Genomic DNA, 56,997 nt, shown 5'->3' with positions numbered 1-56,997 from the left:
ACGGAACCCGGATCGCCTTCAAGAAGAAGGTGTCCGACGGTCCGCGCGAGCCGTGGCGGCTGTACGTGTACGAGCTGGGGACCGGGCGCGAACACGCGGTCGCCGAGCGGCGCGGCATCGACGACCAGGCGCTGTGGACGGACCGGGCGACCCTCGCGTACGGATACGGGGGAGAGGTCTGGTCCGTACCCGCCGACGGCACGGGCGCCCCGCGCCGGCTGGCGGGCGGGGCGTCCTCCCCGGCGGTGCCCCACCAGGGCTGACCTTGCGGCGCCAGCTCTTCGGGTCTTCGGGCGCGGTGTCAGGTCTTCGGGCGTCGGGTCCTCGGGCGGTCAGGCCTTGCGGAGCGAGCCGCGGAGCGCGAGCGCGGCCATCGGCAGCAGCAGGCACGCGGCGATCGCGTTCAGCGGCCCGTAGCCCGCCTTCGCGACGATCAGGCCCGCCGCGAGGCCGCCGACGCCTGCCGCGGTGTTCATGATGAAGTCGGAGAGTCCCTGCACCGCCGCCCGCGCCGCCTGCGGCACCGAGTCCGTGAGCAGCGCCGAGCCGGACACCAGACCCGCCGACCACCCCAGGCCGAGGACGAACAGCCCCAGGGCGATCCGGCCGTGGCTGGGTCCCGCCGTGCCCGCGACGAGCGCGGCCACACCGATGAGTCCGACCGCGAGCCCGATCACCGAGAGCCGCCCCAGCCGGTCCGACAGCCAGCCCATGAGGGGTGAGAAGGCGTACATGCCCGCGATGTGCCCGCTGATCACGAGCCCGATCAGCTGGATGTCCGCGCCGTGATGGGTGAGGGCCACCGGGGTCATCGACATGATCGACACCATCGCGGTGTGCGAGCCGGCGACGGTGACCAGGGCGAGACGGGCCCGCGGGGACTCCCGTACCACCCGCATCCCGGCCCGGAGCGAACGTCCCTCCGCCGTCTCGTCCGCCCCGGTCTCGGCCAGCTCGCGGGCGGTGAGGAGCGGGTCGGGGCGCAGCAGCAGGGCCACCACGAGCGCCGCGATCACGAACACCCCGGCCGCCCAGACGAAGGGGCCCGCGGTGGCGGGTATCCCCAGGCCGGCGACGCTCTCGCCGGCAGGCGCGGCGATGTTCGGGCCGAGTACCGCCCCGATCGTGGTCGCCCAGACCACCGTGGAGATGGCCCGTGCCCTGCGTTCGGGCGCGGCCAGGTCCGCGGCGGCGAAGCGCGCCGCGAGGTTGGCCGAGGATCCGGCACCGAAGCCGACGAGCCCGACGAGCAGCAGCGGGAAGCTCCCGACGACCGCGCCGAGCACCGCCACCCCGGCCCCGAGCGCCCCGATCAGGTACGCGAGGACGAGTCCCGCCCGGCGTCCCCGCGAGGCCATCAGGGCGGCCAGCGGCATGGCGAGCAGGGCGGGACCCGCCACCGTCGCCGTCGACGCCAGGCCGGACAGTGCCTCCGAGCCGCTGACGTCCTTGGCCAGGACGGCGGACAGCGCGACGCCGGTGGCGATGCCCAGGCCCCCGAGGATCTGGGTGGCGATGAGCACGGCCTGGATCCGCCGGCGGAGCGCGGGCAGCTCGGTGTCGGTGACGGCCTGGGCCGCGGGTATGTGCCCGGGCGGGGCAGCGTCAGGGGCATCGGGGGCGCTGGTCACTTACCTGAGTGTGCCAGTCGCTCCACCTGAGGGGAACGCCCGCCGGCACGTCGGAGAAGCGGCTCCGCCTGCGACGGGAGACCGACCGACCGCCCCGACCGCTCCGACCCGGAGACCCCTTCGCCTCAGAAGAGCGGTGCGGGCAGCACGCCCTCAAGGGCCAGCAACCGGCGCTTGGTCTCCAGGCCGCCCCCGAAGCCGCCGAGCCCGCCGTCGCTCTCCACCACGCGGTGGCACGGCACCACCACCGGCAGCGGATTGGAGCCCATCGCCGCCCCGACCGCCTGAGCCGCCCCCGGCTGACCCACGCGCCGCGCCAGCTCCCCGTACCCCACGACCGTGCCGTACGGGACACCGTCGGCCAGCTCGCGAAGCACCTGCCGGTTGAACCCCGCCGTCAGGCTCCAGTCCAGAGGCACGTCGACATCGCCCGGCTCGCCCGCGAAGTACCGGTCGAGGCCGCTTATCGCGCCGGCGAGCAGGCCCGAGGCGCGCTCGACCGGCTCCGCGCCGAGCTGCCCCGCGAGCCGGTCGAGCATCCGCTCGAGCCGTGCCGCGTCGGCGTGGAACTCCACCCGCACGAGCCCCCGCTCGGTCGCGGCGAGGAAGAGCGGCCCGAGGGCGCTCTCCATGACCGTCCACTCCGCCGGGACGGCCCGCCGGCCGCCCGTCGGCCCCACTTCGATGTCCATGCCGACCACGGTACGGCCCGCCACTGACAACGTGACCGGCGCTCCGAGCGCTCCGAGCCTTCCGAGCAGTCTCGGCCCCCCGAGCGCACCGGGCACGCCGGGCCCGCCAAGATCACGGACCGGTCTCGCTCCGGTCTCGCGAACGCCAATTCCCCGGTCACGTGGTCGCGGGACCCCTGGCGGGCCATAATCTCGCCCGGTAGTACTACCCAGCGGTACCGACTGTTTTCGGACGACGTGGCACCAGGGGTGGAGGGCACACGCTCATGCAGGGCACGGTCGACGGATTCAGCTACGGGCTCGTCACGCCGGTGGCGGCCTTTCTCATGGCGTGCCTGGGCGGCGCCCTCGGCCTCCGCTGCACCACCAGATCGCTCCGCCATCACGACAGCTTCAAGGCGGGCTGGCTGGCCCTCGGCGCCACCTCGATCGGCACCGGCATCTGGACGATGCACTTCATCGCCATGATGGGCTTCTCCGTCCAGCACGCGCCCATCAACTACGACCGCCCCCTCACCTTCGCCAGTCTGGGCGTCGCCGTGCTCATGGTCGGCATCGGCATCTTCATCGTGGGGTACCGCGGGGCCACCGCCCTCACCCTCGTCACCGGCGGCACCATCACCGGCCTCGGGGTGGCCACCATGCACTACCTCGGGATGGCCGGTATGCGCCTCCAGGGGCGTATCGAGTACGACACGCTCACCGTCGCGCTCTCCGTGGTCATCGCCGTCGTGGCCGCCACCACGGCCCTCTGGGCGGCCGTCTCCGTACATGGCTTTCTGGCCAGTCTGGGTGCCAGCCTGGTGATGGGCGTCGCCGTCAGTGGTATGCACTACACGGCCATGTCGGCGGTCAGCGTCCATCTGCACGGCACCGAGCCCGCCGTCGGCACCGGCGACACCGCCACCTCGCTCCTGCTGCCGATGCTGATCGGCCCGGCGGTCTTCCTCATCCTCGCCGCCGTCGTCGTCATGTTCGACCCGCTGCTCGTGATGGGGGACCCGGACTGGCAGGGGGCCGCGGCCCGTGCCCCGCACCGGCCCGGCGTCCCCGCCCCGCGGCACGTCCCGTCCTACGGCGAACCCGCCAACTGGAGCTCCAGGCCCGCAGGCCGTGCCGCCCGCAAGACCGCCGCCAGGGGTGGTCACCGCTCCCAGGACTGGTGATCACCGCCCGAGTGTCAGTGCCGGGTCGTACGGTGGTTGCATGCGGCCCGTTTCCAAGATCGAACGTTCGGTGGCGCCCTTCGAGGTCGTCAGCTCCTACCAGCCCAGCGGCGACCAGCCCACGGCCATCGCCGACCTCGAGCGGCGCGTCCGCGCGGGCGAGAAGGACGTCGTGCTCCTCGGTGCCACCGGCACCGGAAAGTCGGCCACCACCGCCTGGATGATCGAGAAGCTCCAGCGCCCCACCCTGGTGATGGCGCCGAACAAGACGCTGGCCGCCCAGCTGGCGAACGAGTTCCGCGAGCTCCTGCCGAACAACGCGGTGGAGTACTTCGTCTCGTACTACGACTACTACCAGCCCGAGGCGTACGTGCCGCAGTCGGACACGTACATCGAGAAGGACTCCTCGATCAACGAGGAGGTGGAGCGGCTGCGCCACTCCGCGACGAACTCCCTGCTCACCCGCAGGGACGTCATCGTGGTCGCCTCCGTCTCCTGCATCTACGGCCTCGGCACGCCCCAGGAGTACGTGGACCGGATGGTCCCGCTGAAGGTCGGCGAGGAGGTCGACCGTGACCAGCTCCTGCGCCGCTTCGTCGACATCCAGTACACGCGCAACGACCTGGCGTTCACCCGCGGCACCTTCCGGGTCCGCGGGGACACCATCGAGATCTTCCCGGTGTACGAGGAGCTCGCCGTCCGCATCGAGATGTTCGGCGACGAGATCGAGGCCCTCTCCACCCTGCACCCGCTCACCGGCGAGGTCATCAGCGAGGACCGCGAGCTGTACGTGTTCCCCGCCAGCCACTACGTCGCGGGCCCCGAGCGCATGGAGCGCGCGGTCAACGACATCGAGCGTGAGCTGGAGGGCCGTCTCGCCGAGCTCGACAAGCAGGGCAAGCACCTGGAGTCCCAGCGCCTGCGCATGCGCACCACGTACGACCTGGAGATGATGCGCCAGATCGGCTCGTGCTCCGGCATCGAGAACTACTCGATGCACTTCGACGGCCGCGAGCCCGGCTCCGCGCCCAACACCCTCCTCGACTACTTCCCCGAGGACTTCCTCCTCGTCATCGACGAGTCGCACGTCACCGTGCCGCAGATCGGCGCCATGTACGAGGGCGACGCCTCCCGCAAGCGGACCCTCGTCGACCACGGCTTCCGGCTCCCCTCCGCCCTCGACAACCGCCCGCTGAAGTGGGAGGAGTTCCAGGAGCGGATCGGCCAGACCGTCTACCTCTCCGCGACCCCGGGGACGTACGAGCTGTCCCGCGGCGACGGCTTCGTCGAGCAGATCATCCGCCCCACCGGCCTCGTCGACCCCGAGGTCGTCGTCAAGCCCACCGAGGGCCAGATCGACGACCTGGTCCACGAGATCCGGCTGCGCACCGAGCGGGACGAGCGGGTCCTCGTCACCACCCTCACCAAGAAGATGGCCGAGGACCTCACCGACTACTTCCTGGAGCTCGGCATCCAGGTGCGCTACCTGCACAGCGACGTCGACACCCTGCGCCGCATCGAGCTCCTTCGCGAACTGCGCGCCGGCGAGTACGACGTCCTCGTGGGCATCAACCTCCTCCGGGAGGGCCTCGACCTCCCCGAGGTGTCCCTCGTGGCCATCCTCGACGCCGACAAGCAGGGCTTCCTGCGCTCCGGCACCTCCCTGATCCAGACGATCGGCCGTGCCGCCCGAAACGTCTCGGGCCAGGTCCACATGTACGCGGACCGGATCACCCCGGCGATGGAGCAGGCCATCGACGAGACCAACCGGCGCCGCGAGAAGCAGATCGCGTACAACACGGAGCGCGGCATCGACCCGCAGCCGCTGCGCAAGAAGATCAACGACATCGTCGCGACCATCGCGCGCGAGGAGATCGACACCGAGGAACTCCTCGGCTCCGGGTACCGCCAGGGCAAGGAGGGCAAGGGCGCCAAGGCCCCCGTGCCCGCGCTCGCCGCGCACGGAGTCAAGGCCAGGGGCAAGGGCAAGGCCGGTTCCACCGTGGAGCTCGGCGACCGGCCCGCCACGGAACTCGCCGCGATCATCGAGGAGATGACCGACCGGATGCGCGCCGCCGCGGCCGAGCTGCAGTTCGAGGTGGCGGCCCGGCTCCGCGACGAAGTGGGAGAGCTGAAGAAGGAGTTGCGCCAGATGAAGGAGGCGGGACTCGCCTGACCCGACGCGGTCCGGTGTGTTGCAAGACCGACACAAATCCGGACCGCGTCTCCGCGCTGTCAGTCCCCCTGCGTAGGGTGCTGGACAACCGCACGCACGGACAGCGGGGCGGGGAACGCAACGAGAGGGGCAAGCGCGTGACGGTCAACATGACCAAGGGTCAGGCCATCAGCCTGGAGAAGCAGGGCGGGGGCAGTCTCACCCAGGTACGGATGGGACTCGGCTGGCAGGCGGCACCGCGCCGCGGTCTCTTCGGCAAGCGCACACAGGAGATCGACCTGGACGCCTCGGCCGTCCTCTTCGCCGACAAGCAGCCCGTCGACGTGGTCTTCTTCCGTCACCTGGTCAGCGACGACGGCTCGGTCAAGCACACCGGTGACAACCTCGTCGGCGGCGCGGGCCAGGGCGGGGACGACGAGGCGGTCCTCGTCGACCTCCAGCGGGTCCCGGTCCACATCGACACGATCGTCTTCACCGTGAACTCCTTCACCGGTCAGACGTTCCAGGAGGTGCAGAACGCCTTCTGCCGGATCGTCGACGAGACGAACGGCCAGGAGCTCGCGCGCTACACCCTGGACGGCGGCGGCAACTACACCGCCCAGATCATGGCGAAGGTGCACCGGGTCGGAGCCGGCTGGCAGATGACCGCCCTGGGCAACCCGGCCAACGGGCGCACCTTCCAGGACCTGATGCCGGCGATCCTGCCGCACCTGTAGTCGCGCCCGCGCGGCACACACCCACAGCTCCCGGAGGCGTCAGGCCACCGGGAGCTGTCCCGCATGAGTCACACATGTCGATCCGGTCGATCCGCACCGGGAAACGCTGAGGGGACAGAGTCGATGACGGCCGAGCTGGTCCGGGGGCAGAACCACCCCCTGCCCGACACCCGCCTCGAGATCCGGGTGTCGGCCGGTCATCCCGTCCTCGCCGGAGCCACCCTCGGCGACGAGCGGGGCCGGGTCCCCGGCGCCGAATGGATCGCGCACCCCGGCGCCCCCTCCCTGCACGGCGTCGCCGTGCCGGGTGAGGCCGCCGCGGACCACCGCCTCACCGTCGACCTGGAGGCGGTCCCCGGGGCCGTCCACCGGGTGTCGGTCCTCCTGGCCCTGCCCGGCGCGCGCGGAGCCGCCGGAGCCGCCCGCTTCGGAGCCGTCGCCGCCCCCCACGTCACCGTGGCCGGTCACGACGGCGCAGAGATCGCCAGCTACACGATCACCGGACTCGACAGCGAGTCCGCCGTCGTCGCCCTGGAGCTGTACCGGCGCCAGGGCGCCTGGAAGGTCCGTGCCATGGGCCAGGGGTACGACGGCGGGCTCGCCGCCCTGCTCGGCGACCAGGGCCTGGAGAGCCCCGCCGACCTGGCCGCGGCCATCCTGGAGACGGTCGCGCCCGGTCCCGCCCCGGTCGCCGCGCCGCCGCAGCGCGTCCCCGAGGCGGAGCACGTACGCCACACCGCGCCGGTGACGTCGGTGGACACGGCCACCGGCACGCCCGCACCTGTCACGCCCGCACCTGTCACGCCGGCGCCTGTCACGCCTGCCCCTGGCGCGCCCACCCCCGTCGCGGGCACAGGCGCCCCCGTCACGGGCGCGCCGACCCCGGCCGCCGGTACGCCCGCCCCGGCCACGTCCGGTGCGGCTCCGGGCGGCGGTCCCATCGACTACTCCCACCCCCGTCGCAGGGCCGCCACCCCCGCACCCGCACCCGCGTCCGAGCCCCGGCAGGCGCCGCCCGCGCCGGTCGCGGGGGACGCCTCGGGCTGGTCCATGGACGAGCGCCTGTACAACCAGGTGTGGGGCATGTTCGAGGACCTCGCCAGGACCGCCGCCGCCTACCGGAGCGCCTGCGACTTCGCGGAGTCCCGGCTCGACCGGGAGCTCGACGAGACGCTCTCGGACTACCGGTCCCGGGTCGGCGGCGCGAACGACTCCGCGCGGGCCGCCGCCCGCGCCCGGCACGACGAGCTGGTGGAGCGGGCCCAGGCCGTCCTCGACCGGGACCTCGCCCAGCTCGCGGCCGAGTCCGCGGTCGTCGAACCGGCCCTGCCCGCCGCCTTCGCCCGCTGGGACAACCCGGTCTGGCACGCCTACCGCGTCCCGGCGGAGGAGCCGATGGCCGTCCGCCTCGGCGACCTGCACCTCCCCGAGCGGTCGGAGCTGCGGATCCCGATGCTCGTCCGGCTGCCGCTGGAGCGGGGGCTGTGGGTGGACAGCGGGCGCGGGCGCTCCGAGGCGGCCGGGCTCCTCGACGAGGTCGAACTGCGGCGGCTCGCCCTGGACAGCGCGGTCGCGCACACGGCCCGGCTGCTCGCGGCCCATCCGGCGGGCCAGTTCGCCGTCCATGTGATCGACGCGGCCGGCGCGGGCGCCGCCGCGCTCGCGCCGCTGGTGGAGTCGGGTGTCCTCGCGGCCCCGCCCGCCCGGGGCGCGGCCGGGGTGTCGGCGGTCCTCGAACAGCTCACGGAGCGCGTCGACCTGCTGCAGATGGCGCTGAGGGGCGGCGTGGCCGACGCCCTGCCGCCCGGTCTGGACGCCGCACGCCAGCTCCTGCTCGTGCACGACTTCCCGCACGGCTTCGACGACCGGGCGGTCACCCGGCTGCGGTACCTCGCCGACGAGGGACCGTCGGTCGGTGTGCACCTGCTGATGGTCGCGGACCGGCAGGACGCGTCGGCGTACGGGCCGCTGCTCGACCCGCTGTGGCGGTCGCTGCTCCGGCTCACGCCCGTGCCCGACGACCACCTCGCCGATCCGTGGGTCGGCCACGCCTGGTCGTACGAGCCGCCGGTCCTGCCGCCGGGCAGCGCGGTGCTCCGGCAGGTCCTCGCGCAGGTGGCGGGCGCTCGTCGGTAAACCGGCACTGACCTGCGGTCTTGGTGGCTCTTTACCCTTCCCTTTACCTTCTCTTGGTCTTTCGGGTAGTCTTCTTGGTGCGGAGGGGAGTACTCCCCATTGCGCGGCGTACCCGTCAATACGGACGGATCCTCATCGATCCGATCCCGGGGCGTCGGCCCGGCGGCGATCGTCCGTCGCTCGGGTGGAAGAGACCTCCGGCAGCGACGACGCTGATCAAGTAGCCGTACGACGCCGGAGGCGCAGTGGACGTTTCAATGACTCTCTGGGTGCTGACCATTCTCGGTCTGGGCGCCCTGATCGGAGCCGACTTCTTCATCGGGCGCAAGCCCCATGACGTGTCGGTCAAGGAAGCCGGAATCTGGACGGTCGTCTGGATCGTGCTCGCCGCCCTCTTCGGCATCGGCCTGCTGGTCTTCGGCAACAGCCAGGCGGCGGGGGAGTTCTTCGCGGGCTACATCACCGAGAAGTCGCTCAGCGTCGACAACCTCTTCGTCTTCGTCCTGATCATGGCGAAGTTCTCGGTGCCGTCCCACCTGCAGCAGCGAGTGCTGCTCGTGGGTGTGCTGATCGCCCTGGTGCTCCGCGCCATCTTCATCGCGGCCGGCGCGGCGGTCATCGCCAACTTCTCCTGGATCTTCTACATCTTCGGCGCGTTCCTGATCTACACCGCCTGGAAGCTCATCCAGGAGGCGCGTTCCGACGACGAGGAGGACGAGTTCGAGGAGAACCGTCTCCTCAAGAGCGTCGAGAAGAAGTTCGGCGTGGCCGACCGGTACCACGGCACCAAGCTGTTCATCCGGAGCAACGGCAAGCGGATCATGACCCCGCTCATGATCGTCATGCTCGCCATCGGCACCACCGACATCCTCTTCGCCCTCGACTCCATCCCGGCGATCTTCGGCCTCACCCAGGACCCGTACATCGTCTTCACCGCCAACGCCTTCGCCCTCATGGGTCTGCGCCAGCTGTACTTCCTGATCGGCGGCCTGCTCAAGAAGCTGGTCCACCTCAGCTACGGCCTGTCGGTGATCCTCGGCTTCATCGGCGTGAAGCTCGTGCTGCACGCCCTGCACGAGTCCGGGGTCCACGTCCCCGAGATCTCCATCCCGTTCTCGCTCGCGGTCATCTGCGGTGTCCTGGTCATCACCACGATCACCAGCCTCATCGCCTCCAAGAAGCAGGCGGAGCGGGAAGCCGCCGAGAGCGTGGCCGACGCCGACGACGCCGAGAAGGACAGCATCGGCGCCTGACGCGGCACACACGGCGACGGCCGGCCGGGGTTCCCCCCGGCCGGCCGTCGCCGTTCTCGCGTCCCTGACCCTGGATCCCGGATCCGGAGTCAGGCCGAGGCCGGTGCGGGAGCGGGCTCCCCGGAGCGCTGCGGCAGGGTCTCCGGGAGGAGGGCGAAGCAGCCCAGGCTGACCAGGGCGACCAGGGTCAGATAGGCGGCGACGCCCCACGGCGGACCGGAGCCCCCGTCGGAGAGCGCGGTCGCGACCAGCGGGGTCAGAGCGCCGCCGAGGACGCCCGCGAGGTTGTAGCCGACCGCGGCGCCCGTACAGCGGACACGGGGCTCGTACAGCTCCGGGAGGTACGCGGCGACCACCGCGAACATCGTGATGAAGGCGAGCAGCGCCCCCAGGAAGCCGAGGAACATCAGGAACGGCCGCGCGGTGTGCAGCAGGGCCACCATCGGGAACATCCACAGCGCGGACGCCGCGCACCCCGCGAGGCAGAGCGGCCGGCGGCCCCAGCGGTCGGCGAGCAGCGCCACGAAGGGCGTGGCCGCGCCCTTGATCGCCACCGCCGCCATGACGCAGGTCAGCATCACGGTGCTGCTCACCCCGAGGTGCTTCGTGCCGTAGGCCAGGGCCCAGGTGGAGACCGTGTAGAACACGGCGTACCCGACCGCGAGCGCCCCGGCCGTCAGCAGGACGAGCCGCCAGTGGTCGCGGGCGATCTCGGCCAGCGGCGCACCCGCGCGCTTCCCGGACGCGGACAGCTCCTCGAAGTCCGGGGTCTCCGCGAGGGAGGAGCGCAGCAGCAGCCCCACCGCCGCGAGCAGACCCGCGGCCCAGAACGGCACCCGCCAGCCCCAGGAGCGGAACTCGGCGTCGCTCAGGCCCGCCGTGAGCGCCAGCATCACCCCGTTCGCCAGGAGGAAGCCGATCGCCGGGCCGATCTGCGGGAAGCTCGACCACAGCGCGCGCCGGTGGGCGGGGGCGTGCTCGGCGGTGAGCAGGACCGCCCCGCCCCACTCGCCGCCGAGCCCCAGGCCCTGGAGGAAGCGGAGGACGAGCAGCAGCACGGGGGCGGCGATGCCGAGCGTCGCGTACGTGGGGACGCAGCCGACCGCGACCGTGGCGCAGCCGGTCAGGAGCAGCGAGGCGAAGAGGACCGGTCGCCGGCCGTACCGGTCGCCGACATGGCCGAAGAGGACCGAGCCCAGCGGGCGGGACACGAAGCCGATGGCGAAGGTGCCGAAGGCGGCGAGGGTCCCGGCGAGCGGGGAGAAGGTCGGGAAGAACAGCGGCCCCAGGACGAGGGCGGCGGCGGTCCCGTAGACGAAGAAGTCGAAGAACTCGATGGCGGTGCCGACGAGTGAGGCGGCGGCGATCCGGGCCATGGAGGGAGCTCTGGGTGGCGACGGAGAGTCACTGAGGCGCATGTCGCGCCAACTACCCCGCCGCCGTCCGGGTTACGGGGGCGTGCGGAAGCGCGCGGCTGCTCAGCCGCGCGCCGGACCTGGCCGGCAGGACGCCGGCGGCCCGCCGCGGGGGTCACCAGCCGCGCTCGCGCCACGTCGCGAGGGACGGGCGCTCGTCACCGAGCGTGGTGTCCTTGCCGTGGCCCGGATAGATCCAGGACTCGTCCGGGAGCACCGCGAACAGCTTGGTCTCCACGTCGTGGATCAGGCTCGCGAAGGCCTCGGGATCCTTCCAGGTGTTGCCCACGCCGCCGGGGAAGAGGCAGTCGCCGGTGAAGACGTGGGGGTGGCCGTGCGGGTCGTCGTAGACGAGGGCGATGGAACCGGGGGTGTGCCCGACCAGGCGGCGCGCGGTCAGCTCGACCCGGCCCACCCGGATCGTGTCGCCGTCCTCGACGGGCACGTCGGTCGCGACGGGGATGCCCTCCGCGTCGTACGCGCCCGCGTACGTCACGGCGCCGGTCGCGGCGACCACCTCGGCGAGCGCCTGCCAGTGGTCGCCGTGGCGGTGGGTGGTGACGACGGCCCTGATGCCGTCGTCACCGATCAGCGTGAGCAGCGTGCCGGCGTCGTTGGCCGCGTCGATCAGCAGCTGTTCGCCGGTGGCCCGGCAGCGCAGCAGATACGCGTTGTTGTACATCGGGCCGACCGCGACCTTCGAGATCATCAGGTCCGTCAGCTCGTGCACGTCCGCCGGTCCGCCGACCTTCACCACTCCGCTGTACGTCATGGGATCAGCCTAGCTTCGCCCACCGACGGGGGTGCTATAGCGCGGGAAGCTTCGGAAGGGGCCCGCCCTTGGTCTCCAGGGCCGTGCCGTCGCGGCGGCCGGCGAGCCAGCCGAGCAGCTCGGGGGCCGGGCCCATGACGACGACGCCACCGGTGGTGCCGCCGGTCGTCCAGATCCGGCCGTCGGCGGACCAGAGGGCCGTCTCCGGGACGCTCTCCAGGCCGGTGAAGCGCTCGGCGAGGAACTCGATCTCGCGGGTCACGAACTCCTCGGGCAGGTCTTCCAGCTCGTAGCCGACGCCCAGGTCGACGTGGTGCAGGTCCACCTCGACCCAGCGTCGGAAGGGGATCCGGGAGGCGCTGTCCGTGACGCCGTTGCGGAGCTCGACCGTGCGGCTCCAGTCGGCGGGCTCCGCCCCCACGGCCTGGAAGCGGTCGGCGGTCTCGCGCAGGTCGGCGAGGTGGCTCCCGATCGGGCGGCCGGAGTCGCGCTCGATGTCCGCGTCGCGGGTGGCGGCGTCGGCGTACATGGGGCGGCCCTGCAGGACGTTCACCAGGGCGTCGGCGTTGCGGGCGACGTGGGCGAGCACATGGCCCCGGCTCCAGCCGGGCAGCCGTGACGGCCCGGCCGTCGCCGCGTTGTCCAGGGAGGCGGCCGCGGTCAGCAGCCTTTCGGTCGCTTCACGGACCTGAATGAGGTCGCTCTCGTGGTCGATCATGGCGCCGACCCTAGTGGCAGCAGGGATTGTCACCACTCGTTCGGGTGAAGCGGTCTCGGCAAGACCGGAAATCGAATGTGCGTGCTATAAGCTCGAGGGAAGCATCCGGCATCCTTGAAGTGTTGGGTGTGCAGACACCTCTGCTCCGAAGACTTCAGCTCTGAAGGCATTCGCTCTCTTCTGAAGGCATTCGCTCTGTGCAGACATCCGCTCTCTGAAGAAAGGTGCGGACCGGCGTGGCCGACCGTCTCATCGTCCGTGGCGCTCGTGAGCACAACCTCAAGAACGTCTCGCTCGACCTCCCGCGTGACTCCCTGATCGTCTTCACCGGGCTCTCGGGGTCGGGCAAGTCCTCCCTCGCGTTCGACACGATCTTCGCCGAGGGGCAGCGCCGCTACGTCGAGTCGCTCTCCTCGTACGCCCGGCAGTTCCTCGGTCAGATGGACAAGCCGGACGTCGACTTCATCGAAGGTCTGTCGCCCGCCGTCTCCATCGACCAGAAGTCGACCTCGCGCAACCCGCGCTCGACGGTCGGCACCATCACGGAGGTCTACGACTACCTCCGCCTGCTCTTCGCCCGCATCGGCAAGCCGCACTGTCCCGAGTGCCGCCGGCCCATCTCCCGCCAGTCGCCGCAGGCCATTGTCGACAGGGTCCTGGAGCTCCCCGAGGGCAGCCGTTTCCAGGTGCTCTCCCCGCTCGTCCGCGAGCGGAAGGGCGAGTTCGTCGACCTCTTCGCCGACCTCCAGACCAAGGGCTACAGCCGTGCCCGGGTCGACGGGGTGACCGTGCAGCTGAGCGAGCCGCCGACCCTGAAGAAGCAGGAGAAGCACACGATCGAGGTGGTCGTCGACCGCCTCACCGTGAAGGACGGCGCCAAGCGCCGCCTCACCGACTCCGTCGAGACGGCGCTCGGACTCTCCGGCGGCATGGTCGTGCTCGACTTCGTCGACCTCGCGGAGGACGACCCCGAGCGCGAGCGGATGTACTCGGAGCACCTCTACTGCCCGTACGACGACCTGTCCTTCGAGGAGCTGGAGCCGCGCTCCTTCTCCTTCAACTCGCCCTTCGGCGCCTGCCCCGACTGCACCGGCATCGGCACCCGCATGGAGGTCGACCCCGAGCTGATCGTCCCCGACGAGGACAAGTCGCTCGACGAGGGCGCCATCCACCCGTGGTCGCACGGCCACACCAAGGAGTACTTCGGCCGGCTCATCGGCGGTCTCTCGCAGGCCCTCGGCTTCCGCACGGACATCCCGTACGCGGGACTGCCGCAGCGCGCCAAGAAGGCCCTGATGCACGGCCACAAGACCCAGGTCGAGGTCCGCTACCGCAACCGGTACGGGCGGGAGCGGGCGTACACCACCCCGGCCTTCGAGGGCGCCGTCTCCTTCGTCAAGCGGCGCCACACCGAGGCCGAGAGCGACTCCAGCCGCGAGCGCTTCGAGGGCTACATGCGCGAGGTGCCCTGCCCCACCTGCGAGGGCACCCGGCTGAAGCCGATCGTGCTCGCGGTCACGGTGATGGACAGGTCCATCGCCGAGGTCTCCGCGATGTCGATCAGCGACTGCGCCGAGTTCCTCGGCCGCCTGACGCTCAACGCGCGGGACAAGAAGATCGCCGAGCGGGTCCTCAAGGAGGTCAACGAGCGGCTGCGCTTCCTCGTCGACGTCGGCCTCGACTACCTCTCGCTCAACCGCGCCGCGGGCACCCTGTCCGGCGGCGAGGCCCAGCGCATCCGGCTCGCCACCCAGATCGGCTCCGGTCTGGTCGGCGTGCTGTACGTGCTCGACGAGCCGTCCATCGGCCTCCACCAGCGCGACAACCACCGGCTCATCGAGACCCTCGTACGGCTCCGCGACATGGGCAACACGCTCATCGTCGTCGAGCACGACGAGGACACCATCAAGGTCGCCGACTGGATCGTCGACATCGGCCCCGGCGCGGGCGAGCACGGCGGCAAGGTCGTCCACACCGGCACCCTGAAGGAGCTCCTCGCCAACGAGGAGTCCATGACCGGGCAGTACCTGTCCGGCCGCCGGTCGATCCCCACCCCGGACATCCGACGCCCGGTGGACCCCGGGCGTCGGCTCACCGTGCACGGGGCCCGCGAGAACAACCTGCGGGACATCGACGTCTCCTTCCCGCTGGGCGTCCTCACCGCCGTCACCGGCGTCTCCGGATCCGGCAAGTCGACCCTGGTCAACGACATCCTCTACACGCACCTGGCGCGCGAGCTGAACGGCGCCAAGTCGGTGCCCGGGCGGCACACGCGCGTGGACGGCGACGACCTCGTCGACAAGGTCGTGCACGTCGACCAGTCCCCGATCGGCCGCACCCCCCGGTCGAACCCGGCGACCTACACCGGTGTCTTCGACCACGTCCGCAAGCTCTTCGCCGAGACGATGGAGGCCAAGGTCCGGGGCTACCTGCCCGGCCGGTTCTCCTTCAACGTCAAGGGCGGCCGCTGCGAGAACTGCTCCGGCGACGGCACGATCAAGATCGAGATGAACTTCCTCCCGGACGTCTACGTCCCGTGCGAGGTCTGCCACGGCGACCGGTACAACCGGGAGACCCTGGAGGTCCACTACAAGGGCAAGTCCATCGCCGAAGTCCTGAACATGCCGATCGAGGAGGCCCTCGACTTCTTCGAGGCCGTCCCGACCATCGCCCGCCACCTGCGGACGCTCAACGAGGTCGGCCTCGGTTACGTCCGGCTCGGCCAGTCGGCGCCGACGCTCTCCGGCGGTGAGGCGCAGCGCGTGAAGCTCGCCTCCGAGCTCCAGAAGCGCTCGACCGGCCGCACGGTCTACGTCCTGGACGAGCCGACCACCGGTCTGCACTTCGAGGACATCTCGAAGCTGATCAAGGTCCTGTCCGGACTGGTCGACAAGGGCAACTCCGTGATCGTCATCGAGCACAACCTCGATGTCATCAAGACCGCCGACTGGGTCGTCGACATGGGCCCCGAGGGCGGCAACGGCGGCGGCCTGGTCGTCGCCGAGGGCACTCCGGAGGCGGTCGCCTCCGTCTCCACCAGCCACACCGGCAAGTTCCTCCGCGAGATCCTCGACGCGGACCGGGTCAGCGACGCCGGAGAGGCCGTTCCGGCGGCCCGAGGGGCGAAGAAGACGGCCGCGAAGAAGACGGCGGTGAAGAAGGCCCCGGCCAAGAAGGCGACCGCCACGAAGGCGACCGCCACGAAGGCGACCGCCACGAAGGCGACCGCCACCAAGGCCGTGGCCAAGAAGGCGACGACCCGGGCCCGCAAGGCCTGACGTCCGAGGCAGGGCCCCCACCGGGGGCCCTGACTCAAGCCTGCCCACCGCCGCCGGTATCGTCGGTTCGGTCACGCCTTGCCCCGATCCACCGTGGAGCGCCCATGTCCGGCCAGTCCAGCCGCCGCACCGTACTGAAAGGCGCCGCCCTCGCCGGTGCCGCCGGGCTGGGAGTCGCCGCCTGCTCCACCGAGTCCAACCTCGGCCACGCCCAGGTGCCGACCCCGACCGCCCCGGTCACCCTCGGCGCCCCGGACGAGGTCCCGGTCGGCGGCGCCAAGCTCTACCGCGAGCAGCGGGTCCTGGTGAGCTGCCCGGCCAAGGGCCAGTACAAGGCGTTCAGCGCCCAGTGCACCCACGCCGGCTGCGTCCTCGACAAGATCGAGAACAACGAGGGCAACTGCCCCTGCCACGGCAGCCGCTTCGACGTGACCACCGGCAAGGCGCTCAAGGGCCCGGCCACCGTCCCGCTCCCCGAGGTCGCGGTCCGCGTCGAGAACGGCAAGCTGATCGCGGGCCCCGAGACGACCGCCCCCAAGGCCTGAGAGGGCAAACCGCGCTACGTCCAGTCCCAGTCGATCCCCAGGATCCCCGGGCGTACCCCCTGCTCCACGACATGCACCGTGCGGTGCCGGCCGCTCAGGGTCAGCTCCGCACGGCCCCCGCGCGGCGCGCCCGTCGAGGCCTGCGCGAACCTCCGGCACCGCAGCGGAAGCGCCGTCTCGTCGAAGCGCACCTGCAGCACGTACTGCCCGCCCGCGAAGCTGAACCCGCGCACGTACTCCCGGCTCGGCCCCGCCGTACCGTCCTCGAAGCCGTACGAGAAGACGTACGTGTCCCCGGACCGCAGCCGCACGTCGAAGAGCAGCTCCGCGACGAGCACCCCCGTCCCCGCGTGCCACCGCACCCGCCCGGTCCTGCAGTTCTCCACCGCCCGCACCGCCACCCGCGACGGGTCGCAGCCGGGGTCCCCGTGGTGGATGGCGAGATAGCGGTCCACGCCGTCCCGGTGCGCCCGCACCACGTGCTGCGACTCGCGCCCCACCAGCTCCCGCCCCGCCCCGATCCGCACCCGCTCGTGGTGCCCGACGGTGTGCAGTCCGCCGTCCGTCGGCGTCTCGAGCTCGGCGAGCAGCTCCTCGACCGAGCCGGACGCCTCCACGAGGGAGCGGTACGAGCGAGCCGCCGGACGCTCCGCCTCGGCGCGCGCGACGGCGTCCTCCGTGAGCAGCCGCAGCAGTGAGTTCCCGGGGAGCTGGAGCACCTCCTCCAGGGCGCGGACCGCTTTCAGGGACTCCGGCCGCTGCGGGCGGCGGGCGCCCTGCTGCCAGTAGCTCAGGCTCGTCACCCCGACCCTGACCCCGCGGTGGGCGAGATGGTGCTGGACCCGCTGGAGCGGCAGCCCGCGCACGGCGAGCGCGGTGCGCAGCGCCAGATGGAAGGGGCCGGTGTGCAGCAGCCGCAGCAGATCGGCCTCGGTGTGGCTCACGAGGGCTCCTCGGTGAACATTCACGACGGGGGCGCGGACCGGTGCGCCGCGAGGGGTGGGCGGGCAGGTGGGCCGAGGGTGTCCGTTCACACCCGGGTCGCACCGTTCACAGCCCGATGTCACCCCGCATTGAAGCGTGTTGACCAGATCAGGACAACGGCCGATGCTCCTGACCAGCGTCCGGACGCGCTCCTCCACCCCCATCCCCACCCCCCACTCCTGGGAGGAACGCGATGCGCAGAAGAAAGCTGAACCTCGCGGCACTCGCCGCGGCCGCCCTCTTCCTCGTCCCCACCACCTCGGCATCGGCCGCCCCCGTCGACGACACCGCCGTCCTCGGCTCCCACCGGCTGAACATCACCATGCAGGCCCAGCAGAAGACCAACTGGTGCTGGGCGGCGGGCGGCAACACCATCGCCACCTGGTTCGGCAGGAACTACAGTCAGAACCAGTTCTGCAACGCCGCCTTCGACCGCCGGCAGGGCTACGACTGCCCCAACTGGCAGGCCACGCTCGGCAACGTCCAGACCGGCCTGCGCTGGGCCGGGATCAACCCCGGCTCGTACGTCGACGGCTGGCTGCGCTACTCGACCGTGCAGACCGAGATCAACGCGAACCGGCCCGTCGAGACCCGCATCCAGTGGGCGGGCGGCGGCGGTCACATGCACGTGCTGTACGGCTACGACGACTCCGGCAGCTGGGTCTACTGGGGCGACCCCTGGCCCTCCAGCAACCGCTACAACTGGGCCTCGCACGCCTGGTACGTCGACAACGAGTCGTTCTCCTGGACCCACTCGCTCTACCGGATAGGGGCGTGACGACGATGAACGCTCGTGCCACGGGTGCCGGCCTTCTTGCCACCGCGACCCTCGTCCTCCTCGGAACGCTCCCGGCGGCCGCCGCCGGGGGAGCGCCGCCCGCGCCGACCCCCGAACTGGCCGCCTCGGCGCCCGGCACCCTGGACACCCTGGCCCGGTTCTTCGCCCGGGACGGGAGCACCGCCCGCTCGGCGGCCGCGCCGCGCGTCGAGGGCGGTTCCGTGCCGGTACGGATCCTCTCCCCGGACTTCGTCGCGGGGAAGGCGGGGGCCCCGGTCGCCCGGACCGAGTTCCGCGCCAGCCGCGCCGTTGCGCCGGACGGGCAGAAGGCCTCGCTCTGGACGGTGAAGGGGGCCGGCGGCTGGCAGGTGGTGAACATCGCGACCGGCGACGACGAGATCCGCTTCGCGGAACAGGGCGGGCGTCTGCTGCCCGGCGGCCTCGTCTTCCGCGAGCCGCAGATCGACGCCTGGTACGTCCAGAAGGGCACGAAGGTGCTCCCGCTCGACGAGGACGCGATACGGGCCGTCGGCCGCAACGGGACGAGCCTCACCGCCTACCGGGAACGGGTCGCCCGCGCGTACGGCGACAAGCTGCCGGGTTCGGCGTACGCGGCGAAGGGCGCGGCCGGCGGATACGCCCCGCAGGCCGCGGCACCCGGGCCCGCGTCCCGTACGGCCGCCGCACACGACGAACCGGCCCTCACGGGCGCCTCCGCGGCGGCGGGCGCGGGCGCGCTCCTGGCCCTCGCCCTCACGGGCACGGCGCTCCTCCGGCGCCGCACCCGGAGCACCACGGAGGCCTGAGCGACCGGGCCCCGCGCCACCGGCCCGCAGTCACCCGCGCGAGGGGCGACCGCTGGCCGGTGGCCGGGTCGTGCGAGGCCGGGCTGTCGGTGCCCGCCAGTAGGGTGGGGAGCATGGCAGACCCCTCCAGCTACCGCCCCAAGCCGGGTCAGATCCCCGACTCCCCGGGGGTCTACAAGTTCCGCGACGAGCACCGCCGGGTGATCTACGTGGGCAAGGCGAAGTCCCTGCGCCAGCGGCTCGCCAACTACTTCCAGCCGCTCGCGAGCCTGCACCCGCGCACGGCCACCATGGTGACCACGGCCGCCTCCGTGGAGTGGACCGTCGTGTCGACCGAGGTCGAGGCGCTCCAGCTGGAGTACTCCTGGATCAAGGAGTACGACCCCCGGTTCAACGTGAAGTACCGGGACGACAAGAGCTACCCGTACCTCGCGGTGACGATGAACGAGGAGTTCCCGCGCGTCCAGGTCATGCGCGGCCACAAGAAGAAGGGCGTGCGCTACTTCGGGCCGTACGCGCACGCGTGGGCGATCCGCGAGACCGTCGACCTGATGCTGCGCGTCTTCCCCGTCCGCACCTGCTCGGCGGGCGTCTTCCGGAACGCGGCCTCGGCCGGCCGCCCCTGCCTCCTCGGCTACATCGGCAAGTGCTCGGCGCCCTGTGTCGGCCGGGTCACCCCCGAGGAGCACCGCGAACTCGCCGAGGAGTTCAGCGACTTCATGGCCGGCCGTACCGGGACGTACATCCGCCGTCTCGAGAAGCAGATGATGCTGGCCGCCGAGGACATGGAGTACGAGAAGGCCGGCCGGCTGCGCGACGACATAGAGGCGCTGCGCCGGGCCATGGAGAAGAGCGCGGTCGTGCTCGCCGACGCCACCGACGCCGACCTGATCGCCCTCGCGGAGGACGAGCTGGAGGCCGCCGTGCAGATCTTCCACGTGCGCGGCGGACGCGTCCGCGGCCAGCGGGGCTGGGTCACCGACAAGGTCGAGGCCGTCGACACGGCCGGCCTCGTCGAGCACGCGCTGCAGCAGCTGTACGGCGAGGAGAGCGGCGACGCGGTCCCCAAGGAGGTCCTGGTCCCGGCGCTGCCCGAGGACACGGAGGCCGTCACCGCCTGGCTCACCGGCCGCCGCGGGTCCAACGTCTCGCTGCGGATCCCGCAGCGCGGCGACAAGAAGGACCTCATGACGACCGTCGCGCGCAACGCCCAGCAGGCGCTCGTCCTGCACAAGACGAAGCGCGCCAGCGATCTGACCACGCGCTCCCGGGCCCTGGAGGAGATCGCCGAGGCCCTGGACCTGGACTCGGCGCCGCTGCGGATCGAGTGCTTCGACATCTCCCACCTCCAGGGCGAGGACGTGGTCGCCTCGATGGTGGTCTTCGAGGACGGGCTGCCCCGCAAGAGCGAGTACCGCCGCTTCCAGATCAAGGGCTTCGAGGGGCAGGACGACGTCCGGTCCATGCACGAGGTGATCGGCCGCCGCTTCCGGCGCTACCTCGCCGAGAAGGAGAAGACGGGGGAATGGGATCCGGAGGGCGTCGTCGAGGACCCGGAGGAGACCGGGCGCCCCAAGCGCTTCGCGTACCCGCCGCAGCTCGTCGTGGTCGACGGCGGGCAGCCGCAGGTCGCCGCGGCCCGGCGGGCCCTGGACGAGCTGGGCATCGACGACATCGCGGTCTGCGGGCTCGCCAAGCGTCTCGAGGAGGTCTGGCTGCCCGGCGACGACGACCCGGTCGTGCTGCCCCGCTCCAGCGAGGGCCTGTACCTCCTTCAGCGCGTACGTGACACGGCTCACGACTTCGCCATCCGCTACCAGCGGTCCAAGCGGACGAAACGCATCCGGACCAGCCCTCTCGACGAGGTCCCCGGTCTGGGTGACACCCGGAAACGCGCGTTGATCAAGCATTTCGGCTCGGTGAAGCGGCTCCGGCAGGCGACAATCGAGCAGATCTGCGAAGTACCCGGCATGGGCCGGAAGACCGCGGAGGCGGTCGTCGTGGCCCTCGCCCAGGCGGCCCCGGCCGCACCCGCCGTGAACACGGCGACAGGAGAGATCATGGAAGACGACGGGGGCGGCACGGCATGACCGCGCACGAGCAGCAGGACCGGCACGATGAACAGGACGCGCAGGACCAGCACGACAGAGAAGGCGGAGCAGGACACGTGAGTACGGGCACGAAGGAGACCCCCGGCGACAACGGCGCCGAGGCGGCCATCCCCGAACTGGTGATCATCTCCGGCATGTCCGGAGCGGGCCGGTCCACCGCGGCGAAGTGCCTGGAGGACCTCGGCTGGTTCGTCGTGGACAACCTCCCGCCCGCGCTGATCCCCACCATGGTGGAACTCGGCGCCCGCTCCCAGGGCAACGTCGCCCGGATCGCCGTCGTCGTGGACGTCCGCGGCCGGCAGTTCTTCGACAACCTCAGGGAGTCCCTCGCCGACCTGGACGCCAAGCAGGTCACCCGCCGCATCGTCTTCCTGGAGTCGTCCGACGACGCCCTGGTCCGGCGCTTCGAGTCGGTCCGCAGGCCCCACCCGCTCCAGGGCGACGGACGGATCACCGACGGCATCGCCGCCGAGCGCGACCTGCTGCGCGAGCTGCGCGGCGACGCCGACCTGGTGATCGACACCTCCAGCCTCAACGTCCACGAGCTGCGCGCCAAGATGGACGCCCAGTTCGCCGGCGACGAGGAGCCCGAGCTGCGGGCCACCGTGATGTCCTTCGGCTTCAAGTACGGCCTGCCGGTCGACGCCGACCTCGTCGTCGACATGCGCTTCCTGCCGAACCCGCACTGGGTCCCCGAGCTGCGCCCCTTCACCGGCCTCAACGAGGAGGTGTCGAACTACGTCTACAACCAGCCCGGCGCCAAGGAGTTCCTCGACCGCTACACGGAGCTGCTCCAGCTGATCGCCGCGGGCTACCGCCGCGAGGGCAAGCGGTACGTGACCATCGCCGTGGGCTGCACCGGCGGCAAGCACCGCTCCGTGGCCACCGCCGAGCGCCTCGCCGCCCGCATCGCCGCCGAAGGGGTCGAGACCGTGGTCGTCCACCGGGACATGGGGCGCGAGTGAAGCCGTACCGACGGCGCGCCTCCACCCTCACGGCGCGGCGCACGCTCCGCAGGCGCGGCGCCCAGCCCAAGGTGGTCGCGCTGGGCGGCGGCATGGGCCTCTCGGCCTCCCTCGCCGCCCTCCGCCGGATCACCGGCGACCTCACCGCCGTCGTCACCGTCGCCGACGACGGCGGCTCCAGCGGCCGGCTCCGGGAGGAGCTGGGCGTCCTGCCGCCGGGAGACCTCCGCAAGGCGCTCGCCGCGCTCTGCGGCGACGACGACTGGGGCCAGACCTGGGCCAGGGTCATCCAGCACCGCTTCCAGTCCAAGGGCGAGATCAACGGCCATGCCGTCGGCAACCTGCTGATCGTCGCCCTCTGGGAGCAGCTCGGCGACCCCGTGCAGGCCCTGGACCTGGTGGGCCGGCTGCTCGGCGCCCAGGGCCGGGTGCTGCCCATGTCCGCCGTCCCCCTGGAGCTCCAGGCCCTGGTCAGGGGCCATGACCCGGAGCGGCCTGACGACGTGGACACCGTGTGCGGTCAGGCGACCGTGGCGCTCACCCCCGGTGAGGTGCAGTCCGTGCACCTCGTGCCGCACGACCCGCCGGCGGTGCCGGAGGCGGTCGAGGCGGTCCTTGACGCGGACTGGGTGGTCCTCGGTCCGGGCTCCTGGTTCTCCTCGGTGATCCCGCACCTCCTCGTGCCCGAACTGCTCGACGCCCTGGCCACGACGAAGGCCCGGAAGGTGCTCTCGCTGAACCTCGCGCCGCAGCCCGGAGAAACCGAGGGCTTCTCCCCGCAGCGTCATTTGGAGGTTTTGGGACGACACGCCCCTAAACTCGCCCTGGACGTGGTGCTGGCCGACGAGGCCGCCGTGCCCGATCGCGAGTCCCTCTCCGATGCCGCCAAGCGGCTCGGTGCCGCGGTCGAGCTGGCGCCGGTGGCCGGGCCCGACGGCTCCGCGAAGCACGACCCGGAGCTGTTGGCCGCCGCGTACGACCGTATTTTTCGGATGCATGGAAGGATCGGCCCATGGCGATGACGGCAGCGGTGAAGGACGAGATCTCCCGGCTTCCCGTCACCCGGACCTGCTGCAGGAAGGCAGAGGTCTCGTCGATCCTGCGGTTCGCGGGCGGGCTGCACCTGGTGAGCGGCCGCATCGTGATCGAGGCGGAGCTGGACACGGCGATGGCGGCGCGCCGCCTCAAGCGGGACATCATGGAGATCTTCGGGCACAGCTCGGAGCTGATCGTGATGGCCCCCGGAGGCCTGCGGCGCGGCTCGCGCTTCGTGGTGCGGGTGGTGGCGGGCGGCGACCAGCTGGCCCGGCAGACGGGTCTCGTGGACGGCCGCGGCCGTCCCATCCGGGGCCTCCCCCCGCAGGTGGTCTCCGGCGCGACCTGTGACGCGGAGGCGGCCTGGCGCGGCGCGTTCCTCGCGCACGGCTCCCTGACGGAGCCCGGCCGGTCCTCCTCCCTGGAGGTCACCTGCCCGGGGCCCGAGGCGGCGCTCGCCCTGGTCGGCGCGGCCCGCCGGCTCTCCATCGCGGCGAAGGCCCGCGAGGTGCGGGGGGTGGACCGGGTCGTCGTCCGTGACGGCGACGCGATCGGCGCCCTCCTCACCCGGCTCGGCGCGCACGAGTCGGTGCTCGCCTGGGAGGAGCGGCGGATGCGGCGCGAGGTCCGCGCCACCGCCAACCGCCTGGCCAACTTCGACGACGCCAACCTGCGCCGCTCGGCCCGCGCGGCGGTCGCCGCCGGCGCCCGGGTGCAGCGCGCCCTGGAGATCCTCGGCGAGGAGGTGCCCGAGCACCTCGCCGCGGCCGGCCGGCTCCGCATGGAGCACAAGCAGGCCTCCCTGGAGGAGCTGGGCGCGCTCGCCGACCCGCCGCTGACGAAGGACGCGGTGGCCGGCCGGATCCGGCGACTGCTCGCCATGGCCGACAAGCGGGCGCAGGACCTGGGCATTCCCGGGACCGAGTCCAACCTGACGGAGGAGCTCGACGACAGCCTCGTCGGCTGACCCGTTCCGTCCCGAACGGAACCTCGAACTCCGAGCTGCCGGTGCCCTTCTGAGGCACCGGCAGCTTTTTCGTACCGCCGCGAGGCACCCTTGACAGGCCCATGGGCGCCCATGAGCCTGGCGTCTGTTCACCTTCGGGGCAGACAACAGCAAGGGGGGCTCATGAGACGCAGAGCGAGATCGATCCTCGCCGCGGCTTCACTGCTGATCGCGGGAATGGCGGCGGCACCCGTCGCCGGAGCGCAGCCCGACGACCGGGACGGCGGCGACGCCTTCTCCGTATGGCGTGCCGAGGTCACCAAGGAACAGGTCCCGCTGCTCCTGGAAGCCGGTGCGGACGCCCACGAGATGACCGAGCAGGTCCCCGACAAGGGGTCCGCGACGGTCGAGCTCTTCCTCACCGGCCGGCAGGCCGGTCACCTGCGCGGCCAGGGCGTCGAACTCGCCCGGCACAGCCTGACCGCCCAGGCCGAGCGGCGGGTGGCCGCCGCCGGAGACGGGGTCTTCCGTCCGTACGGCGGCGCGAACGGGCTCAAGCAGGAGATCCTGGACACGGCCCGCGCCAACCCCGGCATCACCAAGGTCGTCTCCATCGGCAAGACCCTCAAGGGCCAGGACATCCTCGCCCTCAAGGTCAGCAAGGGCGCCCAGCGGGTCAAGGACGGTTCCAAGCCCGCCACGCTGTACCTGTCCAACCAGCACGCACGCGAGTGGATCACCCCGGAGATGACCCGGCGGCTGCTCCACCACTACCTCGACGGCTACGGCAAGGACGAGCGGATCACCCGGATCGTCGACACCACCGAGCTGTGGTTCGTGCTCTCCGCCAACCCGGACGGCTACGACTTCACGCACGCCGCGCCCGCGAACCGTCAGTGGCGCAAGAACCTCCGCGACAACGACGGCGACGGGAGGACCGCCCCCGGGGACGGTGTCGACCTCAACCGCAACTTCGCCTACAAGTGGGGCTACGACAACGAGGGTTCGTCGCCCGACCCGGCCGACGAGACCTTCCGCGGCACGGGCCCCATGTCGGAGCCCGAGACCAAGGCCCTCGACGCCTTCCAGAAGCGGATCGGCTTCGCGTACGGCATCAACTACCACTCGGCCGCCCAGCTCATCCTGTACGGCGTCGGCTGGCAGGTCGCCACGGACACCCCCGACGACGTGGCCCTCAAGGCCCTCGCCGGCACCCCGCAGAACCCGGCCGTGCCCGGATACCGGCCGCAGGTCTCCTCGGAGCTCTACATCACCAACGGCGAGGCGGACGGACACGCGGCCAACGTCAACGGGATGCAGATGTTCACCCCTGAGATGTCGACCTGCGCCACCGCCTCCCGGGTCGACCCGAACGACGCCTGGAACCCGGCCGACTGCGCGTCCGTCTTCACCTTCCCGGACGACGAGAAGCTGATCCAGGCCGAGTTCGCCAAGAACATCCCCTTCGCGCTCGCCGTCGCCGAGACCGCCGCCCACCCGGACCGGCCCGTCTCCCCGGTCGGCATCGAGGCCCCCGACTTCACCCCGAAGACCTTCACCACCTCCTTCGCCCGCGGAGCGGAGCAGGAGGTCGCCGTCACCGCCCGCAAGTCCCTGCGCGGCAAGACCCTGAAGTACCGGATCAACGGCGGCCGCACCCAGAGCGAGGAACTCGACGCCTGGAAGGGCGGCGAGACCTTCGGCGGCGAGGACAACCTCTACTTCGACGAGTACCGCGCCGAGGTCGAGGGCGCCAGGACCGGCGACTCCGTCGAGGTCTGGTTCACCGGCCGCACCCGTGAGGGCCGGACCACCGCCTCCGCCCCCTTCACCTACAAGGTGGCCGAGCGCCCCCGCGGCGACGTGCTCGTCCTCGCGGAGGAGGGCGGCACCACCGCCGCCCGGCACACCGCCGCGTACGTGAAGGCGCTCGCCGACAACGGCCGCGGGGCCGTCGTCTGGGACGTCGCCACACAGGGCACCCCCGACGCCCTCGGCATCCTGTCCCACTTCCGTACCGTCGTCTGGTACACCGGCGCCGAGGCGCCCTCCGGCACCACCCAGCTCGCCGTCCGGGCCTACCTCAACGAGGGCGGCAAGCTGATCAACGCAGGTGAGAAGACCGGCGGCCTCACCCGGATCGGCCGGGCCGAGTCCAACGACTTCGCCCAGTACTACCTCGGCGCCTATCACCGCGCGGGCCTCAAGAACCCCCCGGCCTTCGCGGGCACCGGAGCCCTCGCGGGCGCCGGCGCGAGCCTCGCCGGCGCCGCCGACAACCCGCTCGACCACGCCGGCGCGTACACCGTCACCTCGGACACGCTGCCGCCCGGGGAGTTCCCGCAGTTCGCGAGCAGCGCCTCGGCCGGTGACTACCCCGGCATCCGCATGCCCTTCGAGCCCGCCGAGGGCGCGTCCTTCGCCGCCGTCAAGCACGCCGACAACACCTGGGCGCGGCTCAGCAGGACCGTCGACCTCACCGGCGTCGCGGCCGGTGCGGCCCCCCGCCTGGACTTCCAGGTCAGCTACGACACCGAGCCCGGCTACGACAACCTCGTCGTCGAGGCCCACACCGTCGGCCAGGACGACTGGACGACCCTGCCCGACACCAACGGCGGCACCTCGGCCGAGCCCCCCGCCGACTGCGGCGAGGGCTACTACGTCCGCGGCCACCCCTTCCTCGCCCACTACCTCACCGTCGGCGAGGACGGCTGCACGGCCACCGGCACCACCGGCTCCTGGAACGCCTTCACCGGCCCCTCCAACGGCTGGCGGCAGGCCTCCGTCGACCTCAGCGCCTGGGCGGGCAAGCAGGTCGAGCTGTCGATCTCGTACGTCTCCGACCCCGGTACGGGCGAGATGGGCGCCTTCGTCGACGACACCCGCCTCGTCACCGGGACCACCACCGAGGCCGAGGGCTTCGAGACCGCCCTCGGCGCGTGGACCGTACCGGGCGCTCCGGACGGCAGCCCCGGCAACGGCGCCGACTGGACGCGCTCGGCGGCGCTCTTCCACTCGCAGGCCGCCGTCACCACCCGTGACACCGTCCTCCTCGGCTACGGCCTGGAGCACGTGCCCGGTGCGGCGGACCGGGCACGACTCGTCCGCAGCGCCCTCGGGGTGCTCCGCCGCTGACGGAGAGTAGTCGGGACAAAGGTCCCACGACGTCCCGTACCCGCCGGTAGGTACGGGCCGTCGGCCCCCCGCCCTCACTTTCCGGGCTCGTCCGGATGCGCTGGATGTCACTCCGAGGTCCCCGGAGAGGTAGGGTCGTAAGCGGTCGGGGACATCCCTAAAAACAAAAATCTCGCCGGCGTCGAGCACACCGGCGTACCTAACGAGGAGATCGGTTCGTGACGATCCGCGTAGGCATCAACGGCTTTGGCCGCATCGGCCGGAACTACTTCCGCGCGCTCCTTGATCAGGGTGCTGACATCGAGATCGTGGCCGTCAACGACCTGGGTGACACCGCGACCACCGCGCACCTGCTGAAGTACGACACCATCCTGGGACGCCTCAAGGCCGAGGTCACCCACACCGCCGACACCATCACCGTCGACGGCCGCACCATCAAGGTGCTCTCCGAGCGCAACCCGGCCGACATCCCCTGGGGTGAGCTGGGCGTCGACATCGTCATCGAGTCGACCGGCATCTTCACCAAGAAGGCCGACGCCGAGAAGCACATCGCCGGCGGCGCCAAGAAGGTCCTCATCTCGGCTCCGGCCAGCGACGAGGACATCACCATCGTGATGGGCGTCAACCAGGACAAGTACGACGCGGCCAACCACCACGTCATCTCCAACGCCTCCTGCACGACGAACTGTGTCGCGCCGATGGCGAAGGTCCTCGACGAGAACTTCGGCATCGTCAAGGGCCTGATGACCACGGTCCACGCGTACACCAACGACCAGCGCATCCTGGACTTCCCGCACAAGGACCTGCGCCGCGCCCGCGCCGCCGCGGAGAACATCATCCCGACCACGACGGGTGCCGCCAAGGCCACCGCGCTGGTCCTCCCGCAGCTCAAGGGCAAGCTCGACGGCATCGCCATGCGCGTCCCGGTCCCGACCGGTTCCGCCACCGACCTCGTCGTCACCCTCGACCGCGAGGTCACCAAGGACGAGGTCAACGCCGCGTTCAAGAAGGCCTCCGAGGACGGCGACCTCAAGGGCGTCCTGGTCTACACCGAGGACCCGATCGTCTCCTCCGACATCGTCAGCGACCCGGCGTCCTGCACCTTCGACGCCTCCCTGACCATGGTCCAGGAGGGCAACACGGTCAAGATCCTCGGCTGGTACGACAACGAGTGGGGCTACTCCAACCGTCTCGTCGACCTCACCGTCTTCGTCGGCGGCCAGCTCTAAGCTTCAGGGCGGGCTTTCGATGTGAGCAGGGCTCGGGCAGCGCAACGCCGCGCTGTACGAGCCCTGTTTGTGTGCTCCACCGCGTACCAAGGAGTCTGTGACAGATGAAGACGATCGACGAGCTTCTCGCCGAAGGCGTCTCCGGCAAGCGGGTGTTCGTCCGCGCCGACCTCAACGTGCCGCTCGACGGCACCACCATCACCGACGACGGCCGCATCCGCGCCGTCGTCCCCACGGTCAAGGCGCTCGCCGACGCGGGCGCCCGCGTCGTGGTCGCCTCGCACCTGGGCCGCCCCAAGGGCGCCCCGGACCCGGCGTTCTCGCTCGCACCGGCCGCCGCCCGCCTCGGCGAGCTGCTCGGCACCGAGGTGGCCTTCGCGACGGACACGGTCGGCGACTCCGCCACCGCCACCGTCGCCAGCCTCTCCGACGGCCAGGTCGCCGTGATCGAGAACCTCCGGTTCAACGCCGGCGAGACCTCGAAGGACGACGCCGAGCGCGGCGCCTTCGCGGACCGGCTGGCCACCCTCGCCGACGTCTACGTCGGCGACGGCTTCGGCGCCGTGCACCGCAAGCACGCCTCGGTCTTCGACCTCCCGGCGCGCCTCCCGCACGCCGCCGGCTACCTCATCGCCACCGAGGTCGGCGTCCTGAAGAAGCTCACGGACGACGTCCAGCGGCCCTACGTGGTCGCGCTCGGCGGTGCCAAGGTCTCCGACAAGCTGGGGGTCATCGACCACCTCCTGGAGAAGGCCGACCGCATCCTCATCGGCGGCGGCATGGCGTACACCTTCCTCAAGGCCCAGGGCCACGAGGTCGGCATCTCGCTGCTCCAGGAGGACCAGATCCCGGCGGTCCTGGACTACCTTGAGCGGGCCAAGAAGCGCGGCGTGGAGTTCGTGCTCCCCGTCGACGTCCTGGTCTCGTCCGAGTTCCCGGACCTGAAGACCAAGGCCCCGGCCCACCCCACCACGGTCGCCGCGGACGCCATCCCGGCGGACGAGGAGGGCCTGGACATCGGTCCGGAGACCCGTAAGCTCTACGCCTCGAAGGTCGCCGACGCCGGCACCGTCTTCTGGAACGGTCCGATGGGCGTCTTCGAGCACCCCGCCTACGCCGAGGGCACCAAGGCCGTCGCCCAGGCGCTCCTCGACTCCCCGGCCTTCACCGTGGTGGGCGGTGGCGACTCCGCCGCCGCCGTCCGCATCCTGGGCTTCGACGAGACGAAGTTCGGCCACATCTCTACCGGCGGCGGCGCCTCCCTCGAGTACCTCGAGGGCAAGCAGCTCCCCGGCCTCGTCGCACTGGAGGACTGACCCACCCATGAGCACCCGCACCCCGCTGATGGCGGGCAACTGGAAGATGAACCTCAACCACCTCGAGGCCATCGCCCACGTCCAGAAGCTCGCCTTCGCCCTGACCGACAAGGACTACGACGCCTGTGAGGTCGCGGTCCTGGTCCCCTTCACCGACCTGCGGTCCGTACAGACCCTGGTCGACGGCGACAAGCTGAAGATCAAGTACGGCGCCCAGGACCTCTCGGCGCACGACTCCGGTGCCTACACCGGTGAGATCTCGGGCTCGATGCTGGCCAAGTTCAAGTGCGCCTACGTGGCCGTCGGCCACTCCGAGCGCCGCCAGTACCACGCCGAGAACGACGAGGCCTGCAACGCCAAGGTGAAGGCCGCCTTCAAGCACGGCGTGACCCCGATCCTCTGCGTCGGCGAGGGCCTCGACATCCGCAAGGCCGGACAGCAGGTCGAGTACACCCTCGCCCAGCTCGACGGCGGCCTGAAGGACGTCCCGGCCGAGCAGGCCGAGACCATCGTGATCGCGTACGAGCCGGTGTGGGCCATCGGCACCGGCGAGGTCGCCACCCCCGAGGACGCGCAGGAGGTCTGCGGCGCGATCCGCGGGCGCCTCGCTGAGCTGTACTCGCAGGAGCTGGCCGACAAGGTCCGCATCCAGTACGGCGGCTCGGTCAAGGCCGGCAACGTGGCCGCGATCATGGCGCAGCCGGACGTCGACGGCGCCCTCGTGGGCGGCGCGGCGCTGGACGCCGACGAGTTCGTCAAGATCGTGCGCTTCCGCGACCAGTGAGTATGCGGTAGCGGAGTTACGTCGTACCCTAGCGGGGGTCGGGCAGGTGCCCGGCCCCCGTCCGTATAAGTCCGAGGAAGTTGGTCCAGCCGTGGTTATGGGGTTCTCGATCGCCCTGCTCGTCTTCAGCGGGCTGCTGATGCTGCTCGTACTGATGCACAAGGGAAAGGGCGGCGGTCTCTCCGACATGTTCGGTGGCGGCATGCAGTCGTCCGTCGGTGGCTCCTCGGTCGCCGAGCGCAACCTGGACCGGATCACCGTCGTGGTCGGTCTGCTCTGGTTCGCCTGCATTGTGGTACTTGGTCTCCTGATGAAGTTGGACGGGTAACTCCGAACACTGGACGCGCGTTGGGCCTTACGTAGACTGGGGCATCTTCGAGCACCATCACGCAGGGAGTTACGACCGTGGCAAGTGGCAACGCGATCCGGGGAAGCCGGGTCGGAGCGGGGCCGATGGGCGAGGCCGAGCGGGGCGAGTCGGCGCCGCGCGCCCGCATCTCCTTCTGGTGCTCGAACGGGCACGAGACGCAGCCGAGCTTCGCCAGCGACGCGGCGATCCCGGAGACCTGGGACTGCCCTCGCTGCGGCTTCCCGGCAGGTCAGGACCGGGACAACCCGCCGGACCCGCCGCGCACGGAGCCGTACAAGACCCACCTCGCGTATGTGCGTGAACGGCGCAGCGACGCGGACGGCGAGGCGATCCTCGCCGAAGCCCTCGCCAAGCTGCGGGGCGAGATCTGAGCGTGGTGTGACGGTGTGACGAACGGGCCTTGCCCGCGAACCGAGTTCGCGGGCAAGGCCCGTTCTGCGTTCCCCTTGCACGCCTCGCCGTCGCGTCGTTGGCCCCTCTGATCAATTAGGTTTGGAGACGCAGCGGGGCAGACAAGCAGTACGAGAAGAAGTGGGCGATGTCCGAGATGAACAACGAAGGCCGCACCAGGCTCAACCGGCTGCCCGAGTGGGCGGCCCTCGGCAAGCACCGTGAGCAGCTGGGCGAGACCCATCTGCGTGACCTGTTCGCCGCCGACCCCGAGCGGGGCACCGGCCACACCCTCCGGGTCGGCGACCTCTACCTGGACTACTCCAAGCACCTCGTCACCGACGAGACGCTGACGCTGCTCCGTGAACTGGCCGCCGCCACCGGCGTGGCCGAGCTGCGCGACGCCATGTTCCGCGGCGAGAAGATCAACACCACCGAGGACCGCGCCGTCCTCCACACCGCGCTCCGCGCCCCCCGCGGCGCCGTGGTCGAGGTCGACGGGGAGAACGTCGTCCCCGGCGTCCACGCCGTCCTCGACAAGATGGCCGCGTTCGCCGACAAGGTCCGCGCCGGCGAGTGGACCGGTCACACCGGCAGCCCGATCAAGAACATCGTCAACATCGGCATCGGCGGCTCCGACCTCGGCCCCGCCATGGCCTACGAGGTCCTGCGCTCCTACACCCAGCGGGACCTGACGCTCCGTTTCGTCTCCAACGTCGACGGCGCCGACCTCCACGAGGCCGTCCGCGACCTCGACCCCGCCGAGACGCTGTTCATCGTCGCCTCGAAGACCTTCACCACCATCGAGACGATCACCAACGCCACCTCCGCCCGCGACTGGCTCCTCACCGGCCTCCGCGCCGGCCAGGAAGCCGTCGCCAAGCACTTCGTCGCCCTCTCGACCAACGCCGAGAAGGTCGAGGAGTTCGGCATCGACACCACGAACATGTTCGAGTTCTGGGACTGGGTCGGCGGCCGCTACTCCTACGACTCCGCCATCGGCCTCTCCGTGATGATCGCCATCGGCCCGGAGCGCTTCCGCGAGATGCTCGACGGCTTCCACCTCGTCGACGAGCACTTCCGCACCGCCCCGCCCGAGGAGAACGCGCCGCTGCTCCTCGGCCTCCTCGGCGTCTGGTACGGCGCCTTCTTCGACGCCCAGTCGCATGCCGTACTCCCGTACTCGCACTACCTGTCGAAGTTCACCGCCTACCTCCAGCAGCTCGACATGGAGTCCAACGGCAAGTCGGTGGACCGCGAGGGCAGGCCGGTCGACTGGCAGACCGGACCCGTCGTCTGGGGCACGCCCGGCACCAACGGGCAGCACGCGTACTACCAGTTGATCCACCAGGGGACCAAGGTCATCCCGGCCGACTTCATCGGCTTCGCCCGGCCCGTCGCCGACCTGCTGCCCGGCCTCGTCGCCCAGCACGACCTGCTCATGGCCAACTTCTTCGCCCAGACCCAGGCGCTCGCCTTCGGCAAGACGCCCGAGGAGGTACGGGCCGAGGGCGTCCCCGAGGAGCTCGTCCCGCACAAGACCTTCCAGGGGAACCACCCCACCACCACGATCCTCGCCGAGAAGCTCACCCCTTCCGTCCTCGGCCAGCTGATCGCGCTCTACGAGCACAAGGTCTTCGTCCAGGGCGCGATCTGGAACATCGACTCCTTCGACCAGTGGGGCGTCGAACTGGGCAAGGTCCTCGCCAAGCGGATCGAGCCGGTCCTGACCGAGGGCGAGGGCGGCGACCAGCTCGACAGCTCCACCGCGGGTCTCGTGACCACCTACCGCTCGCTGCGCGGACGGTAGAAGCATGACGGGGGAGAACGCGGTGCGGCTGCGGCCGCCCAGGAACGCCGTGGACGAGCGGGCCGTCACCTGGTGGCGGAGCCGGCTCCTGGTGACCACCGCCGTGCCGGTGGTGGTCCTCGCCGTCCTCGGCGCCCTCATCGGACCCGCCAGGTCCTGGCTGCTGATCGCGGCCGGTGCCGTGGCGGCCGTGGGCCTCGGCTGCGCCGCGTTCCTCCCCTCCTGGTGGTTCCGGGTGCACCGCTGGGAGGTCACCGACGACGCCGTCTACGTCCGCACGGGAGCCTTCTGGCAGGAGTGGCGGATCGCGCCGATGTCCCGCATCCAGACCGTCGACACCTCGCGCGGCCCGCTGGAGCAGCTCTTCCGGATCGCCACCGTCACGGTGACCACCGCCTCCTCCAAGGGTGCGATCCGGATCGAGGGCCTCGACCACGAGCTCGCCGCCGAGCTCGGCGAACGGCTCACGGCCCTCACCCAGGCCACCACCCCCGGGGACGCCACATGAACGAGGCCGGACCCGGCGAGGAGTGGCGGCGCCTCGACCGGCGCATGCTGCTGGCCACCGCCGCCGTCCTGTGCGGTGTGGCCGGCGGCGCCGGGCTGCCCACGACGGTCGGCCTCGCCGGATCCAGGCCGCTGTGGCAGGCCCTCTCCTGGGTCCTCGCGGGGGCGCTCCTCCTCGTCCTCGGCGGCACCGTCGCCGACTACGTCCGCTGGCGCCGCACCCGCTACCGGATCGGCCCCGAGCGGGTCGAACTCCACACCGGGCTCCTCCTGATAAAGCGGCGCTCCCTGGCCCGCGAGCGCATCCGCAGCGTCGACCTCACCGCCAACCCCCTCCAGCGCCTCCTCGGTCTCGTCAAGGTCCGCATCGGCACCGGCGAGAGCACCGGCGGCAGCGAGTCCACGCTCGAACTCGACCTGGTCACCCGCGCCGAGGGCGAGCGCCTCCGCCACGACCTCCTCGCCCGCGTCGTCACGGACTCCGCCGGCCTCCCCGACGACGGCGCCCTCGCCACCGTCGACCCGCGCTGGATCCGCTACGCACCGCTCTCCTTCGTCGCCCCGGCCCTCGGCGGCGCCGCCGCCGGATCCGTCATGCAGGTCAGCGAGTGGTTCGGCGCCCAGGCCGAGGTCATCGACTGGATAGGGGACCGCTTCCGGGACGTCTCCCTCGCCTGGATGCTCGTCGACCTGGTCCTCATCGCCACCGTCGTGGGGGCCGTCGGAGCCCTCGGGCTCTGGGTCGAGATGTGGTGGAACTACCGCCTGGAGCGCGAGCCCGGCGGCACCCTGCGCGTCCGCCGCGGGCTCCTCACCGCGCGCTCGGTCTCCATCGAGGAACGCCGGCTGCGCGGGATCGAGGTCGTCGAGCCGCTCGGGGTGCGCCTGGTCGGGGCCGCCCGCGTCGACGCCGTCGCCACCGGCCTCGCGAAGGACGACGGGGACAAGCACACCGACCTCAAGACCCTGCTGCCGGCCGTGCCCCGGGAGCTCGCCGACCGCGTCGCCGCCCAGGTCCTGCGCGAGCCGCAGCCGCCCACCGGGACCCCGCTCGCCGCCCACCCGCCCGCCGCCCGCACCCGGCGGCTGGGCTGGGCCCTGTGGGCCGTGGCGGCCCCGGTCGCCCTCCTCGCCGGCCTCGGGCTCCTCCTCACCCCGGTCCTGCTGTACCTGGCGGCGGGCTGCGCCGCCGTCCTCACCCCGCTCGCCGTGCTCCTCGCCCTCGACGCGTACCGCAGTCTCGGACACGGCGTCACCGGCGACTATCTGGTGACCCGTTCGGGCACGGTCCGGCGCACCACGGTCGCCCTGCAGCGCTCCGGCGTCATCGGGTGGACCGTCAAGCAGTCGTACTTCCAGCGGCGCGCCGGCGTCCTGACGCTCACCGCCACGACGGCGGCAGGAGCGGGCGCGTACGACATCCCCGACGCCGGACAGAGCCAGGGCCTGACCTTCGCCGCCGGGGCCGTACCCGACCTCCTCGCGCCCTTCATCGAGCCCGTACCGACGACGGAGGCCCGGTCCACCTGACGGTGAACCGGGCCTCCGTGTACGTCGGTCAGGCCGAAGCCGGCGGATACAGACTCCGCGGGAGCTCCGATGCCGCCGCCGCGTCGAGCAGCCACAGCGTGCGCGAGCGGCCGTAGGCACCGGCCGCGGGGGCCTGCACCTCGCCCGCGCCCGACAGCGCGATGGCCGCGGCCTTCGCCTTGTCCTCACCGGCCGCGAGCAGCCAGACCTCCTTGGCCGCCCGGATCGCCGGAAGCGTCAGCGAGACCCGGACCGGCGGCGGCTTGGGCGCGCCGTGCACGCCGACCACCGTCCGCTCGGTCTCGCGGACCGCGGGCAGCTCGGGGAAGAGAGAGGCCACGTGGGTGTCGGGACCGACGCCCAGCATCAGGACGTCGAAGGTCGGCACCCCGCCGTGGTCGCCAGGACCCGAGGCGGCGGCCAGCTCCGCCGCGTACGCGGCGGCGGCGGCGTCGACATCGGCGCCGTAGGGCCCGTCGGAGGCCGGCATGGCGTGCACCCGCGCCGGGTCGAGCGGCACCCGGTCGAGCAGCGCCTCCCTGGCCTGGGTCACGTTCCGCTCGGGGTCTCCCTCGGGCAGGTACCGCTCGTCGCCCCACCACAGGTCGAGCCGCGACCAGTCGACCGCGTCCCGCGCGGGCGCCGCGCCGAGCGCCCCGAGCAGACCGTTGCCGTTGCGTCCGCCGGTCAGGACGACCGAGGCGGAGCCGCGGGCGGCCTGGGCGTCCACGATCTTCGTGATCAGCCGGGCCGCCGCGGCCTCGGCCATCAGCTCCTTGTCGCGGTGGACGACCAGCTGGGGAGTGCTCACCTGGCCGCCGCCTTCTTGGCCGGTGCCTTCTTCGCCGCCGGCTTCTCCACGGGCTCGGCCGGGGGCGCGGCGGCCTCGGCCGGTGCCGTGACGGCGTCCTGCTCCGGCGTGGGAGCGAGCGTCGCCGCCTCCTCGTCCAGCCGTTCTATGCCGAACTTGAGTGCGGTCGCGTAGGTGTCGTCCGGGTCGAGCCGGCGCAGCTCCTCCGCGATCAGCTCGGCCGTCTCGCGGCGCTTGAGCGCCACGCCGCGGTCCGGCTGTCCCTGGATGGAGAGCGTCGCGAGCGAGCCGTCGGGCCGGTCGAGCACGATCGGTCCCGAGCTGGTCTCCATCCGTACGGACGTCAGACCGGGGCCCGCGGACTTCGAGCGCCGCACCGGCACCTTCAGCCGCTCCGCCAGCCACATCGCGAGCAGCTCGACGCTCGGGTTGAACTCCTCGCCCTCCACCTCGGCGGAGGTCACCTCGCACACGACCTGGTCGAGCGCGGCGGCGAGCATCGAACGCCACGGCGTGATCCGGGTCCACGAGAGGTCCGTGTCGCCGGGGGTGTAGCGGTCCGCGCGCGCGGTCAGCTCCTGGATGGGCTGCTCGGCGGCGTACGTGTCGGTCACCCGGCGCTGGGCGAGGGCGCCCAGCGGGTCGCTCGCCGGGTCGGTCGGCGCGTTGACCGGCCACCAGACGACGACGGGGGCGTCCGGGAGGAGCAGCGGCAGCACGACCGACTGGGCGTGGTCGACGACCTCGCCGTACAGCCGGAGCACCACCGTCTCGCCGGTGCTGGCGTCGGCGCCGAGGCGGACCTCGGCGTCGAGCCGTGCCTTGGCGCGGTCCCGCGGCGAGCGCGAGACCCGCTTGATGACCACGAGGGTCCGCGAGGGGTGCTCGCGGGACGCCTCGTTCGCCGCCTTCAGCGCGTCGTAGGCGTTCTCCTCGTCGGTGACGATGACGAGGGTGAGCACCATGCCGACGGCCGGCGTGCCGATCGCCCGCCGCCCGAGCACCAGCGCCTTGTTGATCTTGGATGACGTGGTGTCCGTCAGGTCGGTCTTCATGGCCGGCGCCAGCTCCGTCCGTCTCGTGCGAGCATCTCGTCCGCCTCGACCGGACCCCAGGTCCCGGACTGGTACTGCGCGGGCTTGCCGTGCTTGTCCCAGAACTGCTCGATCGGGTCGAGGATCTTCCAGGACAGCTCGACCTCCTCGACGCGCGGGAAGAGGTTCGAGTCGCCGAGCAGGACGTCGAGGATGAGCCGCTCGTACGCCTCGGGACTGGACTCCGTGAAGGACTCGCCGTACGCGAAGTCCATCGAGACGTCCCGGATCTCCATCTGGGTGCCGGGCACCTTGGAGCCGAACCGCACCGTCACGCCCTCGTCGGGCTGCACCCGGATCACGATGGCGTTGCGGCCGAGCTCCTCGGTCGCGGTGTGGTCGAAGGGGGAGTGCGGGGCGCGCTGGAAGACGACCGCGATCTCCGTGACGCGACGGCCGAGCCGCTTGCCGGTGCGCAGGTAGAAGGGGACGCCCGCCCAGCGGCGGTTGTCGATCTCCAGCTTGACGGCCGCGTAGGTGTCGGTCTTCGACTGCGGGTCGATGCCGTCTTCCTCGAGGTAGCCGACGGCCTTCGCGCCGCCCTGCCACCCGGCCGCGTACTGGCCGCGGACCGTGGTTCTGCCGAGGTCCGTGGGGAGCTTCACCGCGCCGAGGACCTTGGTCTTCTCGGCGGCCAGCGCGTCGGCGTCGAAGGAGGCGGGCTCCTCCATCGCGGTCAGCGCGAGCAGCTGCAGCAGGTGGTTCTGGATGACGTCACGGGCGGCGCCGATGCCGTCGTAGTAACCGGCCCGGCCGCCGATGCCGATGTCCTCGGCCATGGTGATCTGCACGTGGTCGACGTACGACCGGTTCCAGATCGGCTCGAAGAGCGTGTTGGCGAAGCGGAGCGCCAGGATGTTCTGGACGGTCTCCTTGCCGAGGTAGTGGTCGATCCGGAAGACCGCGTCGGGCGGGAAGACCTCGTGGACGACCTCGTTGAGCTCCTTCGCGGAGACCAGGTCGTGCCCGAAGGGCTTCTCGATGACCGCGCGGCGCCAGGAGCCGTTCTTCTGGTCGGCCAGGCCGTGCTTCTTCAGCTGCCGGACGACGAGCGGGAAGAACTTCGGCGGCACGGACAGGTAGAAGGCGAAGTTGCCGCCGGTGCCCTGGGCCTTGTCCAGCTCCTCGACGGTGGACTTCAGCTTCTCGAAGGCGTCGTCGTCGTCGAAGTCGCCCTGGACGAAGCGCATCCCCTGGATCAGCTGCTGCCACACCTCCTCGCGGAACGGCGTGCGGGCGTGCTGCTTGACGGCTTCGTAGACCTCCTGCGCGAAGTCCTCGTCCTGCCACTCGCGGCGGGCGAAGCCGATGAGCGAGAAGCCCGGCGGCAGCAGGCCGCGGTTGGCCAGGTCGTAGACGGCAGGCATCAGCTTCTTACGGGACAAATCGCCCGTGACGCCGAAGATCACCAGGCCCGACGGCCCCGCGATGCGCGGGAGCCGTCGGTCTGCGGCGTCACGGAGCGGGTTGGCTCCGTGGACTGCGCTCAAAGTGCTTACGCCTCCGAAGGTGCGAGGCGCTGGAGCTCCGCCTCGGTGGACTTGAGCAGGTCGTTCCAGGACGCCTCGAACTTGTCGACGCCCTCGTCCTCGAGGAGCTGCACGACGTCGTCGTAGCTGATACCCAGCCGCTCGACGGCCGCGAGCTCGGCGCGCGCCTGGTCGTAGGTGCCGCGGATGGTGTCACCGGTGACCTCGCCGTGGTCGGCGGTGGCCTCCAGGGTGGCCTCCGGCATGGTGTTCACCGTGCCGGGGGCGACCAGGTCCACGACGTACAGGGTGTCCTTGTACGCCGGGTCCTTTACGCCGGTCGAGGCCCACAGCGGTCGCTGCTTGTTGGCCTGCGCCTTGTCGAGGGCGGCCCAGCGCTCACCGCGCGGTGTCGCATCGTCGGCAGAGCCGAACACCTCCTCGAAGGCCTCGTAGGCGAGGCGGGCGTTGGCCAGGGCGGCCTTGCCCTTCAGCGCCTTGGCCTCGTCGGTGCCGACGCCGTCCAGGCGCTTGTCGATCTCCGAGTCCACGCGGGACACGAAGAAGGAGGCCACCGAGTGGATCTTCGCGAGGTCGAGGCCGCGCTCCTTGGCCTTCTCCAGGCCCGCCAGGTAGGCGTCCATGACGGCGCGGTAGCGCTCGAGGGAGAAGATCAGCGTGACGTTGACGCTGATGCCGAGGCCGATGACCTCGGTGATCGCCGGCAGACCCGCCTTGGTGGCCGGAATCTTGATCAGCGTGTTGGGGCGGTCCACCAGCCAGGCCAGCTGCTTGGCCTCGGCGATGGTGGCGGTCGTCTCGTGGGCGAGGCGGGGGTCGACCTCGATGGAGACCCGGCCGTCCTGGCCGTCCGTCGCGTCGAAGACCGGCCGCAGGATGTCGGCGGCGTCACGCACGTCCGCCGTCGTGATCATGCGGATCGCCTCGTCGACGGTCACCTTGCGGGCCGCGAGGTCGGCGAGCTGCTGGTCGTAGCCGTGACCCTCCGAGATGGCCTTCTGGAAGATGGACGGGTTGGTGGTGACACCGACCACGTGGCTCTGGTCGATCAGCTCGGCCAGGTTGCCGGACGTGATCCGCTGGCGCGAGAGGTCGTCCAGCCAGATCGCGACGCCTTCGTCGGAGAGGCGCTTGAGAGCGTCTGTCATGAGAATTGCATCTCCAATAAGTCGTACGTATGCGGGTCAGCGCGCGGCGGCGGCGATCGATTCCCGGGCGGCGGCGACGATCGCCTCCGGCGTGAAACCGAACTCGCGGAACAGGACCTTCGCGTCCGCCGAGGCACCGAAGTGCTCCAGGGAGACGATCCGGCCGGCGTCCCCGACATACCGGTGCCAGGTGAGACCGATGCCGGCCTCGACCGCGACCCGGGCCTTGACCGACGGCGGCAGGACCGAGTCCTTGTACGCCTGGTCCTGCTCCTCGAACCACTCCACGGACGGCATCGAGACCACGCGGGTCGGGACACCGGCGGCCTGGAGCTGCTCGCGGGCCTCGACGGCCAGGTGCACCTCGGAGCCCGTGCCGATCAGCACGACCTCCGGCTCGCCGCCCTCGGCGTCGAACAGCACGTAGCCGCCCTTGACGGTGCCCTCGTTCGGCGCGTACGTCGGCACACCCTGACGGGTCAGCGCGAGGCCGTGCGGGGCGCCCTTGCCGAAGACCTTGGTGTGGCGCTGCATGATCTCGCGCCACGCGAGGGCCGTCTCGTTGGCGTCGGCCGGACGGACCACGTTCAGACCCGGGATCGCGCGCAGCGAGGCGAGGTGCTCCACCGGCTGGTGCGTCGGGCCGTCCTCGCCCAGACCGATCGAGTCGTGGGTCCAGACGTACGTCACCGGCAGGTGCATCAGCGCGGACAGACGCACCGCGTTGCGCATGTAGTCGGAGAACACCAGGAAGGTGCCGCCGTAGATGCGCGTGTTGCCGTGCAGCGCGATGCCGTTCATCTCCGCGGCCATCGAGTGCTCGCGGATGCCGAAGTGGATCGTGCGGCCGTACTTGTCGGCCTCCGGCAGCGGGTTGCCCTCGGGCAGGAACGACGAGTTCTTGTCGATCGTCGTGTTGTTGGAGCCCGCGAGGTCGGCCGAGCCGCCCCACAGCTCCGGGACGACCGCGCCGAGCGCCTTGAGGACCTGGCCCGAGGCGGCACGGGTGGCGACACCCTTGCCCGGCTCGAAGACCGGCAGCTTCTCGGCCCAGCCGGCCGGCAGCTCGTTCGCCTGGATGCGGTCGAACTCGGCGGCGCGCTCGGGGTTGGCCGTACGCCACTCGGCGAGCGACTTCTCCCACGCGGCGCGGGCCTCACGGCCGCGGTCGCCGAGCGACCGGGTGTGCGCGATGACCTCGTCGGTGACCTCGAAGGTCTGCTCCGGGTCGAAGCCCAGGACGCGCTTGGTGGCCGCGATCTCCTCGTCGCCGAGCGCCGAGCCGTGCGAGGCCTCGGTGTTCTGCGCGTTCGGCGCGGGCCAGGCGATGATCGAGCGCATCGCGATGAACGACGGACGCTCGGTCTCGGCCTCCGCGGCCCTGATCGCCGCGTACAGCGCGGCCGGGTCCAGGTCGCCGTTGGCCTGCGGCTCGACGCGCTGGACGTGCCAGCCGTACGCCTCGTACCGCTTCATCGTGTCCTCGGACACGGCCGTCTCGGTGTCGCCCTCGATCGAGATGTGGTTGTCGTCCCACAGCAGGATCAGGTTGCCGAGCTTCTGGTGGCCCGCGAGCGAGGACGCCTCCGCGGAGATGCCCTCCTGGAGGCAGCCGTCACCGGCGATCACGTAGATGTGGTGGTCGAACGGGGAGGCGCCGGTGGCGGCCTCCGGGTCGAACAGGCCGCGCTCGTAGCGGGCGGCCATCGCCATGCCCACGCCGTTGGCGACACCCTGGCCCAGCGGGCCCGTGGTCGTCTCGACGGCGGCGGTGTGGCCGTACTCCGGGTGCCCCGGGGTCTTCGAGCCCCAGGTGCGGAAGGCCTTCAGGTCATCCAGCTCGAGCCCGAAGCCACCCAGGTACAGCTGGGTGTAGAGGGTCAGGGACGAGTGGCCGGCGGAGAGGACGAACCGGTCGCGCCCGACCCACTCGGGGTCGGCCGGGTCGTGCCGCATCACCTTCTGGAAGAGGGTGTACGCGGCGGGCGCCAGGCTCATGGCCGTACCGGGATGGCCGTTGCCGACCTTCTGTACGGCGTCCGCGGCCAGGATGCGGGCGGTGTCGACAGCCCGCTGGTCCAACTCGGTCCACTCGAGGTCTGTGGTGGTCGGCTTAGTGCTCACCCTGGGTCAGGGCTCCTCTCCACATGTCTTGAGCCGGTGACTGAGGGTGTACCGGCGGTGTCGAGCCTACCCCCGCCGGAACCCGCGTCTTTTCGTATGCGCGCCCTCAAATGAGCGGACACAGCAAGACTGCCGCCGCCCGTGTGAGTTCGCCTCCCGGGGCGTGTCCACACCGTGGGACACACCCCCTCAACACGACCCCACCCCCGCGAAGATCGGTGTCTGGGCAACGTCTACAGTGGCGTGGTACGCGCAAGCTTCACCCCGCCTTCACCCGGGGAGCTTGCTGGGAATTTCTCTGTCAGGGGTGTGCGTGACGGCCGTCGAGTCCCGACCCGCAGGGGTCGTCTTGACTCCCAGCCCGGGGGGCCATCGGCCGTTCGGGGCCCGCGTCAAGGCATACGTGGCGCTGACCAAGCCGCGGATCATCGAGCTGCTGCTCATCACCACCGTGCCGGTGATGTTCCTCGCCGAGCAGGGCGTGCCGGATCTGTGGCTGGTGCTCGCCACCTGCTTCGGCGGCTACCTGTCCGCGGGCGGAGCGAACGCGCTCAACATGTACATCGACCGCGACATCGACGCGCTGATGGACCGCACCTCCCAGCGTCCGCTGGTCACGGGTGTCCTGACGCCGCGCGAGGGGCTGGTCTTCGGACTCACGCTCGCCGTGGTCTCCACGCTCTGGTTCGGCCTGCTGGTCAACTGGCTCTCCGCGGCCCTCTCGCTCGGCGCGCTCCTCTTCTACGTGGTCGTCTACACGATGATCCTGAAGCGCAGGACCGCGCAGAACATCGTCTGGGGCGGCATCGCCGGCTGCCTGCCGGTGCTCATCGGCTGGTCGGCCGTGACGAACTCGATGTCCTGGGCAGCGGTCATCCTCTTCCTCGTCATCTTCTTCTGGACGCCGCCGCACTACTGGCCGCTGTCGATGAAGGTCAAGGACGACTACGCCCGCGCGGGCGTGCCCATGCTTCCCGTCCTCGCCTCCAACAAGGTCGTCGCCAAGCAGATCGTCCTCTACAGCTGGGTGATGGTCGCCGTCTCGCTGCTGCTCACCCCGCTGGGCTACACGGGCTGGTTCTACCTGGCCGTGGCCGTCCTCACCGGCGGCTGGTGGCTCTGGGAGGCGCACGCGCTCCTCGCCCGCGCCAAGGCGGGCGCCACGGGCGCGAAGCTCAAGGAGATGCGCCTCTTCCACTGGTCCATCACCTACGTCTCGCTGCTCTTCGTGGCGGTCGCGGTGGACCCCTTCCTCCGCTGACACGCACTCCGCCGGGCGGTACGCCGGTTTTGTGGCGGGGTGGACCGCTCAGATGATCTGTCCCGACCGACGGCCGGGTCACGTGGGATAGGCCACGTGACCCGGCCGTCGTCAGTAGATCTACGCGTCGGTAGCATCGATGTCATGGCAGAAACGAAGCAGGAAGAGCGCAAGGCGGCCAAGCTCGCCAAGGAGATCCAGGCCTTTTCCAAGGAGCACGGCGGCTCCGAGGGACACCTCGCGCACATCGGCCAGGCGGGCACCCGGATCGTCCTCGTCGGCACCGACGGGGGCTGGGGCGACCTCGTCGCGCCGACCCACGCGATCGCGCGGCAGGCCGCCGAGAAGGCCGGTCTCACCCTCCACGAGGAGTTCGACGGCGAGTTCGCCGCCAAGGTGGAGACCGGCCCGTACGAGTGGACCCGGATGGCCGGTATCCAGATCGGCGGCCCCTCCAACCGCTGAGGCAACAACCTCGCGCGGGGCTCACCCGTTAGGACGTGTGGAGACGCGACTCGTCCACACAGGGAGCCCCCCGAGATGATCGACACGCCGAGCCTGGTGGACCAGTACTGCCACGGGGTGCTCCGCACGGAACTCGGCCTCGGCACCTTCGAGGCCCACCTCGGCGCCCAGCTCGGCGGGCGCACCGCGCTGCCCGCCACGGGCACCACCTTCTTCGACACCCAGACCGGCTTCGCCGTGCGCCGCTGGTGCCCGCCGCTCCTCGGGCTCGAACCGCACTGCCCGCCGGCCCGCTACCTCGCGCGCCGCCGTGAACTCGGTGCCGCCGAGACGGGCCGGCGCCTCCTGCGCGCCTCCGGCATCGCGACCTATCTGGTCGACACCGGGCTCCCCGACGATCTGACGGGTCCCGCCGAGATCGCCGCCACCGGCGCCGCCGACGCCCATGAGATCGTCCGCCTGGAACCTCTCGCCGAACAGGTCGCCGACACCTCGGGGACCGTCGAGGCCTTTCTGGCCAACCTCTCCGAGGCCGTCCACGGGGCCGCGGCCGGCGCCGTCGCCTTCGCCTCCGTGGCGGGCGTACGCCAGGGGCTCGCGTACACACCCGACCCGCCGGGACCCGGGGAGGTGCGCGGGGCGGCGGGGCGCTGGCTCGCCGGACGCCCGGCCGGCGGCCGGCTCACCGACCCCGTACTGCTGCGCCATCTGCTCTGGATCGCGGTCACCACGGGACGCCCGCTCCAGCTGCACACCGGTGACCGCGGTCCGGCCTCGGTGGCCGGCTTCGCCGCCGCCACCACGGGACTCGGCACCGACCTCGTCCTGCTGCACGCCTACCCGTACCACCGCGCCGCCGCGCGGCTGACCGGGGAGCACGCGCACGTGTACGCGGATCTGGGCCCCGTCCTCGCGCACACCGGGGCGCGGGCGGCGGCCGTGCTCGCCGAGGTCCTCGAGCGGGCTCCGTTCGGCAAGCTGCTGTTCTCCAGCGGCGCCCACGGACTTCCCGAACTCCACGTGGTCGCCGCGAGCGTCTTCCGCGCCGCCGTCGGCCGGGTGCTCGGCGAGTGGGTCATGGACGGCGCCTGGTCCCGTACGGACGCCCAGCGGGTCGCCACGATGATCGGGTCCGGAAACGCGCGACGGGTCTACCGGCTCGCGGGGAGCCGGTAGACCCGGTCGGTCCGTACAGGTACCGCGGGGGAGGTCAGGCGCGCACGGGCTCCGGCTCCGCCTGGGCCGGGATGTCGGCGACGGGGAGCGGGCGCTCGCGCATGCTCAGGGCGAGCCGCAGCACCGCGATCCACATCAGCGAGGAGCCGAGCATGTGGACGGCGACGAGCAGCTCGGGGACCCCGGTGAAGTACTGGACGTATCCGATCCCGCCCTGGGCCAGCAGCACGATCAGCAGGTCGCGGGCGCGCGCCCGGGTGTCGACCGGGGCGTCCACGACGCGGAGCACCAGCCACATGGCGAGCGCGAGCGCGCAGACGACCCAGGCGGCGATGGCGTGGAGGTGTGCGGCGTCCGTCCAGTCCCACGGCATGCGCGGGACGTCGCTGCTGTCACCGGCGTGCTTGCCCGCGCCGGTGACCGTGGTGCCGAGCGCGATCAGCAGGCCCGAGGCGATCGAGATCGCCCAGGACAGCTTCCGCACCGGGCGCGGCACGCGGGGACGGGGGGCGGTGTCGCCCTCTCCGGTCCGGTGCCAGGTGATGACGGCGACCGTGAGCAGGGCGTTCGCGGCGAGGAAGTGGCCCGCCACCGTCCACGGGTTGAGGCCCATCCACACCGTGATGCCGCCGATGACGGCGTTGCTCATCACGATCCAGAACTGGGCCCAGCCCCAGCGGGTCAGGTTCCGGCGCCACGGCTTGGTGGACCGGGCGGCGATGATCGCCCAGCCGACGGCCGCCGACAGGACGTACGTCAGCATCCGGTTGCCGAATTCGATCACACCGCGGTAGCCCTGCTCGGGCGTCACGATGAGGCTGTCTTCGGTGCACTTGGGCCAGGTGTCGCAGCCCAGACCGGAACCGGTCAGCCGGACCGCGCCGCCCGTGACGATGATGAGCACGCTCATCACGACGGCGGAGAGCGCGGCGCGCCGGAGCGTCCCGGGGGACGGGGTCCAGCGCCTGGCGATGAAGGCGAGGGGGGTCAGCACGGGCCCTATCGTAGGACGGCGCTTGTGCGCGCTTTCACGAGGGGGGCGTATATGGCGGAACGGAACCTTACGGTTACTCCCAGCGGAAGAACCGCGCCGCCGCACCGAGCCCCAGGACCGCCCAGACCGCCAGGATCAGGGCGTCGCCCCACGGCATCGCCGCGCCGCCCTGGAGGACCACCCGCAGGCCGTCCGAGAGGGCCGAGATCGGGAGCAGCTCCAGGACCGAGCGGGCCGCGTCGGGGAACTTCTCCAGCGGGACGATGACCCCGCCGCCCACCAGGAGCAGCAGGAAGACCAGGTTGGCGGCGGCCAGGGTGGCTTCCGCCCTCAGCGTGCCCGCCATGAGCAGGCCGAGGCCGGAGAAGGCGGCCGTGCCGAGGACCAGCAGGAGCAGGACGGCGGCGGGGTTGCCCTGCGGGGACCAGCCGAGGCCCAGGGCGATCGCCGTCAGGAGGGCGATCTGGAGGACCTCGGTGACCAGGACGGAGAGCGTCTTGGCGGTCATCAGTGCCCAGCGGGGGAGCGGTGAGGCGCCGAGCCGCTTGAGCACCCCGTACCGCCGCTCGAAACCGGTGGCGATGGCCTGGCCGGTGAAGGCGGTGGACATCACGGCGAGCGCGAGGACACCGGGGGCGAGGAAGTCGACGGCCTCGCCGGCACCCGTGTCGACGACGTCCACGGTCGAGAAGAGCACCAGGAGCAGCGAGGGGATGATCACCGTCAGGAGCAGCTGCTCGCCGTTGCGCAGCAGCATCCGGGTCTCCAGTGCCGTCTGCGCCGCGATCATCCGGCCGACGGGGGCGGCTCCCGGCTTCGGGAGGTAGGTGCCGGTGCTCATGACCTCAGCTCCTTGCCGGTCAGCTCCAGAAAGACGTCTTCGAGGGTGTGGCGTTCGACCGAGATGCCCTCGGGCATCACCCCGTGCTGGGCGCACCAGGTGGTGACCGTGGCGAGCAGCTGCGGGTCGACCGTGCCGGTGATCCGGTAGGTGCCCGGCAGCGGCTCGGCGGCGGCGGTGCCGTCGGGCAGCGCCTTGAGCAGGGAGCCCAGGTCGAGTCCCGCGCGTCCGGTGAAGCGCAGGGTGTTCTCGGCGCCGCCCCGGCACAGTTCCTCGGGGGTGCCCTGGGCGGCGACCCGGCCGGCGTCGACGATGGCGACGTCGTCGGCGAGTTCCTCCGCCTCCTGCATGAAGTGCGTGGTGAGGACCACGGTCACGCCGTCGGCGCGCAGCTCGCGCACCAGGTCCCAGGTGGCGCGGCGGGCCTGCGGGTCGAGTCCCGCCGTGGGCTCGTCGAGGAAGACGAGCTCGGGGCGGCCGACGACGGCCATGGCGAGCGCGAGGCGCTGCTGCTGGCCGCCGGAGAGGCGCCGGTAGGTGGTGCGGCCGCAGGAGCCGAGGCCGAGCCGCTCGACGAGGGCGTCGACGTCCAGGGGATGGGCGTGGAGTTTCGCCATGTGGCGGAGCATCTCTTCGGCGCGGGCGCCGGAGTAGACGCCACCCGACTGGAGCATCACGCCGATCCGGGGGCGCAGGGCCGCCGCGTCGGCGACCGGGTCGAGGCCCAGGACGCGGACGGTGCCCTCGTCGGGCCTGCGGTACCCCTCGCAGGTCTCGATCGTGGTGGTCTTGCCGGCTCCGTTGGGTCCGAGGACGGCGGTGACGGTTCCCGTACGTACGTCGAGGTCGAGGCCGTCGACGGCGGTCTTTCTTCCGTACCGCTTGACCAGACCGCGCACGCTGACGGCGCTGTCGGCACTGTCGACGGACTCTTTTCGCATGCCGGGAAGTCTAGAGAGCGTCCGGCGGTCCTCCGGTCGCGGGGCCCCGGGGCAGGCCTCATTCGTCCTACCAATGATCGTTTCCGCAGGTCAGGTAAGCCTTACCTGAGTGACGCACGGCACCGCGGCCGGTTCCGGCGCGGCTTGTCAGTCCGAGATTAATTACGCAACAATGGCGTTGTGAAAAACGTTGGCGAGGCTCCGGTGGAGGAACTCGCGACCGGCGAGCGCTCGACGCGCAACCGGGTCGCGCGGTCGATCCTGGACCACGGTCCTTCGACCGTCGCCGATCTGGCGGGACGGCTCGGCCTCACCCAGGCCGCCGTCCGCCGCCACCTCGACTCGCTGGTCGCCGACAAGGTCGTCGAGGCCCGCGAGAAGCGTGTCTACGGGACCAGGGCCCGCGGGCGACCCGCGAAGATCTTCGCGCTCACCGACTGCGGCCGGGACGCCTTCGACCAGTCCTACGACTCGCTCGCCGTGGAGGCGCTCCGCTGGATCGAGCGCTCCGCCGGTGGAGGAGCAGCTGGGGAAGCGGCCGTCGCCGCCTTCGCCCGGGACCGTATCGAGTCCCAGGCGGGCGCCTACCGCGAGGCCGTCGAGGCGGCCGAGCCGGCCCGCCGGACGGAGGCACTGGCCAAGGCCCTGACGGCCGACGGGTACGCTGCCACTGCGCGGAACGCGCCGGTCGGCGAGCAGCTCTGCCAGCACCACTGCCCGGTCGCCCACGTCGCCGAGCAGTACCCACAGCTGTGCGAGGCGGAGACGGAGTTCTTCTCCCGCCTCCTGGGAACCCACGTCCAGCGTCTGGCCACCATCGCCCATGGTGACGGCGTCTGCACCACGTTCATCCCGCACGGCGCCCCACAGACCACCGAATCAGCATCCGCAAGTACGGCCGGGAGGAACCCCGCATGACCACCGAGATCAGCCACCCCGAGCTCGAGGGCCTGGGTCGGTACGAGTACGGCTGGGCCGACTCCGACACGGCCGGTGCCACTGCCAAGCGCGGTCTGAACGAGGACGTCGTCCGCGACATCTCCTCGAAGAAGAACGAGCCCGAGTGGATGCTGAAGCTGCGTCTCAAGGGTCTGCGGCTCTTCGGCAAGAAGCCCATGCCGACCTGGGGCTCCGACCTCTCCGGCATCGACTTCGACAACATCAAGTACTTCGTCCGGTCCACCGAGAAGCAGGCCGAGTCCTGGGAGGACCTGCCGGAGGACATCAAGAACACGTACGACAAGCTCGGCATCCCCGAGGCGGAGAAGCAGCGCCTCGTCGCCGGTGTCGCCGCCCAGTACGAGTCCGAGGTCGTCTACCACCAGATCCGTGAGGACCTGGAGGAGCAGGGCGTCATCTTCGTCGACACCGACACCGCGCTGAAGGAGCACGAGGAGCTCTTCCGCGAGTACTTCGGCACCGTCATCCCGGTCGGCGACAACAAGTTCGCCTCGCTGAACACGGCCGTGTGGTCCGGCGGCTCGTTCATCTACGTGCCCAAGGGCGTGCAGGTCGAGATCCCGCTCCAGGCCTACTTCCGTATCAACACGGAGAACATGGGCCAGTTCGAGCGGACGCTGATCATCGTCGACGAGGACGCCTACGTCCACTACGTCGAGGGCTGCACCGCCCCGATCTACTCCTCGGACTCGCTGCACAGCGCCGTGGTCGAGATCATCGTCAAGAAGGGCGGCCGCTGCCGCTACACGACCATCCAGAACTGGTCGAACAACGTCTACAACCTGGTGACCAAGCGCGCCGTCGCCTACGAGGGCGCCACCATGGAGTGGGTCGACGGCAACATCGGCTCCAAGGTCACCATGAAGTACCCGGCCGTCTACCTCATGGGCGAGCACGCCAAGGGCGAGACGCTCTCCATCGCCTTCGCGGGCGAGGGCCAGCACCAGGACGCCGGCGCCAAGATGGTCCACATGGCTCCGAACACCTCCTCCAACATCGTCTCCAAGTCGGTGGCGCGAGGCGGCGGCCGCACCTCCTACCGCGGTCTCATCGAGATCGGCGAGGGCGCCCCGGGCTCGAAGTCCAACGTGCTCTGCGACGCGCTGCTCGTCGACACGATCTCCCGCTCCGACACGTACCCCTACGTGGACGTGCGCGAGGACGACGTCTCCATGGGCCACGAGGCCACCGTCTCCAAGGTCTCCGAGGACCAGCTCTTCTACCTGATGAGCCGCGGCATGACCGAGTTCGAGGCCATGGCGATGATCGTGCGCGGCTTCGTCGAGCCGATCGCCAAGGAGCTCCCGATGGAGTACGCCCTTGAGCTGAACCGGCTGATCGAGCTGCAGATGGAAGGCTCGGTCGGTTAAGACCCGGCCGCCATCCGTACCGTCTTTGCGTAGTCACGAGGAAGAGAGCAACACGACAGCCATGGCTGAGGCTCAGAACATCCCCGCGGGTTCCACCACCGCGGGCTCGATCGCGGTGGCCGCCGAGTCCACCGTCGCCACGCGCATGAGCGCGCCCCCGTCCTTCGACGTCGCGGACTTCCCCGTCCCGCACGGCCGCGAGGAGGAATGGCGGTTCACCCCGCTGGCCCGCCTCCGCGGCCTGCACGACGGCACCGCCGTCGCCACCGGCGAGGGCGTCCGCGTCGAGGTCGAGGCCCCCGAGGGCGTCACCGTGGAGACCGTCGGACGCGAGGACGAGCGCCTCGGCAAGGCTGGCACGCCCGTCGACCGCATCGCGGCCCAGGCGTACTCCTCCTTCGAGAAGGCCTCGGTCGTCACCGTCGCCAAGGAGGCCGTCCTCACCGAGCCCATCCGCATCGCCGTGCACGGCCAGGGCGGCGTCGCCTTCGGCCACCAGGTGATCGAGCTCGGCGCCTTCGCCGAGGCCGTCGTGGTCATCGACCACACCGGTGACGCGGTGCTCGCCGCCAACGTCGACTACGTCCTCGGCGACGGCGCCAAGCTGACCGTCGTCTCCGTCCAGGACTGGGACGAGAAGGCCGTCCACGTCGCCCAGCACAACGCGCTGGTCGGCCGCGACGCCTCCTTCAAGTCGGTCGTCGTCACCTTCGGCGGCGACGTCGTCCGCATCCACCCGCGCGTGCGCTACGCCGCCCCCGGCGGCGAGGCCGAGCTCTTCGGTCTGTACTTCACCGACGCGGGCCAGCACCAGGAGCACCGCCTCCTGGTCGACCACGACGCCCCGCACTGCAAGTCCAACGTGGCCTACAAGGGCGCGCTGCAGGGCCAGGACGCGCACGCCGTCTGGATCGGCGACGTGCTCATCCAGGCCGCCGCCGAGGGCACCGACACGTACGAGCTCAACCGGAACCTGGTCCTCACGGACGGCGCCCGGGTCGACTCCGTACCGAACCTGGAGATCGAGACCGGCGAGATCGCCGGCGCCGGTCACGCCTCGGCCACCGGCCGCTTCGACGACGAGCAGCTCTTCTACCTGATGTCCCGCGGCATCCCGGAGTCCGAGGCCCGCCGCCTCGTCGTCCGTGGCTTCTTCGCGGAGCTGGTCCAGCAGATCGGTCTGCCGGACGTCCAGGAGCGCCTCCTCGCCAAGATCGAGGCCGAGCTGGAGGCCTCCGTCTGATGGCCTTCGTCCGAGTCTGCGCGCTGAGCGAGCTGGAGGCCGACACCCCGAAGCGGGTCGAGGTCGACGGCACGCCGGTGTCGGTCGTGCACACCGAGGGCGAGGTGTTCGCCATCAACGACATCTGCTCGCACGCGAACGTGTCCCTCTCGGAGGGCGAGGTCGAGGACTGCGCCATCGAGTGCTGGCTGCACGGGTCGAGTTTCGACCTGCGCACCGGAAAGCCCTCCGGCCTTCCCGCGACGCGTCCGGTCCCCGTTTACCCCGTAAAGATCGAAGGGGACGATGTGCTCGTCTCCGTCACCCAGGAGTCCTGAGTCACCCATGGCAACGCTTGAAATCCGCGACCTGCACGTCTCCGTCGTAGCCGAGAACGGCACCAAGGAGATCCTCAAGGGCGTCGACCTGACCGTGAAGCAGGGCGAGACCCACGCCATCATGGGCCCCAACGGCTCGGGCAAGTCGACCCTCGCGTACTCGATCGCCGGGCACCCCAAGTACACGATCACCAGCGGCACCGTCACCCTCGACGGTGAGGACGTCCTGGAGATGTCGGTCGACGAGCGCGCCCGCGCCGGCATGTTCCTGGCCATGCAGTACCCGGTCGAGGTCCCCGGCGTCTCGGTCTCCAACTTCCTGCGCACGTCGGCGACGGCGATCCGCGGCGAGGCCCCCAAGCTGCGCACCTGGGTGAAGGAGGTCAAGTCCGCGATGGAGCAGCTCCAGATGGACCCGGCCTTCGCCGAGCGCAACGTCAACGAGGGCTTCTCCGGCGGTGAGAAGAAGCGCCACGAGATCCTCCAGATGGAGCTCCTCAAGCCGAAGATCGCGATCCTCGACGAGACCGACTCCGGCCTGGACGTCGACGCGCTGCGTCAGGTCTCCGACGGCGTCAACCGCGTCCGCGAGACCGGCGAGGTCGGCACGCTGCTGATCACGCACTACACCCGGATCCTCCGCTACATCAAGCCCGACTTCGTGCACGTCTTCTCCGGCGGCCGCATCGTCGAGTCCGGCGGCGCCGAGCTCGCCGACAAGCTGGAGAACGAGGGCTACGAGGCCTACAGCACGAAGGGTGGCGCATCCGCGTGACTTCTGCCCACCAGGGGCTCTCCGGCCTCCTCGACACCGAGGCGATCCGCAAGGACTTCCCGCTCCTGGATCGCGTGGTCCACGACGGCAAGAAGATCGTGTACCTCGACTCCGCCGCGACCTCGCAGAAGCCGCGGCAGGTCCTCGACGCGCTCAACGAGTACTACGAGCGGCACAACGCCAACGTCCACCGTGGCGTCTACACGGTCGCCGAGGAGGCGACGGCGCTGTACGAAGGCGCTCGTGACAAGGTCGCGGCCTTCATCAACGCCCCGAGCCGCGACGAGGTGATCTTCACCAAGAACGCCTCGGAGTCGCTCAACCTGGTGGCCAACATGCTGGGCTGGGCCGACGAGCCCTACCGCGTGGACCACGAGACCGAGATCGCCATCACGGAGATGGAGCACCACTCCAACATCGTGCCGTGGCAGCTGCTCTCGCAGCGCACCGGCGCGAAGCTGAAGTGGTTCGGCCTCACCGACGACGGCCGTCTCGACCTCTCGAACATCGAAGAGGTCATCACCGAGAAGACCAAGATCGTCTCGTTCACGCTGGTCTCGAACCTGCTGGGCACGATCAACCCGGTGGAGACGATCATCCGCCGCGCCCAGGAGGTCGGTGCGCTCGTCTGCATCGACGCCTCCCAGGCCGCGCCGCACATGGTCCTGGACGTACAGGCGCTCCAGGCCGACTTCGTGGCCTTCACCGGCCACAAGATGGTCGGCCCGACCGGCATCGGCGTGCTGTGGGGACGGCAGGAACTCCTGGAGGACCTGCCGCCCTTCCTCGGCGGCGGCGAGATGATCGAGACCGTCTCGATGCACTCCTCGACGTACGCTCCTGCCCCGCACAAGTTCGAGGCGGGTACGCCCCCGATCGCCCAGGCCGTCGGCCTCGGCGCGGCCGTGGACTACCTCTCGGCGATCGGCATGGAGAACATCGCGCGCCACGAGCACGCGATCACCGAGTACGCCGTCCGGCGCCTCCAGGAGGTCCCTGACCTGCGGATCATCGGCCCCACCACGGCCGAGGACCGCGGCGCGGCGATCTCCTTCACGCTCGGCGACATCCACCCCCACGACGTGGGTCAGGTGCTCGACGAGGAGGGCATCGCGGTCCGGGTCGGTCACCACTGCGCGCGGCCGGTCTGCCTGCGGTACGGAATTCCCGCGACCACGCGAGCGTCGTTCTATCTGTACTCCACCCCCGGCGAGGTCGACGCCCTCGTCGCGGGCCTTGAGCACGTACGGAACTTCTTCGGGTAGGGGCTGGTCGTGAAGCTGGATTCGATGTACCAGGACGTCATCCTGGACCACTACAAGCACCCGCACGGGCGCGGTCTCCGGGACGGCGACGCCGAGGTGCACCACGTCAACCCGACGTGCGGCGACGAGATCACGCTCCGCGTGAAGTACGAGGGATCGCGGATCGCGGACGTCTCGTACGAAGGGCAGGGCTGCTCCATCAGCCAGGCCTCGGCGTCCGTCCTCAACGAGCTGCTCGTCGGCAAGGAACTGGCCGAGGCGCAGAAGATCCAGGGCACCTTCCTGGAGCTGATGCAGTCCAAGGGCAAGATCGAGCCGGACGACGCCATGGAGGAGATCCTGGAGGACGCGGTCGCGTTCGCCGGAGTCTCCAAGTACCCGGCCCGGGTGAAGTGCGCGCTGCTCAGCTGGATGGCGTGGAAGGACGCGACCGCCCAGGCGCTGGGTGACGACGAGAAGTCTGTGAGGAAGTCGGCATGACCGAGAACGCCGAGGCCACGATGAAGCCGGCCTCCGAGGAAGAAGTCCGCGAGGCGCTGTACGACGTCGTCGACCCCGAGCTGGGCATCGACGTCGTCAACCTGGGCCTGATCTACGGCATCCACATCGACGACTCGAACGTCGCGACGCTGGACATGACCCTGACGTCGGCGGCCTGTCCGCTGACCGATGTGATCGAGGACCAGGCGAAGTCCGCGACGGACGGCATCGTCAGCGAACTGAAGATCAACTGGGTCTGGATGCCCCCGTGGGGCCCGGACAAGATCACGGACGACGGTCGCGAGCAGCTGCGCGCGCTCGGTTTCAACGTCTGATCGCCGCTTGATCGTTGATCTTGCGAACGGCCATGCCCGCCAGCCAGACTGGCGGGCATGGCCGTTTCCCTGTACCAGATCGCGATCGATGTCCACGATGCCAAGCGCCAGGCCGAGTTCTGGACGCGGGTGCTCGACTGGAAGGTGCTCTACGAGGACGACGACGAGGTCGTCATCGGTGCGGGGGAGCACGCGCTGCCCGGCATCGTGCTGCTCACGGTCCCCGAGTCCAAGGCCGTCAAGAACCGTCTCCACCTGGACCTGACGCCCGACGACCGGGACGCGGAGGTGGAGCGGATCATCGGCCTCGGGGCGCGGCGGATCGACGTCGGGCAGGGCGAGGACGCGACCTGGGTGGTCCTCGCCGACCCCGAGGGCAACGAGTTCTGCGTGCTGCGGCCGAAGCGGTCGCTCGTCGACTAGTGAGCGCGGCCTAGTACGGCTGGTCCGACGGGTGCGGCGCCATCCCCGCGGCCCTCGCCAGCTCCGGGGCCAGGTTCTCCTTGCGGATGCGCTGGTCGACGTAGAGCAGGCTGGTGATCAGGGGCGGGAAGACGGAGACGACGACCTGGCTGATCAGCTGGCCCACGGCGAGGAAGGCGACGACGCCGACCAGGGAGGCGATCACGGCCGCGGGATCGCCGCCGGAGAAGTCGGTCGTCGCCAGGGGGACCGAGATCAGCAGGGAGAAGACCTGCTGGATCAGCCAGCCGATGGCGCCCGCCAAGGCCGCGGCGACGACCAGGCATCCGAAGACGCGCCACCAGGAACCGCGGACGAGTGTCGAGGAGCGGCGCATCGAGGCCATGACGCCCCTGTTCTCCATCACCGCGGCGGCCGGGGCCAGGCTGAACTTCGCCCAGAGCCAGAGGGCGAGCGGGACGAAGAGCAGAGCGGCGAGCGTCGCGCCGCCGAAGATCACGAACACCATGGTCACCGGACTGCCGCCGTTGAGGTTGATCAGCAGGGCGGTGAGCGTACCCAGGAACACCGCGACCGGGAGCACCATGGGCAGGCTCGTCAGGATCACCGCGCCGAGGACGGCCGGCATCCGGGACCATGAGCGGCGCCAGACCGCGCCGAAGGTCGCCGGCCGGCCGAGGACCGCCTCCTGGGTCACGGCGGGGCAGGCCGCCGCGACCACCGCGTTGGCGCACAGGGCCGCGATCGTGCCGGCGGCCCAGACGCAGCCGAAGGCGACGAGCAGGGGCCGGACGTCGTCCCACCGCGGCTCCTGGCCGGACGGCAGGTCGAACACGGCGGGGAAGAGGTCGCCGACGGCCGCGTAAGCGATGCCGAACGCCGCCGCCACGATCAGCACGGCCATCCCGTACGCGGCGGCCGTCACTCCGAGCAGCTGCTTCCAGTAGCGGCCGAAGGTGGCGAAGGCGCCGGTCAGGATCGCGTTGAAGCCGAGCGGTGCCAGGGGTATCACGCCGGGCTGCGGCGGCGGGGGCGGCGGCGGATAGCCGTAGCCGTAGGGCGGCGGCCCTGGGGGAAACGTCATGCGGGACACCGTATAGGGCGCCGATGCGTACGCCTGTACGTATTGCTGTGTACGCTCGTACGCATGGGTTACGGACTGCTCGCCGGCGCCATCGTCGCGGAGATCCTCGCGACCACCTCGATGAAGTACAGCGAGGGCTTCACCAAGCTCTGGCCCTCGATCGTCACCGGCGCGGGCTATCTGATCGCCTTCGCACTCCTCGCCCAGGCGCTCAAGACGCTCCAGGTCGGCACCGCCTACGCCATCTGGTCCGGCGTCGGCACCGCCGCCGTCGCCACCATCGGCATCCTCTTCCTCGGCGAGACCCTCAGCCTCGCCAAGATCGCCGGGATCGTCCTCATCATCGCCGGGGTCGCCGTCCTCAACCTCGGCGGCGCGCACTGATGGCCAGGGCCCGCCGCCACGACCCCGAACGGCGGGAGCGGATCGTGGACGCGGCCCTGCGGGTGGTCGGCCGGGCCGGGATCACCGGCCTGAGTCACCGCACGGTGGCCGCCGAGGCCGACGTGCCGCTCGGCTCGACCACGTACCACTTCGCCTCCCTCGACGAACTCCTCGTCGCGGCCCTCCGCAAGGCCGACGAGGGCTTCGGGCGGCTGCTGCGCGAGAGCCCCGCCCTCGCCGCGCCGGACGCCGACCTGGCGGCCGTGCTCGCCCGCCTCCTGGGGGAGTGGATGGGCGGCGCACGCGCACGCGTGGAGCTCGAGTACGAGCTCTGCCTGGCCGCCCTGCGGCGCCCCGCGCTCCGCCCGGTCGCCGTCGAGTGGAGCGAGACGGTCACCGCCGTCCTCGCCCAGCGCACCGACCCCGTGACCGCCCGCGCCCTGGTCGCCCTCATGGACGGCCTCTGCCTCCAGGTGCTGCTCACCGGCGGTGCGTACGACGAGGAGTACGCGCGCGCGATGCTGGCCCGGATCCTGCAGGAACCGCCGAACCCCCCGCCCCGGGACCTGTCGGAACCGCCGACGCGCCCGACCGGCACCTGAGACCGGTTGGCCCGCGCGGGGCCCCGCCGGTTAGGTTCTCCGTCATGACCACTGCTCCTCGCACCACCGGCGCCGTCGCCGCCGGCCTCGCCACCATCGCCGGCGACGGCACCGTTCTCGACACCTGGTTCCCCGCCCCCTCGCTGACCGACGCGCCCGGCCCCGCCGGCACCGAGCGGCTCACCTCCGACGAGGCCCTGAACGCCCTCGGCGAAGGCGC

53 protein-coding genes (2 of these 53 only partly in view) are annotated in these 56,997 nt (G+C 71.0%); 38 read left to right on the top strand and 15 right to left on the bottom strand.

The annotated features are described in order from the left end of the window. Window positions 1-263: the 3' portion of a hypothetical protein gene (locus ACIA8N_RS00820; protein WP_365785409.1), read on the top strand. It extends 739 nt beyond the left edge of the window; the window shows 263 of its 1,002 coding nt (coding positions 740-1,002); its start codon lies off the left edge, out of view; it ends in the stop codon at window positions 261-263. A 69-nt stretch (window positions 264-332) separates the two neighbouring features. On the opposite strand, the gene ACIA8N_RS00815 is transcribed toward ACIA8N_RS00820, so the two are convergent. Both ACIA8N_RS00815 and ACIA8N_RS00810 read right to left on the bottom strand, forming a co-directional pair. After that, window positions 333-1,631: an MFS transporter gene (locus ACIA8N_RS00815; protein ID WP_399415395.1), complete on the bottom strand. Its 1,299-nt coding sequence runs from the start codon at window positions 1,629-1,631 to the stop codon at window positions 333-335. Window positions 1,632-1,756: 125 nt separating this feature from the next. Continuing rightward, complete coding sequence (locus tag ACIA8N_RS00810; protein ID WP_365785411.1) at window positions 1,757-2,323, bottom strand: methylated-DNA--[protein]-cysteine S-methyltransferase; 567 nt, start codon at window positions 2,321-2,323, stop codon at window positions 1,757-1,759. Between the two features lie 266 nt (window positions 2,324-2,589). Here ACIA8N_RS00810 and ACIA8N_RS00805 point away from each other — a divergent pair, with 266 nt between their 5' ends. The 5 genes from ACIA8N_RS00805 (at window position 2,590) to ACIA8N_RS00785 (ending at window position 9,770) form a co-directional block, all read left to right on the top strand. Then, window positions 2,590-3,489, top strand: coding sequence for an MHYT domain-containing protein (locus tag ACIA8N_RS00805; RefSeq protein WP_365785413.1), 900 nt, complete (start codon window positions 2,590-2,592; stop codon window positions 3,487-3,489). Window positions 3,490-3,529: 40 nt separating this feature from the next. Next, complete coding sequence (gene uvrB / locus ACIA8N_RS00800; protein ID WP_365785415.1) at window positions 3,530-5,665, top strand: excinuclease ABC subunit UvrB; 2,136 nt, start codon at window positions 3,530-3,532, stop codon at window positions 5,663-5,665. Window positions 5,666-5,802: 137 nt separating this feature from the next. Beyond that, a complete protein-coding gene (locus ACIA8N_RS00795) occupies window positions 5,803-6,381 on the top strand; it encodes a TerD family protein (RefSeq protein WP_365785417.1) in 579 nt (192 codons plus the stop codon). 123 nt (window positions 6,382-6,504) lie between these two features. Then, the gene (locus ACIA8N_RS00790) at window positions 6,505-8,517 is read left to right on the top strand and encodes a TerD family protein (protein ID WP_365785419.1); all 2,013 of its coding nucleotides are present in this window, start codon (window positions 6,505-6,507) and stop codon (window positions 8,515-8,517) included. A 245-nt stretch (window positions 8,518-8,762) separates the two neighbouring features. Then, window positions 8,763-9,770: a TerC family protein gene (locus ACIA8N_RS00785; protein ID WP_030547113.1), complete on the top strand. Its 1,008-nt coding sequence runs from the start codon at window positions 8,763-8,765 to the stop codon at window positions 9,768-9,770. An 89-nt stretch (window positions 9,771-9,859) separates the two neighbouring features. Here the strand turns inward: ACIA8N_RS00785 and ACIA8N_RS00780 are convergent, their stop codons facing one another. The 3 genes from ACIA8N_RS00780 to ACIA8N_RS00770 form a co-directional block, all read right to left on the bottom strand. Beyond that, window positions 9,860-11,146 (bottom strand): MFS transporter, encoded by a 1,287-nt coding sequence (locus ACIA8N_RS00780; RefSeq protein WP_365782448.1) that lies wholly within the window; start codon window positions 11,144-11,146, stop codon window positions 9,860-9,862. 154 nt (window positions 11,147-11,300) lie between these two features. Next, window positions 11,301-11,957: an MBL fold metallo-hydrolase gene (locus ACIA8N_RS00775; RefSeq protein ID WP_365782446.1), complete on the bottom strand. Its 657-nt coding sequence runs from the start codon at window positions 11,955-11,957 to the stop codon at window positions 11,301-11,303. Between the two features lie 34 nt (window positions 11,958-11,991). Beyond that, a complete protein-coding gene (locus ACIA8N_RS00770; protein ID WP_365782444.1) occupies window positions 11,992-12,675 on the bottom strand; it encodes a maleylpyruvate isomerase family mycothiol-dependent enzyme in 684 nt (227 codons plus the stop codon). Window positions 12,676-12,911: 236 nt separating this feature from the next. On the opposite strand from ACIA8N_RS00770, the gene uvrA reads away from it, so the two are divergent. Together uvrA and ACIA8N_RS00760 are read left to right on the top strand one after the other, a co-directional pair. Beyond that, complete coding sequence (uvrA, locus tag ACIA8N_RS00765; protein WP_365782442.1) at window positions 12,912-15,953, top strand: excinuclease ABC subunit UvrA; 3,042 nt, start codon at window positions 12,912-12,914, stop codon at window positions 15,951-15,953. A gap of 104 nt (window positions 15,954-16,057) precedes the next feature. After that, on the top strand, window positions 16,058-16,498 hold the full coding sequence (locus ACIA8N_RS00760; RefSeq protein WP_365782440.1) for a Rieske (2Fe-2S) protein: 441 nt from the start codon (window positions 16,058-16,060) through the stop codon (window positions 16,496-16,498). Between the two features lie 14 nt (window positions 16,499-16,512). Here the strand turns inward: ACIA8N_RS00760 and ACIA8N_RS00755 are convergent, their stop codons facing one another. After that, complete coding sequence (locus tag ACIA8N_RS00755; RefSeq protein ID WP_365782438.1) at window positions 16,513-17,442, bottom strand: hypothetical protein; 930 nt, start codon at window positions 17,440-17,442, stop codon at window positions 16,513-16,515. A 233-nt stretch (window positions 17,443-17,675) separates the two neighbouring features. On the opposite strand from ACIA8N_RS00755, the gene ACIA8N_RS00750 reads away from it, so the two are divergent. From ACIA8N_RS00750 to ACIA8N_RS00680, 15 genes are all read left to right on the top strand, one after another. Then, window positions 17,676-18,260, top strand: coding sequence for a papain-like cysteine protease family protein (locus ACIA8N_RS00750; protein WP_365782436.1), 585 nt, complete (start codon window positions 17,676-17,678; stop codon window positions 18,258-18,260). A 5-nt stretch (window positions 18,261-18,265) separates the two neighbouring features. Further along, window positions 18,266-19,066: a hypothetical protein gene (locus tag ACIA8N_RS00745; protein ID WP_399415389.1), complete on the top strand. Its 801-nt coding sequence runs from the start codon at window positions 18,266-18,268 to the stop codon at window positions 19,064-19,066. A gap of 113 nt (window positions 19,067-19,179) precedes the next feature. After that, window positions 19,180-21,156, top strand: coding sequence for an excinuclease ABC subunit UvrC (gene uvrC / locus ACIA8N_RS00740; protein ID WP_365782432.1), 1,977 nt, complete (start codon window positions 19,180-19,182; stop codon window positions 21,154-21,156). Then, on the top strand, window positions 21,153-22,142 hold the full coding sequence (rapZ, locus tag ACIA8N_RS00735; RefSeq protein WP_359209548.1) for an RNase adapter RapZ: 990 nt from the start codon (window positions 21,153-21,155) through the stop codon (window positions 22,140-22,142). Before uvrC ends, rapZ begins: the two co-directional genes overlap by 4 nt. Next, a complete protein-coding gene (gene yvcK / locus ACIA8N_RS00730; RefSeq protein ID WP_030205999.1) occupies window positions 22,139-23,164 on the top strand; it encodes a uridine diphosphate-N-acetylglucosamine-binding protein YvcK in 1,026 nt (341 codons plus the stop codon). The genes rapZ and yvcK overlap by 4 nt, the downstream gene beginning before the upstream one ends. After that, window positions 23,155-24,144, top strand: coding sequence for a DNA-binding protein WhiA (gene whiA, locus ACIA8N_RS00725; protein ID WP_030205996.1), 990 nt, complete (start codon window positions 23,155-23,157; stop codon window positions 24,142-24,144). Before yvcK ends, whiA begins: the two co-directional genes overlap by 10 nt. 162 nt (window positions 24,145-24,306) lie before the next feature. Beyond that, window positions 24,307-27,258, top strand: coding sequence for a M14 family zinc carboxypeptidase (locus tag ACIA8N_RS00720; protein WP_365782429.1), 2,952 nt, complete (start codon window positions 24,307-24,309; stop codon window positions 27,256-27,258). A 218-nt stretch (window positions 27,259-27,476) separates the two neighbouring features. Next, window positions 27,477-28,487, top strand: a complete 1,011-nt coding sequence (gap, locus tag ACIA8N_RS00715; RefSeq protein WP_365782427.1) for a type I glyceraldehyde-3-phosphate dehydrogenase — start codon at window positions 27,477-27,479, stop codon at window positions 28,485-28,487. Between the two features lie 104 nt (window positions 28,488-28,591). Then, a complete protein-coding gene (locus ACIA8N_RS00710) occupies window positions 28,592-29,803 on the top strand; it encodes a phosphoglycerate kinase (protein ID WP_365782425.1) in 1,212 nt (403 codons plus the stop codon). Between the two features lie 7 nt (window positions 29,804-29,810). Beyond that, a complete protein-coding gene (tpiA, locus tag ACIA8N_RS00705; protein ID WP_365782423.1) occupies window positions 29,811-30,587 on the top strand; it encodes a triose-phosphate isomerase in 777 nt (258 codons plus the stop codon). Window positions 30,588-30,684: 97 nt separating this feature from the next. Further along, the gene (gene secG, locus ACIA8N_RS00700) at window positions 30,685-30,915 is read left to right on the top strand and encodes a preprotein translocase subunit SecG (protein WP_024758014.1); all 231 of its coding nucleotides are present in this window, start codon (window positions 30,685-30,687) and stop codon (window positions 30,913-30,915) included. Window positions 30,916-30,992: 77 nt separating this feature from the next. Next, the gene (locus ACIA8N_RS00695; RefSeq protein WP_071891222.1) at window positions 30,993-31,328 is read left to right on the top strand and encodes an RNA polymerase-binding protein RbpA; all 336 of its coding nucleotides are present in this window, start codon (window positions 30,993-30,995) and stop codon (window positions 31,326-31,328) included. Between the two features lie 176 nt (window positions 31,329-31,504). Continuing rightward, window positions 31,505-33,157, top strand: a complete 1,653-nt coding sequence (gene pgi, locus ACIA8N_RS00690) for a glucose-6-phosphate isomerase (RefSeq protein ID WP_365782456.1) — start codon at window positions 31,505-31,507, stop codon at window positions 33,155-33,157. A gap of 4 nt (window positions 33,158-33,161) precedes the next feature. After that, window positions 33,162-33,665 (top strand): PH domain-containing protein, encoded by a 504-nt coding sequence (locus ACIA8N_RS00685; RefSeq protein WP_365782420.1) that lies wholly within the window; start codon window positions 33,162-33,164, stop codon window positions 33,663-33,665. Continuing rightward, window positions 33,662-35,194, top strand: coding sequence for a PH domain-containing protein (locus ACIA8N_RS00680; protein WP_365782418.1), 1,533 nt, complete (start codon window positions 33,662-33,664; stop codon window positions 35,192-35,194). The genes ACIA8N_RS00685 and ACIA8N_RS00680 overlap by 4 nt, the downstream gene beginning before the upstream one ends. A gap of 28 nt (window positions 35,195-35,222) precedes the next feature. On the opposite strand, the gene pgl is transcribed toward ACIA8N_RS00680, so the two are convergent. From pgl to tkt, 5 genes are read right to left on the bottom strand one after another with little or no spacing between them, the layout of a single operon-like run. Further along, window positions 35,223-36,005: a 6-phosphogluconolactonase gene (gene pgl / locus ACIA8N_RS00675; RefSeq protein WP_365782416.1), complete on the bottom strand. Its 783-nt coding sequence runs from the start codon at window positions 36,003-36,005 to the stop codon at window positions 35,223-35,225. After that, the gene (gene opcA, locus ACIA8N_RS00670) at window positions 36,002-37,060 is read right to left on the bottom strand and encodes a glucose-6-phosphate dehydrogenase assembly protein OpcA (RefSeq protein WP_365782414.1); all 1,059 of its coding nucleotides are present in this window, start codon (window positions 37,058-37,060) and stop codon (window positions 36,002-36,004) included. Before opcA ends, pgl begins: the two co-directional genes overlap by 4 nt. After that, on the bottom strand, window positions 37,057-38,589 hold the full coding sequence (gene zwf / locus ACIA8N_RS00665) for a glucose-6-phosphate dehydrogenase (RefSeq protein ID WP_365782412.1): 1,533 nt from the start codon (window positions 38,587-38,589) through the stop codon (window positions 37,057-37,059). The genes opcA and zwf overlap by 4 nt, the downstream gene beginning before the upstream one ends. A gap of 5 nt (window positions 38,590-38,594) precedes the next feature. Next, window positions 38,595-39,737 carry a transaldolase gene (gene tal, locus ACIA8N_RS00660; RefSeq protein WP_365782410.1) on the bottom strand — a complete coding sequence of 381 codons (1,143 nt, stop codon included), beginning with the start codon at window positions 39,735-39,737 and terminating at the stop codon, window positions 38,595-38,597. A 36-nt stretch (window positions 39,738-39,773) separates the two neighbouring features. Next, entirely contained in the window at window positions 39,774-41,861 is a 2,088-nt protein-coding gene (tkt, locus tag ACIA8N_RS00655; protein WP_365782408.1) for a transketolase, read from the bottom strand. Window positions 41,862-42,174: 313 nt separating this feature from the next. Between tkt and ACIA8N_RS00650 the strand changes: the two genes are divergently transcribed. The 3 genes from ACIA8N_RS00650 (at window position 42,175) to ACIA8N_RS00640 (ending at window position 44,763) form a co-directional block, all read left to right on the top strand. Next, the gene (locus tag ACIA8N_RS00650) at window positions 42,175-43,122 is read left to right on the top strand and encodes a heme o synthase (RefSeq protein WP_365782406.1); all 948 of its coding nucleotides are present in this window, start codon (window positions 42,175-42,177) and stop codon (window positions 43,120-43,122) included. 144 nt (window positions 43,123-43,266) lie between these two features. After that, the gene (locus ACIA8N_RS00645) at window positions 43,267-43,587 is read left to right on the top strand and encodes a hypothetical protein (protein ID WP_030205952.1); all 321 of its coding nucleotides are present in this window, start codon (window positions 43,267-43,269) and stop codon (window positions 43,585-43,587) included. Window positions 43,588-43,662: 75 nt separating this feature from the next. Then, window positions 43,663-44,763, top strand: coding sequence for an amidohydrolase family protein (locus ACIA8N_RS00640; protein ID WP_365782404.1), 1,101 nt, complete (start codon window positions 43,663-43,665; stop codon window positions 44,761-44,763). Between the two features lie 34 nt (window positions 44,764-44,797). On the opposite strand, the gene ACIA8N_RS00635 is transcribed toward ACIA8N_RS00640, so the two are convergent. The 3 genes from ACIA8N_RS00635 to ACIA8N_RS00625 all read right to left on the bottom strand — a co-directional run bounded on the left by ACIA8N_RS00635 (window position 44,798) and on the right by ACIA8N_RS00625 (window position 47,539). Beyond that, window positions 44,798-45,757: a heme A synthase gene (locus ACIA8N_RS00635; protein WP_399415381.1), complete on the bottom strand. Its 960-nt coding sequence runs from the start codon at window positions 45,755-45,757 to the stop codon at window positions 44,798-44,800. Between the two features lie 73 nt (window positions 45,758-45,830). After that, the gene (locus ACIA8N_RS00630) at window positions 45,831-46,598 is read right to left on the bottom strand and encodes an ABC transporter permease (RefSeq protein WP_365782402.1); all 768 of its coding nucleotides are present in this window, start codon (window positions 46,596-46,598) and stop codon (window positions 45,831-45,833) included. Further along, window positions 46,595-47,539 (bottom strand): ABC transporter ATP-binding protein, encoded by a 945-nt coding sequence (locus tag ACIA8N_RS00625; protein ID WP_365782400.1) that lies wholly within the window; start codon window positions 47,537-47,539, stop codon window positions 46,595-46,597. Before ACIA8N_RS00625 ends, ACIA8N_RS00630 begins: the two co-directional genes overlap by 4 nt. Window positions 47,540-47,719: 180 nt before the next feature. Between ACIA8N_RS00625 and ACIA8N_RS00620 the strand changes: the two genes are divergently transcribed. The 9 genes from ACIA8N_RS00620 to ACIA8N_RS00580 all read left to right on the top strand — a co-directional run bounded on the left by ACIA8N_RS00620 (window position 47,720) and on the right by ACIA8N_RS00580 (window position 54,707). Then, complete coding sequence (locus ACIA8N_RS00620) at window positions 47,720-48,457, top strand: ArsR family transcriptional regulator (RefSeq protein ID WP_365782398.1); 738 nt, start codon at window positions 47,720-47,722, stop codon at window positions 48,455-48,457. Then, the gene (sufB, locus tag ACIA8N_RS00615; RefSeq protein WP_359209509.1) at window positions 48,454-49,869 is read left to right on the top strand and encodes a Fe-S cluster assembly protein SufB; all 1,416 of its coding nucleotides are present in this window, start codon (window positions 48,454-48,456) and stop codon (window positions 49,867-49,869) included. The genes ACIA8N_RS00620 and sufB overlap by 4 nt, the downstream gene beginning before the upstream one ends. 61 nt (window positions 49,870-49,930) lie before the next feature. Then, window positions 49,931-51,112, top strand: coding sequence for a Fe-S cluster assembly protein SufD (gene sufD / locus ACIA8N_RS00610; RefSeq protein ID WP_365782396.1), 1,182 nt, complete (start codon window positions 49,931-49,933; stop codon window positions 51,110-51,112). After that, window positions 51,112-51,429, top strand: coding sequence for a bifunctional 3-phenylpropionate/cinnamic acid dioxygenase ferredoxin subunit (locus tag ACIA8N_RS00605; RefSeq protein WP_030322524.1), 318 nt, complete (start codon window positions 51,112-51,114; stop codon window positions 51,427-51,429). Before sufD ends, ACIA8N_RS00605 begins: the two co-directional genes overlap by 1 nt. A 7-nt stretch (window positions 51,430-51,436) precedes the next feature. Continuing rightward, window positions 51,437-52,204, top strand: a complete 768-nt coding sequence (gene sufC / locus ACIA8N_RS00600; protein ID WP_030205925.1) for a Fe-S cluster assembly ATPase SufC — start codon at window positions 51,437-51,439, stop codon at window positions 52,202-52,204. After that, entirely contained in the window at window positions 52,201-53,469 is a 1,269-nt protein-coding gene (locus ACIA8N_RS00595) for a cysteine desulfurase (protein WP_030205922.1), read from the top strand. Before sufC ends, ACIA8N_RS00595 begins: the two co-directional genes overlap by 4 nt. Before the next feature lie 9 nt (window positions 53,470-53,478). After that, window positions 53,479-53,949 carry a Fe-S cluster assembly sulfur transfer protein SufU gene (gene sufU / locus ACIA8N_RS00590; protein WP_030547061.1) on the top strand — a complete coding sequence of 157 codons (471 nt, stop codon included), beginning with the start codon at window positions 53,479-53,481 and terminating at the stop codon, window positions 53,947-53,949. After that, window positions 53,946-54,284 (top strand): metal-sulfur cluster assembly factor, encoded by a 339-nt coding sequence (locus ACIA8N_RS00585; protein ID WP_030205917.1) that lies wholly within the window; start codon window positions 53,946-53,948, stop codon window positions 54,282-54,284. Before sufU ends, ACIA8N_RS00585 begins: the two co-directional genes overlap by 4 nt. Before the next feature lie 57 nt (window positions 54,285-54,341). After that, window positions 54,342-54,707: a VOC family protein gene (locus tag ACIA8N_RS00580; protein WP_365782393.1), complete on the top strand. Its 366-nt coding sequence runs from the start codon at window positions 54,342-54,344 to the stop codon at window positions 54,705-54,707. 10 nt (window positions 54,708-54,717) lie between these two features. Here ACIA8N_RS00580 and ACIA8N_RS00575 read toward each other — a convergent pair whose 3' ends face one another. Beyond that, entirely contained in the window at window positions 54,718-55,791 is a 1,074-nt protein-coding gene (locus ACIA8N_RS00575) for an oxidoreductase (protein WP_365782391.1), read from the bottom strand. A 63-nt stretch (window positions 55,792-55,854) separates the two neighbouring features. On the opposite strand from ACIA8N_RS00575, the gene ACIA8N_RS00570 reads away from it, so the two are divergent. The 3 genes in view from ACIA8N_RS00570 to dapD are tightly spaced (at most 44 nt apart) and all read left to right on the top strand, a layout consistent with a single transcriptional unit that may run on beyond the window. Continuing rightward, window positions 55,855-56,175 carry a multidrug efflux SMR transporter gene (locus ACIA8N_RS00570; protein WP_030205910.1) on the top strand — a complete coding sequence of 107 codons (321 nt, stop codon included), beginning with the start codon at window positions 55,855-55,857 and terminating at the stop codon, window positions 56,173-56,175. Beyond that, window positions 56,175-56,777, top strand: coding sequence for a TetR family transcriptional regulator (locus tag ACIA8N_RS00565; protein WP_365782389.1), 603 nt, complete (start codon window positions 56,175-56,177; stop codon window positions 56,775-56,777). Before ACIA8N_RS00570 ends, ACIA8N_RS00565 begins: the two co-directional genes overlap by 1 nt. Before the next feature lie 44 nt (window positions 56,778-56,821). Beyond that, window positions 56,822-56,997: the 5' portion of a 2,3,4,5-tetrahydropyridine-2,6-dicarboxylate N-succinyltransferase gene (gene dapD / locus ACIA8N_RS00560; protein WP_365782387.1), read on the top strand. Its footprint extends 808 nt past the window's final position; the window shows 176 of its 984 coding nt (coding positions 1-176); it begins with the start codon at window positions 56,822-56,824; its stop codon lies beyond the right edge, outside the window.

Origin of the sequence: Streptomyces sp. NPDC051822, assembly GCF_044452745.1 — a bacterium.
Taxonomy (GTDB): Bacteria; Actinomycetota; Actinomycetes; order Streptomycetales; family Streptomycetaceae; genus Streptomyces.
The sequence above is the reverse complement of the archived record's forward strand: the minus strand, read 5'-3'. Positions and strand labels throughout refer to the sequence as shown.

Coding starts and splice junctions, on each gene's coding strand:
- ACIA8N_RS00810 (WP_365785411.1), bottom strand. CDS start 2,323: ATGGACATCGAAGTGGGGCCGACGGGCGGCCGGCGGGCCGTCCCGGCG.
- ACIA8N_RS00805 (WP_365785413.1), top strand. CDS start 2,590: ATGCAGGGCACGGTCGACGGATTCAGCTACGGGCTCGTCACGCCGGTG.
- uvrB (WP_365785415.1), top strand. CDS start 3,530: ATGCGGCCCGTTTCCAAGATCGAACGTTCGGTGGCGCCCTTCGAGGTC.
- ACIA8N_RS00790 (WP_365785419.1), top strand. CDS start 6,505: ATGACGGCCGAGCTGGTCCGGGGGCAGAACCACCCCCTGCCCGACACC.
- ACIA8N_RS00780 (WP_365782448.1), bottom strand. CDS start 11,146: ATGGCCCGGATCGCCGCCGCCTCACTCGTCGGCACCGCCATCGAGTTC.
- ACIA8N_RS00775 (WP_365782446.1), bottom strand. CDS start 11,957: ATGACGTACAGCGGAGTGGTGAAGGTCGGCGGACCGGCGGACGTGCAC.
- ACIA8N_RS00770 (WP_365782444.1), bottom strand. CDS start 12,675: ATGATCGACCACGAGAGCGACCTCATTCAGGTCCGTGAAGCGACCGAA.
- ACIA8N_RS00760 (WP_365782440.1), top strand. CDS start 16,058: ATGTCCGGCCAGTCCAGCCGCCGCACCGTACTGAAAGGCGCCGCCCTC.
- ACIA8N_RS00750 (WP_365782436.1), top strand. CDS start 17,676: ATGCGCAGAAGAAAGCTGAACCTCGCGGCACTCGCCGCGGCCGCCCTC.
- ACIA8N_RS00745 (WP_399415389.1), top strand. CDS start 18,266: ATGAACGCTCGTGCCACGGGTGCCGGCCTTCTTGCCACCGCGACCCTC.
- uvrC (WP_365782432.1), top strand. CDS start 19,180: ATGGCAGACCCCTCCAGCTACCGCCCCAAGCCGGGTCAGATCCCCGAC.
- rapZ (WP_359209548.1), top strand. CDS start 21,153: ATGACCGCGCACGAGCAGCAGGACCGGCACGATGAACAGGACGCGCAG.
- whiA (WP_030205996.1), top strand. CDS start 23,155: ATGGCGATGACGGCAGCGGTGAAGGACGAGATCTCCCGGCTTCCCGTC.
- ACIA8N_RS00720 (WP_365782429.1), top strand. CDS start 24,307: ATGAGACGCAGAGCGAGATCGATCCTCGCCGCGGCTTCACTGCTGATC.
- ACIA8N_RS00710 (WP_365782425.1), top strand. CDS start 28,592: ATGAAGACGATCGACGAGCTTCTCGCCGAAGGCGTCTCCGGCAAGCGG.
- tpiA (WP_365782423.1), top strand. CDS start 29,811: ATGAGCACCCGCACCCCGCTGATGGCGGGCAACTGGAAGATGAACCTC.
- secG (WP_024758014.1), top strand. CDS start 30,685: ATGGGGTTCTCGATCGCCCTGCTCGTCTTCAGCGGGCTGCTGATGCTG.
- pgi (WP_365782456.1), top strand. CDS start 31,505: ATGAACAACGAAGGCCGCACCAGGCTCAACCGGCTGCCCGAGTGGGCG.
- ACIA8N_RS00685 (WP_365782420.1), top strand. CDS start 33,162: ATGACGGGGGAGAACGCGGTGCGGCTGCGGCCGCCCAGGAACGCCGTG.
- ACIA8N_RS00680 (WP_365782418.1), top strand. CDS start 33,662: ATGAACGAGGCCGGACCCGGCGAGGAGTGGCGGCGCCTCGACCGGCGC.
- opcA (WP_365782414.1), bottom strand. CDS start 37,060: ATGAAGACCGACCTGACGGACACCACGTCATCCAAGATCAACAAGGCG.
- tal (WP_365782410.1), bottom strand. CDS start 39,737: ATGACAGACGCTCTCAAGCGCCTCTCCGACGAAGGCGTCGCGATCTGG.
- ACIA8N_RS00645 (WP_030205952.1), top strand. CDS start 43,267: ATGGCAGAAACGAAGCAGGAAGAGCGCAAGGCGGCCAAGCTCGCCAAG.
- ACIA8N_RS00640 (WP_365782404.1), top strand. CDS start 43,663: ATGATCGACACGCCGAGCCTGGTGGACCAGTACTGCCACGGGGTGCTC.
- ACIA8N_RS00630 (WP_365782402.1), bottom strand. CDS start 46,598: ATGAGCACCGGCACCTACCTCCCGAAGCCGGGAGCCGCCCCCGTCGGC.
- ACIA8N_RS00625 (WP_365782400.1), bottom strand. CDS start 47,539: ATGCGAAAAGAGTCCGTCGACAGTGCCGACAGCGCCGTCAGCGTGCGC.
- sufB (WP_359209509.1), top strand. CDS start 48,454: ATGACCACCGAGATCAGCCACCCCGAGCTCGAGGGCCTGGGTCGGTAC.
- sufD (WP_365782396.1), top strand. CDS start 49,931: ATGGCTGAGGCTCAGAACATCCCCGCGGGTTCCACCACCGCGGGCTCG.
- ACIA8N_RS00605 (WP_030322524.1), top strand. CDS start 51,112: ATGGCCTTCGTCCGAGTCTGCGCGCTGAGCGAGCTGGAGGCCGACACC.
- sufC (WP_030205925.1), top strand. CDS start 51,437: ATGGCAACGCTTGAAATCCGCGACCTGCACGTCTCCGTCGTAGCCGAG.
- ACIA8N_RS00585 (WP_030205917.1), top strand. CDS start 53,946: ATGACCGAGAACGCCGAGGCCACGATGAAGCCGGCCTCCGAGGAAGAA.
- ACIA8N_RS00580 (WP_365782393.1), top strand. CDS start 54,342: ATGGCCGTTTCCCTGTACCAGATCGCGATCGATGTCCACGATGCCAAG.
- ACIA8N_RS00575 (WP_365782391.1), bottom strand. CDS start 55,791: ATGACGTTTCCCCCAGGGCCGCCGCCCTACGGCTACGGCTATCCGCCG.
- ACIA8N_RS00570 (WP_030205910.1), top strand. CDS start 55,855: ATGGGTTACGGACTGCTCGCCGGCGCCATCGTCGCGGAGATCCTCGCG.
- ACIA8N_RS00565 (WP_365782389.1), top strand. CDS start 56,175: ATGGCCAGGGCCCGCCGCCACGACCCCGAACGGCGGGAGCGGATCGTG.